A 57,671-nucleotide genomic window follows, 5' to 3' on the forward strand; every position below is an offset into this window, starting at 1 on the left:
AGCGTGGATAGAAAGTGAAGAAAGCTGGATAGCGCGCGCTCAAAGTCGTGGGTAGAAAGCCGAGAAAAATGGATAGCCCGCCCAAAATCGTGGATAGAAAGGAGAGAAAGGTGGATAGCTGGCTCAAAATCGTGGATAGAAAGTGAAGAAAGCTGGATAGCGCGCTCAAAGTCGTGGATAGGAAGCCGAGAAAGGTGGATAGGCTGCTCAAAATCGTGGATAGAAAGGAGAGAAAGCTGGATAGCTGGCTCAAAATCGTGGATAGAAAGTGAAGAAAGGTGGATAGAGTTCGCTCAAAGTCGTGGGTAGAAAGCCGAGAAAAATGGATAGCCCGCCCAAAATCGTGGATAGAAAGGCGAGAAAGGTGGATAGCCCGCCCAAAATCGTGGATAGAAAGGAGAGAAAGGTGGATAGGAAGATGAGAAAGATGGATAGTAGCGTCGTCAAAGTGGGAAATGGAGCAGAAAAGTAGTATCGGGTTCTAGACCAAGGCGATTTCTTCCGTTCTTTTCATCTAAATAAATTGTCTAAAAATTTATTTTGTACAATTAGCATTTCAAGTTTTTTGGAACCTCTTTTTATTCCGGTAATTATTAATATAATAAATACGGGAGGGAAGAGAAAATGATTTTATTAGCACGACAGCAATCACAAATGCATAGAATTCTAGAAGCCTTGATACGAAGGTTGCCTAATACACATGTAGAATACATGAATTATTATGATAGATTAATGCGTATACAGGCTGGCTTTGCTGGAGAAAAGCGAGTAGATGGAGAATGGCTTGAAATTAATTTACCCACTCAACATTACTTCCTCCATGACCTACAAATACTTAATCACTTCGGGAATACACATCAAATAGACACTATCTTAATCTGCCCCCATTTTATATTAATACTAGAAATAAAAAATATAACAGGCTTTCTTGAATACGATGAGTCTTTTACTCAATTTACAAGAACAACTGCTCAAGGTGATGTTGAGGGTATGATTGATCCTTTTCATCAAGTTAGACGACATGCTGAGTGGATAAAGAGGATGTTACAGCAGTATAAAGTTGAGATTCCAGTTCTTTATGCAGTCGTTTTGGCAACGAAAAATGCTATTTTATCAGAAAGTTTAAAAGGACAACCAATTTTTCATGTTTCAGGATTACGTTATCATGTAAGGAAATGGCTTAAACAGCATAAAGAGGTGACACTAGATGCAGACAAGCTCTTTCTTTTTGCTAATAAATTAATGTCCAGACATATGCCAATTAAAAGAGAAATAACCATTCCTGTTCAGGATATTGTAAAAGGCGTGCTTTGTGTACGTTGTTCAAATGGACAGCGAATGAGCTATCACTCTAAAAAATGGACTTGTCAACGCTGCGGATTAGTTGATCAGGAGGCTATTTTCAGAACGCTTGAAGATTACAAATTGTTAGTGGGCGATTCGCTAACAAATAAAAGTTTTTGTGAGTTTTTCGCAATAGATTCACCAGATTTTGCGTATAGGCTATTGCAAAAATTGCCTGTGAAAGCAGAAGGAATAAAAAAACATAGGAAATATTGGATTAAAGATGGATAGCTCAATCAAAGGCGTGGATAAAAAGACGAGAAAGATGGATAGCCCGTTCAAAGTTGAGGGGAAGTTGAGAAAGATGGATAGAGCGCTCAAATCGTGGATAGAAAGGCGAGAAAGATGGATAGAGCGCTCAAAATCGTGGATAGAAAGGCGAGAAAGATGGATAGAGCGCTCAAAATTGTGGATAGAAAGACGAGAAAGATGGATAGCCCGTTCAAAGTTGAGGGGAAGTTGAGAAAGATGGATAGAGCGCTCAAATCGTGGATAGAAAGGCGAGTAAGATGGATAGAGCGCTCAAAATCGTGGATAGAAAGGCGAGAAAGATGGATAGGTCGCTCTAAATCGTGGATAGAAAGGCGAGAAAGATGGATAGCGATCAAAGCCGTGGATAGAAAGAGAAGATTGCCGGAAAGACCGTTCAAAATGCAGGATAGCAGTCCCGAAATGCCGGGTTTCTCTCCAATACCCTACTAGACAAATAGAATTTTAAAGTATATAGTTAGCTAGGCTAACTAATTTAAAAGGAGTGGTAACTTTGACGATCGAACAAGATTTTTTTAATCAGTACCGCTTAATGTACAGACCGTTTATCAATCAAGTGAATGTGCAGTTAGAGCAATATCAGTTGTATAGCTCTCAATGGGCTCTCCTTCGGTTATTGATGGATAAAGGCCCACATACATTTGTTGACATTGCGAATTTTATGTATATTGAAAAGCCGAGTGTAACAAGGCTTGTGCAAAAGCTTGTGGAGCTTGGTTATGTGGAAACGGTAGCAGGCAGGGATAAGCGCGAGAAGCTTGTACAATTAACGGCATATGGTCAAGGGATTGTGCAAGAAATTCAGGCGCAGTTAAAACCATTTTTTGAACAGGCACTCGCAGGCGTATCAAAGCAGGATATAGAAATTGCGACACAAGTTTTAGCGAATATTTGTGCAAACATCAATCGGTAGGAGAGAGAAAAGTGGAAGCATCTAGACAAAAACTTTGGACGAAGGACTTTTTAATCGTCTCACTTATTAACTTTACCATTACATTAATTTTTTATTTATTGATGGTAACAATTGCAGGCTATGCGGTTGAGCATTTTGGGGCTTCAACTAGTACGGCAGGGCTTGTATCGAGTATTTTTATTATTGGTACTTTATTTGGTCGACTCGGGACAGGACGTATCATTGGAGATTGGGGTAGCAAAAAAACATTATTTTGTGGATTATTATTGTTTATGCTATCAACGATGTCTTATTTTATCGCAACGAATTTGCCGCTTTTAATGCTCAATCGTTTAGTACAAGGGATTGCACTTGGGATGGCTAGTACGGCGACAGGAACAATTATTGCACAAATTTTACCGCCTGATCGACGAGGGGAAGGTATTGGTTATTATAGCTTAAGTGCTATTTTAGCAACGGCTATAGGACCTTTTATAGGTATTCTTTTAACACAGTTGTTTGAAGATTATCGGATGATTTTTGCTGTTGATTCCGTATTAGCTATTGTTTGCTTTTTAATGTATTTTATCGTAACCGTTCCAGATGCACCGAAGAAGGCTAAAGAAATGGCAGAGAAAACAGGCTTTAAGCTAAGCAATTTTATCGAAATGCGCGCTGTGCCAATTGCTTTTGTGGCGCTCGTAATTGGCTTTGCCTACTCAGGAGTTATGTCATTTATGACGTTTTACGCGAAAGAGCTTGATTTGGTTTCAGCGGGAAGTTATTTCTTTATTATTTATGCCATTGTTATTTTAGCAACTCGTCCATTTACAGGGAAATTACTAGACACTAAAGGTGCGAACATTGTTATCTATCCATGTCTCGTCATTTTTGCGATCGGTATGTATGCCTTTAGTTCGGCGACTAGCAGTGTTGTCTTCTTAATAGCTGCTGCTTGCATAGGGATTGGCTATGGCAATTTCAATTCAGTAGCGCAAGCAATAGCTATTAAAGTTACACCAAATGAGCGTTTAGGACTTGCGACATCGACATATTTTATCTTATATGATTTAGGTTTAGGTGTTGGTCCTTATTTCTTAGGGTTCTTCGTTCCGACGTCGGGCTACAGTGCCATTTTCTTTGCGATGGTATTCATTATTTTAGTGTCAATTGTCCTTTATTATTTCTTATATGGAAAACATGAAAAATTAACTTCTTCCAGTAGAAATCTCCCACCTCTATAGTTGGCGAGATGAATGCAATTTTAAGTCACTTTTCAGCGGGTGTCCAAACATCCACTGAACAGAGGAACTCAGTCTAAGAACGCCACGTCCTGTGGCAACGACTGAGTGACCAACATCACGTTGGCCCAAAGCCTCCGGCGGATGTCACGGAATCGGAATGGAGTTCTACATAGGATGTTAGCCTAAAATCATCGCATCCATGCGATAACGGCTAACTGACCTGCATCATGCAGGCCTAAGCACAAAGCCGATTCCGGACGCAATTATGCCGAGGCATAATTGATAACAAGCAAAAATTTCATAGTATAGTAACTTTATATTGAAGAAAAAACATCATTTTCAACTAGATAATGATGTTTTTTTCTTTAAATGAAAATACTTCTTGCATTTGAAGATGATAATCATTATCATTCTCGATATAAACTATTTCGGAAGTAGGTACTTAGCATGAAAAAAACATCATTATTGTCAGTATTAGTTGCAGGGGGCATTCTTATGACTGGCTGTGGCAATACAGATGAAGCTAAAAAAGAAGATAAGCCTGCAGCAGAGCAAGCAGAAAAAACGACAAAAGTTGATCTATCCGCTGAAACAGCAGCCTATCAAAAATTTGCCTTAGAGCAAATGGATCAATTCTTAATAGAAACAGAAAAATTTGTGAACGCATTTAAATCTGGTGACATTGAAAAAGCAAAAGCAGCATATGCACCAGCACGTATGTATTTTGAGCGTTCAGAGCCAATCGCTGAGAGCTTCGGTGACCTTGACCCACGTATTGACGGTCGTTTAGCTGATATCCAAGAAGAAGGCAAGGGCGAAGAAGAATGGACGGGCTATCATAAGCTTGAGCATGCGCTTTGGGTAGAAAATAAAACTGCAGGCTACGAGGCAATTGCAGATCAATTACTAGCAGACGCAAAAGAATTACATGCTTTAGTTCAAACTGTAGAGGTAACACCGGATTTAATGATTACAGGTGCGGTTGATTTATTAAACGAAGTATCAACATCTAAAATCACTGGTGAAGAAGAAATCTATTCTCACACAGACCTTTATGACTTTAAAGCGAACATCGAAGGCGCAGAAAAAATCTTTGAAATCCTACGTCCAAAATTAGAAGCGAAAGACAAAGACTTAGTAGCAACATTAGATGAAAAATTCAAAGCAGTGGATGATTTATTGGCACAACATGCAACAGCTGATGGCGGGTATGTTTCTTATGAAGAATTAACTGAAGAAAACACAAAAGCACTTGCAGCAGCAGTAAATCAACTTGGAGAACCATTAAGTCAAATGGGTATTATTTTGGAGTGATAATAAATGACAGTGTCAAATGATGAAAAATGGATCAATAAAAAAATATCTAGACGTGAAATGTTAAAGCTAACAGGCATGGGAGTAGCTGGTGCAGCTATCGGTGCTTCTGGCTTAGGTGGTGTTATGAAAGTAATGGGCTATGATGTATTTGAGCCTGTTGCGGATAGCACGACAGCACTTAATAAAGTTGATTTCTATGGAAAACATCAATCTGGCATTATTACACCAGTTCAGACAAATATTTATTTTGCTTCTTTGGATGTTTTATTTACATCTAAGAAAGAACTACAAGAGTTGTTCAAACAATGGACACCTCTTGTTGTACGTTTAATGAATGGTGAATTAATGGTAGATTTAACGAAAAATGCTAGTATCCCAACAGGAGATACGGGTGAGGCGGCAGGATTGGATGCATCAAACTTATCGATCACAATAGGTGTAGGACCATCTTTGTTTGATAAGCTTGGTATCCAGCATTTGAAACCTGCTGAATTGAAGGATTTACCGCATTTCCCGAAAGATCAATTGCAAAAAGAATTTACTGGTGGCGATCTTTGTATTCAAGCTTGTGCGGATGATCCACAGGTAGCATTCCACGCAGTGCGTAATTTAGTTCGAGCAGCTTCAGGCAAGGTAGAAATTAAATGGTCACAGGCAGGGTTCAATTCATTCCCAGCTGGTGGAGGAACACCGAGAAATCTATTTGCATTCAAGGATGGCACTGGAAATCCATCGAGTACCGATGAAAAAGATTTAAATAAAGTTGTATGGGTCGATAAAGGATGGCTAAAAGGCGGATCTTATTTAGTCGCACGTAAAGTTCAAATGCATCTTGAAACATGGGATCGTACATCTTTGAAGGAGCAGGAGGCAACATTTGGTCGTTATCGCGATAGTGGTGCACCTTTCGGAAAAAAGAAAGAGTTTGATGATTTCAATGTAGAGGCGAAGGATAGCAACGGTGAGTATATTATGCCAGATACTTCACATGTGCATTTGGCACGTAAATCTGGTGCGCGTATTTTACGTCGCTCATATTCTTATGCGTCAGGTGTTATGACTAATACAGGTTCGCATGATGCAGGACTCATGTTTATTTCTTATCAAAAAGACCCAGCCCAATTTACAACGATTCAAAATAGCTTAGGACGTATGGATAAAATGAATGAGTACATTACCCATCGAGGCAGTGCAGTGTTTGCTTGCTTCCCTGGTGTATCAAAGGGGAGTTATTTAGGTGAAGCACTTTTTAACGCGCTGTAGTTTAGTACTTTGCTTGTTATTGGCACTTGCTGTACCGGTGCAGGCAGCGCAATCATATAGTCACTTGTACATTTCTATAAGTGATGCGTTAATGAATACGAAGCAAGACAAGGAAGCTGAGGCACAACATGCCCTTGATCAATTTGCTACAGACTGGGCATCGGTCACTTCTGATCAGAAGGAAGCAAAAGAAAAAGTCGATAAAATTCTTGCACAAGCAGTTAAAGCTACTTCAAAGGATGAACGTTTAAAGGCACTGTCTGACTTGTCAAATGCCTTACGTGCTTTAGAAAAGCTTGAGAATCCTGTAGATGAAGCGGCGCAGCGAGCAGAATTTGGCACGAAATTTAAACCTATCATGAAAGCATTTGAAGATGCCTTAGCAAGTGGTGATTTAACTACAATCGACGCAGCGTATAAGGATTTTAATGCAAAGTGGAAGAAAATTGAACGCCCTGTACGTGAGCAAAGCATTGCTATGTACGGCCAAATTGAAACACAAATGGCTTTTATTCGGATCTCACTTGCTTCTGAAAAGCCAGATGTAGCTTTAATGCAATCGCAATATGCAGATTTAAAACAAACAATCGAGGATTTTGTAGCAGGTAATGATACGGCGAAAGTTGTTGAAGGTGAGTATTCTTTAGCAACATTAGTCGCTTATATTGATGAGGCGAATGATTTTATCGATGCAGGTGACTACAAGGCTGCATCTGATAAAATTCGAGAGTTCATTAAAATATGGCCGAGTGTAGAGATAGATATTTCAACACGTAACGGCAGTCTTTATACAAAGATTGAAAGTGATATGCCGATCCTCGTTAGTGACTTATTAAAGTCTAACGTCGATGTCAAAGCAATTAAAAGTAAGCTTGATACTTTCCGCACTGAAATTGAACTGATTCAAGGTGATTCAGATTATACTCTGTGGGATGCAGCTTTAATCTTACTGCGAGAAGGCTTAGAGGCACTACTCATTATTATGGCATTAGTATCGTTCTTAGAGAAATCTGGACAAAAAACAATGCGCAAATGGATATATGTTGGTGCATTTGTAGGAATCTTACTATCCGCAGTAGCAGCTGTTTTAATGTCGACGCTTTTCCAATCTGCGACAATTGATACAAGTCGAGAGCTGATGGAAGGTTATATTGGATTACTAGCTGCTGCAATGATGATTGGAGTTGGTATTTGGCTCCATAGTAAATCGAGTGTGACAAGCTGGAATCGCTATATTTCTAAACAAATGGGCAATGCAATCTCGAGTGGCTCAGTGTTTGCGATGGCAGCAATTAGTTTCCTATCCGTATTCCGTGAAGGGGCAGAAACACTTGTCTTCTATGCTGGAATTGCACCTAAAATGGAGACAACTCAATTTGTGCTAGGTATTGTAGTAGCACTATTAATATTAGCTATTTTTGCAGTCGTGTTATTTAAAGCAAGTGGAAAAATTCCAGTTCATAAATTTTTCGCAGTGGCAACGGTGTTAATCTATGTATTGGCATTTAAAATTATTGGTGTCAGTCTGCACACATTGCAGCTAAGAGATTCAGTTTCAACAACAATTGTAGATGGTTTGCCAGTTGTCAGCTTCATTGGTTTCTATCCAACGGTAGAAACAATGATTGGACAAGGGATTTTACTTTTACTTGTTGTCGCTACGATCATTTATAAGAAGAAACAGAAATAAATAGGAGGGCAGATGAATATACTTTCATCTGCCTTTCTGCATGTCGAAATAAATTTATATTAAAGTGTATCAATAAACAAAGGTTGATTTTCACTCCGAGTTGGCGCATTCCGCGGGCTTAGCTTCAATCTCCTCGTCACTCCGTGAAAATCAACTATTCCTCATCACTGTATAAAACCACAAGCTAAAACAAAATTATTATCATTATAGAAAAATCGGTTCTAGGTTTGATTATTATTTTATACAAGGAACTCCTCGATATAATGGGGAACGGGTCAGTACGCGCTCCTCACAAAATATAGAAGAAAATATATTTAATAGCCTTTAATAAGATGGTTTTCGACACTCCTAGCAAAACGAGGGAGGATTTTCGTTCCAAGGTCTCATTTGTGAGGCTAATCCCCAATGATGTTTAAGAAAGTATAAAGTAGTAGTAAGAAAGAAATAGTCTCTTAGCCATTAATTGGTTAAGAGACTATTTTTTGACGTAAATGTAATTCGCCCGTTCTTTTATAGTTAGGTAAATTGGGTGAGTGTCAAATTTTGTTTATATGTTAAAATTATGTTATTAATTGTTAAATTCCCTATAAATCTGTGTTTTTCTATTATTACAATTCATTTACATAATATAAATACTATAAAAATAGTGAATTAATAATAATATGTTTACATATATATGTAATGGGGAAATATGCTTCGAATAGTTCGACCATTTACGACATGTCGTATGCGATGTAAGTCGTCTGTACGATATGGGCCCAAATCGAAAGTATCTTTTGCATTAAAAAACGATCATTCTTAAAATCGAAAGGAGAATTGACTTGATGTCAAAGAAGAATTGGAAGAAATCGATAAATGCCTTTTTAGCAACAACTCTAGTCGCAAGTATTGCCGCACCAGTAGCACCGATTACTGTAAATGCTGAGGCACTTGCAAAGGATTTAATCATTTCGGAGTATATTGAAGGAAGTTCCTTCAATAAAGCAATTGAAATATATAATGGTACAGGCGAAGCGGTTGATTTAAGTTATTACACTCTAGAGCTTCATACGAACGGAGAAACTACCGCGAAAAACAAAGTGAATCTGACTGGTATTCTAGAAAGCGGAGCTACCTATGTTGTATATCATAAAGACGCAGCGCCGAACATTAAAGCAAAAGGAAATCTAGAAAACGGGGCTGTTATTAATTTCAATGGAAATGATCCAATTGTATTAAGGAAATCTGGTGAAATAGTCGATTCCATTGGACAAGTTGGTTCTTCAGCGGATTTTGCAAAAGATGTAACTTTAGTAAGAAAGAGTTCAGTCTTGTCGGGTGATACAAATATTAATGATTCTTTTAATTCAGCATCAGAATGGAATTCATTCCCTATAGATGATTTCACCAATTTAGGCCAACACGTAATGGATACGAATTCAGGTGAGCCTGTTGACCCCGAAGCACCGGCAATTCTCTCAATTGGAGATGCTCGGAATAAAGCTGTAGGTGAAACGGTAACTATCAAAGGTAGAGTAGCAGCAGGCTTAAAAAATACGTTCTCAGTTCAAGATGATACAGGTGGTATTGCTGTAAGACCTACTAGTTTAGCTATGTCTATCGGCGATGAAGTTACTTTAAAAGGAAAGTTAGCTGACTATCGTGGGCTACTACAATTAGACGGTGCTACAATCGTTGAAAAAGTTGAAAATGTCGGTGTTCCTTCTCCGAAGGTAGTAACAGGTGCTCAAGTAAATGAAGATAGCGAATCACAGCTCGTAACAGTGAATAATGTTACGCTTACAGATGTTCAACAAGGGGCTGGATGGGCAAACTTTACTGCAAATGACGGAACGAATTTCCTTGTACGAGATGAAACAAATTCGCTGGGATTAACTGTTGGTACAAACTATGAATCTATCACTGGTATTGTTCAACAGTTCGATAAAGACTATCAAGTCATTCCTCGATCAAAAGAAGATATCGTAGAGGATAGTTCAGCTCTAAAACCTGCTATCGCATCTCCTGGAAGTGGGACGTTTGTTGGGAAAACAACAGTGACTTTAACAACATCGACGGCAGATGCAGAAATTTATTACACATTAGATGGTACGAAGCCAACTGATAAAAGTCTTAAATATGAGTCACCAATTGAGATTAGCAAAAATACTACTTTAAAAACAATAGTTAAAGCTAAAGATGGCACTTATAGTGACATAACTACATTTGATTATAGCATTGCAGATAAATTACAAATTCATGATATTCAAGGTGCAGGGCATGCTTCAACATTCGATGGTAAGACAGTTGAAGGAATTGAAGGAATCGTAACGTATTCATTTACGTTAAATAATAATTGGTATTATACGATTCAAACGCCAGATGAATTGGCTGATAATGATCCGAATACTTCTGAAGGAATTTTTCTGTACAGTGGAAAAAAACCATGGCCAATAAAAGTAGGGGATTTAGTATCCGTTAAAGGTAAAGTAAGCGAATATGCATACGATGGCTATGATGATAGGCAGCAAACAGATTTAAAAACAACGCAAATTAATGTGCGTGACGATCAAGATGGAAAAGTAGAAGTCATTAAAAGTAGTGTAGCTTTACCAAAAGCAATTGGAATCGATAAGTTAAAAATGTCATTTAGTAAAATCGACAGTGATCAGCTCGAAATTTTTAATCCAACAATCGACGCTATTGATTTTTGGGAAAGTCTCGAAGGCATGAGAGTAGAAGTTGGCAACGTGACAGCTGTAGCACCACAGGATCATGGAGATTTAGTAACGGTACTTGAGGATGAACCAACGAATACAATTCATGGTGGAGTATTGTATGAGAAAGAAAATGCGAATCCTAACAGAATTCAATTCCGATTAGAACCGAATGGAGCTGCACGTGATTTTGAGGTTGCTACAGGTGATAAATTTAAAGGGCCAATTACGGGGATCGTAGGCTATTCCTATCAAAATTTTAAAATCTATGCTTCTTTAGATGAGATGAAGGCAGCTTATGAAAAAGGAGATACATCACCAGAGACAACAAAAATAGTAAAGGCAGAAGATAAGTTAACAATTGCCTCGTATAATCTGGAGAACTTCTCTAATAACAAAACGTCAACTACTGATGATAAAGCGAAAAAACTAGCAAGAGCAATTGGTATTGATATGGGAAGTCCTGATATTGTTGGTGTAACAGAGGTACAGGATAATAACGGGCCATCTGCAGGAGATTCAAAAGCGGATCAAAGTTATAAAAGATTAATAGACGCTATTAAAGGTGTAGGTGGTGTCGAGTATCAATATGTTAATATCGATCCAATTAACAATCAAGACGGTGGAGCACCAGATGCGAATATTCGAGTTGGCTTCCTTTATAACCCAGAGCGAGTTAAGCTGAAGGAAGGTATCCCAGCAGGAGATGCTACAACAGCAGTTGGTTATCAAGATGGGAAATTAACACTGAATCCGGGGAGAATTGATCCAAACAATGAAGCGTTTAAAAGTAGCCGCAAACCTTTAGCTGCACAATTTGAATTCCAAGGTGAAGATGTAATTGTTATCGCCAATCATTGGAATTCAAAAACTGGAGATACTCCTTTATTTGGTGCGATTCAGCCGCCATTGTATGGAAGTGAAGTGCAACGTAAAAAAATTGCCAACATTGTTTATAGTTTTGTTGGGGACATTAAATCAAAAAATCCAGATGCAAACATTGTTTCTTTAGGTGATTTTAATGATTATCAATTTGCAGATTCTCTTAAAATTCATGAAGGGCAACTGATGACAAATATGATTAATAAAGTGGATGCTTCTGACCGTTACACGTATGTATATCAGGGGAATTCACAAGTATTAGATCATATTTTAGTGTCAAATAATCTGTCAGAAAAAACAGATGTCGATATTCTTCATATTAATGCAGATTTTACGGACATGGCTGGCCGTGCAAGTGACCATGACCCAGTAATGGTTCAAATCGATGTTAATAAAGAGTCAAATGTTGAACCGATTAAACCAGAAATAGTATATGACTATAAGAATTACAAAAAGAACAAATTAACAATCAATAAACCTAGTATAGCACTTCATTTAGATGCTCAATCGGAAATTCCAAAAGGTGTATTCCTTAAAGGTGCCTATGCGGAGCTACATGGAGAAGGCTTTAAGACGACTGATGTTATCCTTAGTCCAGTTAAAGCAGGGATGATTGTTGACCTTAAAGGCAATAGCGTGAAAACACTCACAATTGAAGGTAAAAATGTCAGTGAAATAAGAGGCGCTGAAAATCTAGATATAAAATCGATAATCTATCAAAAGGGTGCAGCTCCTGAGCAAATTAAATTTACAAATTCGAAAGGGGATCCCATTGTGGATCCTTCTTTACCACCTGAAAACAATCAACCAATCATTAAAAATCCGATTTCAAACAAAACTGTAGCTGTTGGAGAGGAAATTAAAATAGATTTAACAGATCATTTTTCCGATCCTGATGGTGATGAACTTTCATTTACGGCTACAAAAGGCACTATCAATGGAAAGTTATTAACACTCAATTTAGATGAGGGTAGTCATATTGTTGGCGTTACAGCATCTGATGGAAAGAAAAGTGTCACTACAAGTTTCAGCGTTACAGTCATTGCTAATGATTATTATGCAGGTGCCTATAACAAAGAAGGTCAAGCACTAAAAAAGGCTCTTCATGATATCATTTCTGAACAAAAGGTGCTTTCTTATGATGATGTTTGGAATGCATTAAAGTATACGGATGAAGATCCTAATAATCCGAGTAATGTCATTTTATTTTACTCTGGGAAATCTAGTCCAAAAACAAACAGTGGTGGCAATGTAGGAAACTGGAACCGAGAGCATACGTGGGCAAAATCACATGGTAACTTTGGGACAAGCAAAGGACCAGGAACAGATATCCATCACTTACGCCCAACCGATGTACAAGTTAATAGTTCAAGAGGAAATTTAGACTTTGACAATGGTGGCAGTCCAGTAGCTGGTTGTAATGGTTGCTTGAAAGATTCAGATTCATTCGAACCCCCTAATCGCGTAAAAGGTGATGTAGCACGTATATTATTATATATGGCAACTCGTTATGAACCTGGAGATAAAGTTGATCTTGAATTAAATGACAAAGTTAATAATGGAACAGCTCCTTATCACGGTAAACTTTCTGTGCTTTTACAATGGCACAAGCAAGATCCTGTAGATGAATATGAAAAACAAAGAAATGAAAGAATTTATGAAATCCAAGGCAATCGAAATCCGTTTATAGATCATCCTGAATGGGTGGAGAATATTTGGTAAGTTAATTAATAAATCTATAAAAGAGTACTCAAAACGCCACTTCAAGGTTTCATTTGAAGTGGCGTTTGAGTTTAAGGTCCATTGAAGTGTGGCTAGCAATATATTTTGCAATGAATCGTGAGCATACCGATGCGGCTCGCTTTGTCCGCGGAAAGCGAAGCGGATTTTTAACATTTAAAAATATGATAGAATCCTTATGAAGGAACTTTCAGACAACAGCTTGTAGATCACTTATTTTTTTCAATTCAGCTTCATGCTGAATCGAGCGGGCAGATAGTAATTCAATAATGCGGTGCTGACTTTCTTGAATAACTGCTAGTCGGTTTACTTTTTCATTCGTTTCTAAAACAGCTTGTTTGATTTGTTGCTGCTCAATTTCTACTATTTCAAGACGGTTTTCGATTGAATTAAGTCTGTTTTCCACTGAATCAAGACGGTTTTCCACTGAATCAAGACGGTTTTCGATTGAATCAAGACGGTTTTCGATTGAATCAAGACGTTGATTGATTTGCTTTAGTTCGTTTAAAACTTCCTCCATCAATTTCACCTCTCTTCTATTAAATATATCTATTTTATTAATCTATCTCTCTTGATAATAATTCCTCTCATTATAGCATGGAGAACCTAGTTTACAAGTATCACCATTACAATCGTCGACAAATTATGACAATCTTAAAAGAGATAAAAATATATTAGTAGAATGTTTAGTGATTAAAAAGTGGGATTAACTATGTATGGTGGAGTGTCTGTCCATTTAAAAATAGCTCACATCTATTCGAGAATTAATTTTAAGCTACAAAAATAACTAATGTACATTTGTTTAAACTGTATTCTGAATGGACGCCCCCAGGAAAGCGACCATTCGGAACGGAAATCAAACCCACATTATGATGATGGCCAATATATAAATAGAAGGGTAGATGAATAAATTCTTTCATCTACCCTTTTTCTAGTTAGTCAACCCAATAAGAAGGACGTTTCAGGTGGGAAGGTAATTTTGTTTGATGATTGCCTTGTGCTGAATTAATTTGCATTTGGGTTAAAAACATACTTGTTGAAAGGTCTGCGCCGCGTAAATTTACATCACGTAAATCCACACCTATAAAATCAACACCTCTTAAGTCTGCATTTTCTAGATTGGCAGCAATTAAATAAGATCCTCTAAGATCAGTTGCCCTTAAATCCTTGCCTTTTAAATTCTTCCCCATCCAATCAACCCCACGATTGTTATACTTTCGAGCGTTTTTTCCATTAATCTTTCCGATAAGGCTTTGGCGAATTTGCTCACTTGTTTCTAACAGTAAAACATTCACTGGCAGTCTGAAATTAGGAATATCTATTGCTAGTAATGCATCTGCTTCAAGCTCTGTTGCACGCTGTAGCTGTTCTAATTGTATATGTAGTTTGTTAAATAGGGATGAATCAACCTGATACGATAATGCCTCTGCTACGTAGGCGATCATTTCATAAAGTTGTTCCATAATCGGAAAGACACGAAACATTTTCTCAGAAATTTCAGGGTGTTGTCGCCAGTCTTGTCCATGGAAGGTTGTTTGTGAAACCTTTTGTCCTGCTCCTAAACAATCAAAAACTGTACATCCTTTAAACCCTTGATTTCTAAGTTTACTATGAATTTGACAGCTAAAATCTGATTGTAGATTAGGGCAAGGTGTCCCAGCTGCTTTATTAATGGCAAAGTCGCTAGAAGCAGCAATATTTAAAGCCGTGCAGCATAGACCAAAACAGCTTTGGCAATCCGCCTGTAAACTTTCACGTATCTTTTTTCCTATTGTATAATCCATTTTTTGTACTTCAGACATTATTGTTTTCCTCTCTTAACGCATAAACTTCTTACATGTAATTCTATCACTTATTATGCGTAAAAGGATATTTTTGTATGGATGAATTTATCGTTTACCTCCAGATAATCAGGAAATTAATTGATAGTTATTTACAAAATCGGAATAGCCCATTGACAATTTATTGTAAAATGCTATAATTTTTATCGACAGACAGTCGGTCTATGAAGGAGGAATAAACATGAGAAAAGAAGCGATGGAGCGCAGAAACGAAATACTTGATGCGGCTGATGAGCTTTTCGGTCAGAAGGGTTTTGACGGCACAAGTACTAACGATATTCTCGAAAAGGTCGGAATTGCACGAGGAACGCTGTATTATCACTTCAAGTCGAAGGAAGATATTATGGACGCGCTAATTGATCGATATAATACTCAAATTTTAGGTGCAGCCAATGGAATTGCTGCAGATAAGAGCATAGCCGTTCACGAGCGTATTGTTCGTGTTGTGATGGCACTAAACATAAGCGGCGGAAACGGCAAGGAAATTATTGACCATATACATAAGCCTCAGAACGCGCTTATGCATCAGAAAATACAAAAGGTCATCATTAACGGTCTCCCGCCGATATTGACGGGAATAATCCGTGAGGGTATTGAGCAAGGACTATTTAGTACGCCATATCCGTATGAATGTATGGAAATGATTGTGGCATATACGAATACCGTTTTTGATGATGATATGGTAGATCTGACAGATGAAGAACGTGCTGCACGTATACCAGCTTTTGTCTTCAACGTAGAAAGACTGCTCGGTGTTGAAAGCGGAAGTCTTATGTACATGATGAAGATGTTTGGCAGTGGAGGTGAAGAAAATGGAAACAACGATGGTTGATTCCGAGGGTTTTTTCAAAAAATTTCTTCTGCTATGGTCGGGACAATTGATTTCGGCCATAGGAAGCGGGCTAACATCATTCGGGCTTGGAATTTATGTTTTCCAGCAGACGGGGAAGGCATCGGCAATGGCACTTGTAACCTTACTTGCGTTTATGCCATCGCTTCTTTTAAGTCCGGTGGCCGGGGTGCTTGCGGATCGATATGACCGAAGAATTTTAATGGTGTTAGGCGACAGTCTTTCTGCGATAGGACTTGTATATATTCTAATTTGTATGCTGAGCGGAGAAGCGCAGCTATGGCAGATTTGTGTGGGGGTTACTATAAGTTCGGTGTTTTCATCGTTGCTTGATCCCGCATACAAGGCTACGGTTACGGATTTGCTTACTGAGGAACAGTACACGAAGGCAAGCGTGTTAGTCCAGGTGGCAGGTTCTGCAAAATTTTTGATTTCTCCCATCATTGCGGGATTTTTGCTTACCGTTTCGGATATAAAGCTTTTGCTTGTCATCGACATCTGTACATTTTTTGTAACAGTCACATCGGCCCTTGCAGTACGTAGAGGGCTTGCTTCAAAGAAATACGAACAGACAAAATCATTTTTCCAAGAATTTAAAGCTGGATGGAGTGCAGTTTCTAAAAACCGAGGGGTTCTCGTTCTTGTCATCATGACATCTGTGCTGACATTTTATCTTGGTATTATTGAACAACTTTCCATACCGATGTTGCTTACTTTTACGAGCAGCTCTGTAATAGGAACGGTGGAAACTTTTGTTGCTACAGGGATGCTCGTATCCAGTGTGATCATCGGATTTCTTCCAATCAAAAAAGGGTATGTGAAAATTCTTTCGTTTTCGCTGTTTTTTGAAGGAGTATTTATGGCGGTATTCGGACTTCGGGAAAATATAGTACTTATTTGCATTTCAGGCTTTTTCTTTTTTGCCATGATGCCATTTGCAAACTCAACTTTGGATTTTCTTGTTCGTACCAACATTGATAATGCCGTTCAAGGGAGAGCATGGTCACTTATTGGGGTAATTTCACAGCTTGGATTTATTGCCGCCTATGCGCTCTCAGGTATACTTGCAGATTATGTGTTCACTCCTTTGTTAGTTGACGGAGGATTGCTTGCTGACAGCATAGGGAAAATTACCGGAACAGGTCAAGGCAGAGGAACGGGCTTACTCATCATAATCGCTGGAATTTTATTATGTGTTACTTCATTTATTCTGTTCAACTTGAAGTCAGTTAAAAAGCTTGAAAACAGAGGTGACGTATGTATTACAGAATAATCCGGAATGACATTTCTAAAAGCAAACTGATAACGCTGACAACAACAATATTTGTCGCCGTAGCAGCTATGCTCGTTTCTCTCTCGGCGATACTTATTGTCAATCTTTCTGGTGCGATCGATTCACTTATGCATCAGGCGAAAACTCCTCATTTTATGCAAATGCATACGGGAGATATTGATACTGTAAGGCTTGCGAATTTCGCGGAGCAAAACAACAATGTCGATGAATATCAAGTGCTTGAGTTTCTCAATATGGATAACGGGCAAATTATTTTAGGGGATAGTTCGCTTGCGAATAATGTTCAAGACAATGGTTTCAGCATACAGAGTGAAAAATTCGATTATCTTCTTAATCTTGAAGGAAACATTATCAACGTATCCGATGGCGAGCTTTATGTTCCAATTAACTATATGAAGGACAACACAACAAGAATCGGTGATAAAGCAGTAATTGGAGGAAAGGAATTTACTGTTGCGGGTTTCCTCCGTGATTCTCAGATGAATTCCATGCTGTCTTCCTCAAAAAGATTTCTAGTCAGTCAAAATGATTACGCGAAAATAAAGAGCCATGGAAGTACGGAGTATTTGATTGAGTTTAGATTAAAGGATATATCGGCGCTAGGTGAATTTGAAACTGCTTATGCCTCCGCAGGTCTTGAAGCGAACGGACCAACGATTACATATCCACTTTTCAAAACACTTAACGCACTCTCTGACGGGATGATGATAGCAGTTATCCTTCTAATAAGTGTTCTTGTCGTTGCAATCGCATTTATGTGCATACGTTTTACACTTCTTGCGAAAATCGAGGACGACTACCGTGAAATTGGTGTTATGAAGGCGATAGGGCTGCGTCTTTCTGACATTAAGAAAATTTATCTTGCGAAGTACACAGCGATTGCAGCAGGGGGGAGTATTCTCGGTTTTGCACTTTCGTTCATATTCAAAGACATCCTTCTTGAAAATATCCGGCTTTATATGGGAGAAAGCGAAAACTCTTCCTTTGCCGCGGCTTTAGGAATAATCGGAATTCTGCTTGTATTCCTCGCAATCATCGCCTATGTAAGCGGAGTGCTGAGACGCTTTCGGAAAATATCTGCTGCAGAAGCAATACGTTTTGGCACTTCACAGGAAAAAAACGCAGGCGCAAAGCGTTTTTGCCTAAATAGAAATAAGCTGTTTAACACGAATATTTTTCTAGGTATCAAGGACGTTCTTGCAAGGAAAAGACTTTACGTCACAATGCTTGCAGTACTTGTAATTTCAGCATTTATCATTATTGTTCCACAAAACCTTTACAACACGATTTCCTCAACAAGCTTCATTAAATATATGGGTATTGGAAACTACGATATTCGTATCGATATTCAACAGACTGATCATATATCTAAAAAATCTGCTGATGTTTTAACAACTATGAACAGCGATAGTTCCATTTCAAAATATACCATCCTTACAACTAAGACATTCAAAACCAAAAAGGAAGACGGTTCGGAAGAAAATATAAAAATCGAACTCGGCGACCATTCGATATTCCCAATCGAATACACCGAAGGAAGAGCACCCGCAGTAGAAAACGAAATTGCACTTTCATCTTTGAACGCTGATGAAATGAGCAAAAAGGTTGGCGATGTCATTACGATCGTGATGAAGGGAAAGGAGACAAAGCTAACAGTAAGCGGCATTTATTCCGACATTACGAACGGCGGAAAAACGGCAAAGGCTGTTTTTACCGATAATTCGGAAGGTATAATGTGGAGCGTGATTTGCGCGAAGCTTTCAGATAAATCTCTTGTTAATGAAAAAGTTTCAGAGTATGCAGACAGATTTACTTTCGCTAAGATTTCCAATATCGATGAATTTGTTACTCAAACTTTCGGCTCGACCATAAAATCGGTCGGAAAGGCCTCCATTGCTGCAATTGCCATAGCGCTCATAATAACGGTACTAGTAACGCTGTTGTTTATGAAAATGCTTGTCGCAAAGGACAGATATTCGATTGCCGTCATGAAAGCATTAGGTTTTACAAACTCAGATATTACGATACAGTTTGCTTCGCGAGCGGTATTCGTATCAATAATCGGAATTGTTCTTGGCACTCTACTAGCAAATACACTCGGAGAAGTACTTACGGGCGCAGTTATTTCCTCATTTGGGGCGTCGTCGTTTAGTTTTTCGATCAATCCACTTTCGGCGTATGTGCTTTGTCCGTTAATGATGGTTTGCTCGGTACTAATCACAACAATAATTGGCACATCGGGCGCGGGGAAAATAAAAATATCCGAACATATAAAGGAGTAGTTTATGAAGAAGATTATCATCGGTGAACATATTGTAAAATCTTTCGGCGAGGGCGATGAAAAGTGTAATGTTCTCGACGGAACGTCTGTTAACATAAACGAGGGTGAGTTTGTTGCGATAATGGGACCCTCAGGCTCTGGCAAATCAACGCTAATGTTTGCGCTGAGTGGCATGGACAGCGTTGATGGCGGAAGGATTATTTTTGATGGCAGTGATTTATCGTCAATCGGGGAGGTTGAACTTTCAGATATACGTAGAACTAAAATGGGCTTTGTATTTCAGCAGCCAACTATGCTCAAAAATCTAAATATTCTTGATAATATTATTCTTCCATCAATGCGCGATAACAGAAAAAATGTAGCAAAAATTTCGGAGAAGGCAAGAGCACTTATGAAGAGGGTTGGCATTGCGGAGCTCGAAATGCGCGACATTACACAGGTTTCGGGAGGTCAGCTTCAGAGGGCAGGGATATGTCGAGCACTTTTGAACAACCCGAAAATCATTTTCGGTGATGAGCCTACGGGTGCACTTAACTCAAAATCAGCGCAGGAAATCATGGACATTTTTTCCGAAATTAACGGGGGCGGTACTGCGATTATGCTTGTCACTCACGATGCAAATGTAGCGGCGCGGACGGAGCGCATTCTGTTTATGCTCGACGGAAAAATCGTAAGTGAGCTGAAACTTCCGAAGTTTGACGGTACGAATATTGATGGTAGAGTAGGAGAAGTAACGGAGAAAATGAGGGAAATAGGAATATAAGTTGTTGTATCAACTACCGCTATTTCTCACAATGAGAAATGTAAGATTTTAACTTACCAAGTTGGCAATAAAGTTTTTGCTGCAGGGCATGTTAGCTAGTGCCACTATGAAACAATAGCGCCGAACGAGAATGAGCTGAAAATAGCTCATTCTTTTTTTGCTATTTTTTAACTTATGGCACTTACTTTACTCTTCAAACTTTTCTCGAAAAACCACTTTTACCAATGCCAACATTGTTTCCTCTTAGCACCTTATCCATAATATAACGAGTTCCTTTTGAGGTGTAAGAAGGGAGAACTCCTTAATGCCTATGATGAAATTCAAATTTCAATTCAAAATGTATATGTTCCATCTGAGAGTATAAATGTATTTCTCAATGAAAGATAAACCTTATTGTGACAGCTTTTCAGCTTTAACAGAGTAATCTTTTTACATAATGTAGTCAAAGTGTGAATGAATGTTTAAAATAAACTGAAAATAACATGGTGATATCCCCAACCTGTGATGGACTATCATTTGTAAAAGAAGGAATATCCCCAGGATTTATAAGTGGCAGAGATCACGTAACTAGAAATTAAGATAAGAAAGTGTGAGATGAATTTCGGCTAAGTAGCCTGGAATTTTCTGTTTTTTTGATGACATGATATAATTAGTCGTAAATTAGGGGTGGGGATAATCCTTATGAAATCAAAGAGAAAAATTCAGCAAAGCAAAGAAAAGAAAATAGATTAAGATGTTTAGTCTGTTGAACAAAGTAAGATGATTGATTGAATCAACTATTTTTTCTACAAGTGATTTATAATTAACGATTTATTAGAGGCTATTTAAAATAAAATCATAGGGGGTATATCTTTTTATGAAAATTGGAAATAGCATTATTATTTTAAGTTTAATCTTGATTTTAATTGGTCTAGTTTATCAATTAGGATATCACAGCTCTATTTATTTTAAATATTCATTTTCTATAGGGTTCATGCTTTTGGGAATTGGTATTTTAATAGATGGAATTGAAAAAATAAAAAAGAAAAAGAAATACATAGAGTTTTGATAGATTAGCCAAAACAAGATGTTATTCGATTAGAAACCTTTTGAGAAAGTGTTTTTGTTGGACTACTTAAAATAAAATTTTACCATGTAGAAGTTTGTGTATCAGAATATATCGGTTGATGATTACTATTAAATGCTGCTTTTGTATTCCAAATTGTAGTTTTTATATGAAGACCACTTGAAGACTGACTTAAGTTGTTTGGTTTCTGTATATCTACCAGTAAGTTTTGCCACTACATTTTGAGTCCCAATAGCATTAACTTTTGGTTTAGGAATCGTAATGGTATGAGAATCGACACTATTAGCTACTCCTGTAGAATAACTATCACTTAATTGATAATTACTTGGCCATTCGTATCCAATTACAATGCCTTTTTTCCTTGCATCCTTTGCTTTTACCTTATAAGTTACTTTAATTGTTTCATTACTAGTGTTTTTCTCAACATTTGTAACTTGACCCTCCTTTTAGGAATGTATATTCTCGTTTTATTAATCTTATTATACAATATACTTATACCTTAATACGATAATTAACAAAGGGGTGATATTGTGGAAGGACTCTTAGCGCTTTCAATAATCTACTCTTTTTTTCTGACAATTCCACTATTAGCAAGATTAGTTTTGTTTAATTTTTTCTACAAAGATAAAAAACGCCCTTTATCTATGTTGATGGATGCCATAGTTCTTTTATCAACTGCACTTTGGCTAATAGGTATTAGAGATGTAGCTTTTCCATTGCCGTCATTAACTTCTAAGTTCGCATTTTTTATATTTATCCTATCTGCCGCTGACTTTTACTACAACTTTATTAGATTAAAAAAGGGCGCTTAATAAATAAGCGCCCATTTTTAATCATTATCGTGGGTATACAAGGTATTTCTTAAAAACAGGATTCATTTTATAAGTCGCCGCCGACTGTTTATTACCCGAAGAATCTGTGTATGCTTTTTGATTATATACAAGAGTTGTTTCAAATCCGCCTGTTTTTGGCGTAAGCGTAGTTGTCATTGTATCTCCTACACGAGGCGCTGGGAAACTAACACGAGTAGTTGTAGCGTCCGATGCATCAAAGGCGATTGTTAAAATTGCACTAGTTATAGTCATAGTAACTCCAATAACAGTCATTGCAGCAACCGCTAGAAGACTTTTATCTTGGTACGCTTTAACATCAGCAGCTGTGTAAGTGTGCGTTTTAGTCTCTACTGTTGTAATTCAAACGATTTCAACGGTATGTTTCCTACACTTCGTTTTTAACTTAAGAAATAAATAAAAATTCAATAGGCAGCAATGGCAAAAAATAAACCCTTGTTACTACTATCATTTCATTTAAACTAATTTTTGTGTATGCAAGATTTTATACATTGTTGGTTTGATGCGTTTTATGACTACTTTATTAGATATAGCGGGCATAAAACTTTGTATATTTTCAATGTTTACATTCCGAAGTATTGACTTGAAAATGAAGATATCTTCCACCTGTAATTTTCCGGTATTTAGCAAGATTAAAACCGTTTTTTTTACATTAAGTGCATTAGTAAATACATAGGGGTCTATTAATCTTACTTGGAAATATCCATTTATTAAACTCATCAAATTTACAAGTTTAGCGGATGACCCCCGATTTCCCTATCTCTTCTTCTAAAACAAGGAATATGGTATTCTTCTTCAATAAGGATGTTTATGCCGTATTTTTTAGCAAGAAGAATATTTTTATTATGAGTTTTAATTAGGGAACACCTGATATTACATAACAAATATAAAAAGAAGAAGTGGTGATGAAAAATGGGGTAACGGTAAAAGATATACTACAATTGCCATCGTTTAGAGGGGCAGAAGTATTAACTGGGAGAAATAATCTTAATCGGACGGTCTCATCTCTATCTGTGTTAGAAGTTTCAAATGTAGATTTTTTATCTACGATTATCCAATCAGTTCAGGAAGAATGGTATGCGGAAGAGCTTGTCATTAGCTCTTTTTATTCAATTAGAGATAGTGTTGAACAACAATGTGCAACCATTCAACACTTACATGATCTTGGTGAATTGGGGCTTATTTTATATTATGTGGGAATTGTTTTACCAGAAATTCCAGAGGAGGTACTGCATTTAGCAGACTCTCAAGGTTTTATCATTATTTGTATGCCTAAAAATGATTACTCTCTACGCTATAATGAAGTCATTTATGAAGTGATGGAAGCGATTGTTAGTAATCAGGCTGTCAATGATCAGTTTGTGAAGGAAACTTTAGAAAAGGTCAGCTTGCTACCAGAGCATTTACAAAGTGTAGAAATCACATTGAAAATGCTATCTGATCGCTTGAAAGCTAATATTGTACTGACCAATAGTAATGTTGATATTGTCAATCAAGTGATGTGGCCAAGAAATTCATCTTTAGATGTTGGGCAAGTACTACAGGAATTTTCACAAAGTCATCTGAATAAGGAAAAGGGAAAACTAGAATTACAAAGAAGCGGTTTATCGTGTGTCGTTGAATATAAAAGTGTTCAGCAAAAAAATGGAGAACAGCTCCTTTTGTTTGTTATTAAAGAGAATACGGCATTGCCAGCAAAGACCATTGAAAAAATTAGTGAAGTTGTCCAAGTGGCCATTAATCTATGGGGAGATAAGCATGATGAAGTTAGTGAGTTTGCATTAGTAAAAGCAATAATAAATGATGAAAGCGAAAAAATGCGAAGATTGGCTAACTTCTTATATATCGATGTTTCTGCTATTCAAATGATGTGGTTAATTTATATCGATGATTTATCAGAAGAGAAGAAAATAAGAGATGAGCTGGAAGAGCAACTTTCAAAATATTATCAAACGACAGTGATTCAATGCATTGATCGTTGTATTATTGTTCTTTTAGGAAATGGCTTGAATAAATTTCATGAATTTGAGATTGCTACTGAGTTTATTGAAACGACGAATTACTACTCTCAAATATCAGAAATCGTTTACTCTCCGAAAATGAAAAATACTAAGGCTGTTCGTCAAATGTATCAATTGGTGAATCAGGTAGGAAAGAAAGTCCATACCGTCTATCCTATGCGCAAATTGTTTACCGCCGCTGAACTTCGATCGATGAAGCGAGCCATCGATTTAAGTAAACAAGGGGAAGAAATAATTGAAGAAAACCTGTCAGTTATTGACCCAATTCTAAATGATAAAGAATCTTTAAATACATTAATTGCTTTTCTTTTAGATGCAAATGGAAGTTTTGATGAGTGTGCGAAAAACTTATACATTCACAAAAATACAGTGAAATATCGTATTAAAAAAATTAGTGAACTTATTGGCAACGATGTAACGGTTTATTCAGAATTTTACGATGTATATATGGCCTGCATGATCTATCGCCTAATTAATGGTTAGAAAAATCTGAATTTTTGTTGAAAAAGACAAAAATTCAGATTTTTTTTTCATTTTTGAAAAAGACGCGCCTCTCTTCCTTCTTTTATAATAAAAAACATTAACTTCTTTCAGTGGGTGTTCAAACATCCGCTGAAAGAAGTTAATGCCTCCGGCGGATGTCACAGAATCGGTAAGGAATGCTTTGTGCAAGTACAAAGCCGATTCCGGACGCAATTATGCCGAGGCATAATTGATTTAATGAACTAACAATAAAAGGAGGGGACGATTTGGGGAATGATGGGAAAGGTCAGTCTTGGTATAGTCTAGGGATTATTTGGGCAGGCGCAATGATTTGTATTCCAAGCTTGCTAGTTGGGAATGCATTAATTTCTGGTATGAGTTTAACAAAGGCATTAGCCGTGTCTTTGGTTGGCTATACAATTGTAGTAATCATCATGATTTTTCAAGGAATGCAAAGTAGTGATTTAGGGAAGCCAACCGTTCATGTCGCAGGACAAGTGTTTGGTAAAAAAGGATCACGGACGATATTATCTATTATTTTGGCGATTGCTTGCTTAGGCTGGTTTGGCATTCAAGCCAATGTTTGCGGAGTTGCGTTAGCTAATTTATTAGCAGAATATGATATGAATATACCTATTCCATTAGCTTCTTTACTTAGTGGTTTGGTGATGGTAGTTTCAGCTATTTACGGCATCAAAGTGCTACGCGTCTTAAGTTATATTGCAGTTCCTTTCTTAGTTGTCATTTGTCTAATAGGTTTAGTGCAAGTTTTATCTGGGGATAATCTACAGCTTATCTTGGACTACAAACCTAAAAATAACATGAGTTTTACGGATGGACTAGCTATAACGATCGGTTCATTTGCACTTGGGGCAGTCATCGCGGGTGATTATTCTCAATATTCTAAAAAACGTTCTGATGTTTTCAAGGCAGCAACATTTGGAATTATTCCAGCTGGAGTATTGATGATTGGCGTAGGAGCAATTTTAACAATTGCCTATCAAACAAGTGACATTACTGCGGTCTTTCTGAATATTGCCACTCCATTTATCGGTGGTATTGCATTAATTTTAGCTACATGGAAAACCAATTTGGTGAATGCAATTTCAGGAGGAATTGCCTTAATTAATGTTTTTAATATTTCGAAGGACAAAGAAAAAATGGCGATTGGCATAGCTGGTACAGTTGGGACATTACTTGCCGTGATCGGTATTTTAAATTTCTTTACACCGATTATGTCGATTTTATCAGCGATGATTCCTCCAGTTGCGGGTGTTATGATTGCCTCTTATTGGGTGACGAATAAAGGGGATAAAACAAGCTGGAAGGAAGTTGACGGTGTAAATCGTTTAGGCGTTTTCTCGTGGCTAGTTGGTGCAGTGATTGCTAGTATTCCAATTGTTTTATCGTTATTCCCTAGCATGCCGCAATTACCGAATCAACCACTAATTGGTATTGTTATTTCATTTGTTATTTATTATTTCGGTTATCGTATAGCAATGCAAAAGATTGTCATATTGGAGGAGAATAGATGAGATATTTAGATAAAGAAGCTATTGAACATATTGCAATTGGAGCCGCCTTTTTAGGAACAGGTGGAGGGGGGGACCCTTATATCGGGAAAATGATGGCTCTCTCAGCCATTGAAAAAAATGGACCAGTAAAATTGTATTCAGTTGATGAAATTGAAGATGAAGCCTTTTTCATTCCAGCAGCTATGATGGGGGCACCTTCTGTTTTAGTTGAAAAATTTCCACGAGGAGATGAGTTTGTTAAAGTTTTTCAAAAGCTAGCGAAATATATTGGAAAAGAAAAGATTACAGGAACATATCCAATGGAAGCGGGCGGGGTGAATTCGATGATCCCGATTGTAGTAGCGGCACAGCTGGATATCCCTCTTATTGATTGTGATGGAATGGGACGTGCATTTCCAGAATTGCAAATGGTGACATTTAATTTGGATGGCATTTCTGCAACACCGATGGCTATTACAGATGAAAAAGGAAATATCGGAATTTTTGAAACGATTGATAATAAATGGACAGAACGCATAGCGCGAGCAGCAACAGTTGAGATGGGCGCTAGCTCTTTAGTTAGCTTGTATCCAACGACTGGAGCGCAGATTAAAAAGAGCGGAGTTCATCATATCATTACGCTTTCAGAAAAAATCGGTGAAATTATTTCTTCAAAAAGTAGAAATGTGAAAGATAAACTACATGAATTGCTACAGCTAGTTTCTGGTTATGAATTATTTCAAGGTAAAATTGTCGATCTTATTCGAGAAACAAAGGGTGGATTTAACCTTGGGAAAATGAACTTGGAAGGTATGGAAGTCAATAAAAACGAAACTATGAAAGTTCATTTTCAAAATGAAAACTTGATTGCAGAAAAAAATGATCAAGTTGTCGCAATGACCCCTGATTTAATTTGTTTAGTAGATTATGAAACTTTATTGCCAGTGACAACGGAAAGCTTAAAATACGGTAAGCGTGTCCGAGTAATTGGATTGCCAGCACATGAAAAATGGCGAACTGATAAAGGAATTGAAACAGCAGGTCCAAAATATTTTGGTTATGATTACGATTATGCTCCAATTGAGGAATTGGTTAAAAAGGTGGTAGCTGAACATGTATAAGATTGGAATCGATGTTGGTGGGACGAATACGGATGCCATAATTTTAGATGAACATAGTAATCTAGTTCATAGTGTTAAATCGCCAACGAGTTTAGATATAAAAACAGGTATTGAAACGGCTTTACGAAACTTATTACAAGACTCGAGCATTGATAAGACGAAAATTACGCATGCCATGTTAGGAACAACACAATGTACAAATGCCATTGTCGAGCGTAAAAAATTAGCTAAAGTCGGTGTAATCCGACTAGGATATCCAGCAACTGCCTCTGTACTGCCATATACTGCTTGGCCAAAAGATATGGTTGAAAAACTATCGGGAAATTATGCTTTAGTCCATGGTGGCTATGAATACGATGGTCAACTTTTAGGTGAGCTTGACGAAGGCGAAATTCAAACGCTTCTAGAGGACTGGCGTGATAAAGTAGAATCCATAGCAATAGTTGGCGTCTTTTCTTCCATTAAGAATGATCAAGAATTTAGAGTACGCAATCTGATACATGATATTTATGGCGATGAATTCCCAATTTCCTGCTCGTCGTTAATTGGCTCAGTCGGTCTAATTGAACGTGAAAATGCAACCATTTTAAATGCGGCCTTATGCAAAGTAATTGAAACGACAACGACAGGCTTTGTTCATGCGTTAGAAGGTGAAGGGATTTTCAACGCCAAAGTCTATTTATGCCAAAATGATGGAACATTAATGTCAATTGATTATGCTAAACATTTCCCGATTCTAACGATTGCATGTGGACCGACGAACAGCATACGCGGTGCTTCTTATTTAGCAAAAATCAAAGATACGATGGTTTTAGATGTTGGTGGAACGACTTCTGATATTGGAGTTTTGCAAGATGGATTCCCAAGGGAGTCTTCTGTAGCAGTAGAAGTAGGGGATATTCGCACAAATTTTAGAATGCCAGATATTATTTCTGTTGGGCTAGGTGGAGGCAGTATTGTCCGAGTAAATAACGGGAAAATTACGGTTGGACCTGATAGCGTTGGGTATAAAATCGCTGAAGAAGCACTTGTTTTTGGTGGGAATACTCTTACGACGACAGACATCGCTGTTCGTCTCGGTCTAGTTGATATTGGTGATAGTAGCTTAGTAGCGCATATTGATGAAATATTTGCGAAAGAAGCTCAATTAGAAATATCATCGTTAATTGAGCAAGCCATCGATAAAATGAAAACTTCATCAGAAGATGTTCAGCTTGTATTAGTAGGTGGAGGTAGTGTTATTGTTCCAGATACTCTTCGAGGGGTGTCCAATATTGTTAAGTTTGAAAATGGGACTGTAGCAAATGCGATTGGTGCCTCTATTGCTCAAATTAGCGGTCAATATGAACAGATTTATATTTATTCTAAAGAGCCACGTGAGATTTCATTGAAAGATGCTCAAGAAAAAGCAGTGAAACAAGCTGTATTAGCTGGAGCCCTTTCTGAGACGATTGAATTAGTGGAAGTAGAAGAAACACCCCTTGCTTACCACCCAGAAAATGCAACAAGATTAAAAGTTAAAGTGGTAGGGAAAATGGGTTAGAAATAGCATTCAAGATTTTCTCCTAAATTCATTACGACAATCTAAATAGAATAATGGGAAGAGCCCTTTTAGAGGCTCTTTCTTTGATTTTTGAAAATTATTGTGTCAATGAGATTTATCAGTAATTTAAAATATGTAAAAAATAATTAGCTTTATCTGGATAAAATATTATTCAAAACGTGATAAGTAGCTCAAATTTTTGAGAGTTTAGGTGGAAAGTTTCAGGAAGTGTCTCTAAAAAAACGACGTATTTACTTGCTGCTGAGGCAGCAAGTAAATTAACCAAGGCCCAAGAATTAGGCATTAATGTAGTTGAAGAAGAAGAATTTAATCAGATAATTAAATAATTATAACAATCGTCAGTTGAAAAATATTTTATTAGAAATAAAAGCGCACGTTTTGAATTTTTAAAACGTGAGCCTTTGTTTAAATTTCATAATTTCTATTACAGGTTAATATAAACAAATTATAAATTTGCATTTTTTTTCAAATCTCGTATTAAAGCTAGATGCTTTTTGCCATTTACCTTGTCAGATTTTGCAATAGCAAAAGATTGATTTAAATGTACCTTGGCCAATTTCAAATTTCCTAAAACGGCATAATTCATAGCTAAATCTATTTTCGTATCTAAAATTTTAATACTTCTTTCACCAAAAATATTCTCTTCAATTTCCAGTGCCTTTATGAGGTATTCACAAGATTTAGCAATATTATTTTGCGAAGAATATAAAAATGCTATATTGCATAATTGAACAGCTACTTGATGATGATATCTACCATATAGTAATTCATTAATTTCAAGAGCTTCCTCATAATTTTTTCTTGCTTTTTCATAATTTCCTTCTCTAGAGTAAGTTAAACCAATATTATTTAATCTACTTGCTATTTTGTAATGTACTCTGTCTAAATGTTTTTCATCTTCTTGGAGAGCTTCTTTAAAAAGTTTTCTTGAATCAGTAATATTTCCTTCTTCAAGTAAAATTAAGCCTAATGCATTTTTTGCCCTTGCTACTTCTGGATCATATTCCAATGAATATGACTCTAATATTTCTAGTGAAGCTTCTAGATATTTTTTTGCTTCGGTGAAACTATGTTGGGCTTGGTAATAGCAATCAGCCAGACTTATATTTACACTTGCAGTATTTCGACTATTTTTATCAAGATATTTATCTATCAAAAATTTTGCTTCCTGATAAAATGTTATGGCTTCATTATACTTGCCTTTTTTCTTCATTAACTCTGCATACCCATTAGAAATTGAAATACATAATGGACTATCCACATCATTTAAAGATTCCAACAGTTCTTTAGCTTTTTTTAAAAATAATTCTGCTTTATCCAAATCATCTATTTGGTCAGATAATGTTGCATATATACAATAAGCCTGAATTAGAGAATATTGTTTATTTTCTTTTTCGGCAATAGAAATTGCTTCTTCTAAAAAATACTTAGATTTGTTAAAGTCTCCTATTTTAAAAAAGTTATACCCGGTAAAATAAAGTATTTCAAACTCTAGTTCAATTGCTACACTATTTATTTTTTTAAACATTTCATGTGAAGATGAAAAATATTTTTTTGCATCTTTAAAAAGTGATAGGTAGAAATGATGCTCGCCAATAGTTTTCATAAGCCATACTAATTCCTCATTCATACAATCATATTCTAAAGAGTATTCAATTAGCTTTATTCCATGAGTAAGAAATCTTGTATTTGGACCTAGTAAATCAAAGTTTTTACCATTAAATTCATAATTTCGATTTAACATTATTGTAGATTGTTCTAGAATAACTATTTTCTGCTTTGTATCAATTGAATCCCTAATAAGTCGTTGTACTAAGCGATGAATTGAGAAAGTATTAGCATTCTTAACTGTTAAAACCGAGTATTTTCTGAATATAGTCAACATTTCGTCGTATTTCATATCGTCTGACAAGATACTTTTACCTTCTTCTGAAAAAAAATTTATATCTTTTCTAAAAATATCTACTGGGATATCCTCTGAATCTAAGAATGACATATACTCTAAAATATTTTTTATACCAGGTAGAAGAATTTCAATTTTTTCTAAAATTAAGCCTAAGGTACTTGCAACTGTCTCTTTATAAAAAATCAAATTCCCCTTACTCATAATTAAAGTTTTATATTTTTCTAATCTATCAATGTATTCAGAGATAGTTAATCCCGTCTCAGATATGTAGGCCCTAGCTTGCTCCATTGCTAACGGTAAATCACCTAATATATCACATAATTTTTCTAGATCATTTGTATTAATTTGTTTATTATTTTTTGAAATTACTAGTTTGGATTCATCTCTTTCCATCACTGATATCTCTAATTCTGTAGCAATTGAACTCCAATTAGGGTTTCTAGATGTAATTATAATTTTTCCTGAAAAATTACTTGCTATGAAATCATAAATATCTTCAATAATAATAGCATTATCAAAAATTAGTAAGGAATTTCTCATTTTACTCAACCAATTGCTAATTCTAACTTTTGCATCTGTCTCAGTTTCTATATCTGTAACTAATTCGTTTAATTTATACGTATAAAATATATCATTAAAACTTTTTATAATTGACGAGATACTTTCTGAGTTAACCCATATTACATTATCATATCTCTTAGATTCTCGATAAGCGTACTCTATCGCTATCTGAGTTTTTCCTACTCCCCACATACCATATAAAGCTACACATTTTGAATTATTCAAAGTCTTTGTAATTCTTTCGAATACGTAATCTCTTCCAATGAAATTATTATTCCTTAAAAATGGTAGATTATTTACTACTGGTGGGATTTCCATTATTCAATGACTCATTAAATAATTTAGGAGGGCTATTAGGTTTTAATCTTTGTCCACTTACTCCTCCTAATAAAATTTCAGAGGCCTCTTGCTCATTTTTATTTACCAAATCGATATAAATAATATTAGACAGCATTCCTGCTAACTCATCACATTCCTCAACTTTAACAGGTATTAAATTACGGCTTTTCCCCATTGGGTCAGTAGCAAATGCCGCTGCCCACTCAGGTTGAGTATACAGAGCATTTAGATAGTTTTTCGATAATATTGCAATTGTTTTTTCAGCAGTTATAGTGGCATTCTGCATTTCTAATATGAAATTATTACCAGGTTTAAAATCCCATGCTTGAATCACTACTGAATATCCGTTGTTTTCTAAATGCCACGCAACCCATTCAGCTTGTTGTTTATCTGAACTTGTATAACTAATAAAAAAATCTTTCATTAATTTAACACTCCTTTTAATAGTAATTAATAGTATCACTTTAATTCTCATCTAAATAAATATTTAAATCTAATTATACATTAAATAGGTAAAGTAGACACTACATACCAATTCCAGCCTTATCAAACTATTAAATCTTAAACAATTCAAAATATCATTCGCTAAAACCTTTGATCCGGCTGCTCCCTTCAGATATATTATATCCCCGGTTGATAATCAATCTATCTTTTTTATGTTGATAGAATGTGAGCAATTTTAACTGAATCCGGTTGTTGTGACTTTGCTAAATAATTTTCATTAGTAACTTTATTATCAGCTATAGTAAGTGCGTTTAAGCAAGGTTATATGTGTCATTCTAAAAAAATTGGTATCATCCTATATATCAGGAAATAACTCTTTAATCAAATTAAAATAAACATAAGTTAAGCTTCTTTTCTTTAAACAATTTATCCAATTCGGACTTTTAAGTTAGAAGCTTGACTATTAAAAAAGTTAATAAATTCAAGATTCTACTCTTTTAAAAATATATAATATTGTTAAAATTATATAAAATGAGGAAAAACAGGGTGATATAGATGTCTATTAATAAATTTGGAATATTGGAGATGGATGAACCAGAGATAAAAGTCAAACTTTCTAATGCAGATCTATTATTAGGTAAAACGATTGAACCTATTAAAAGATTACAAGTAATATCTGCAAGTGATTTTGAAGATTTAGTACGAGAATGGGCTACAGGATATTTAAAAGAGGAGTATAGCAGAGTTAAAAGGTGTGGAGGAGCAGGTGACATGGGAAGAGACGTAATTGCCTATGTAAATGAAGAAGATAAAGATAAAATAATTTGGGATAATTACCAATGTAAGCATTATAATTCGACGTTAGCACCTAGCAAAGCTTGGATTGAACTAGGAAAGTTATGTTATTACACATTTAAAAATGAATTTTCTGTACCGAGAAAGTATTATTTCGTAACACCGAACGGTGTGTCTACATCTTTAAATAATTTATTTGATAAACCAGATAAATTAAGAGATAAGTTAATAGAAGAATGGGATGATAAGTGTAAATCGAAAATAACTAAAAACGAAGATATAGAGCTAAGGGGAGAGTTTTTAGAATATGTATCAGAGTTTGATTTTTCTATTTTTAGTGAAATTGAGCCTCAAGCTTTAATTGAACAACATTCAAAAACTAAATACTTTTTTTATAGATTTGGAGGGATTCAAAAAACACGTCCAATAGTTAGTAAACCTCCGAATGAGATTAGAGAAGAAGAAATTGTCTATGTTGATAAATTATTAGAAGCATATGGAGATTGTTGTAATAAAGAAATAAGAAATGTTATGGATTTATCATTCTTTAAAGAATATGAAGATCATTTTTTCCGTCAAAGAAAAAGCTTTTACTCAGCAGAATCTTTAATGAGATTTGAAAGGGATATTATGCCTCCTGGATCAAATGCGTTTGAAGATCTAAAAGAGGAAATTTACGATGGAGTAATTGATACTGTAGAGGTAGATTTCCCGAATGGATTCGAACGGGTAAAAGAAGTAACAAAAGTTGCAAGAACATTGCAAACTCCGAGTTATCCATTAGTGAATTCATTAAAAAACAATGATTTAGCGGGTATGTGTCATCATCTTGTAAATGAACAGAGATTTGGTTGGGTGGTGAAAAAGGGTGACTAAAAATCTAACAAACAGTACTACTATATTTAATACATCATTGGAAGTAGGGTTAAGAGCATTAATTATTTTATCGACTGCTATAGAGGGGAAATTTTCCTTACAAAGATTAATTTATTTTGATTATTTTTTAATACATTCGCAAGATATTGGAGTGGAAGAAGCGCCTCTATCCCTTCATCCAAATACACCCCATCGTATTGGAGAAATTATAGTTAGAAGAGGAGCTATGCAAGAAGGGCTGAGTTTAATGTACAGTAAAAGTTTAATTGAAATTATATATGATGATCAGGGAATTAGCTATGCTGCTACAGAACTAAGTTATCCATTTCTTAATTTGTTTGAAACGGAATATTATAGCTTGCTTAAAGAGAACGCTCAATGGATCACTAAATATTTTGCAGGGCACTCTGATGAAGAATTAGGGCAGTTTGTTAATACAAATGTTAAGAAATGGGGGGGAGAGTTTATGTATGAACCTAATTTAAAGGAGGGTGACCTTTGAAGAAAAAAGGATTTATATTAAATAAATTAGTAATCTTGGGTGGCAAGGATTTAAAAAGTGAATTAACCTTTAAAAAAGGTTTAAATGTGATTGTTGGTCCAAGTAACACAGGTAAATCTTTTGCTGTAGAATGTCTCGATTATATGTTGGGAGCAAAAGACAAACCAGAACTAATAGATGAAATCGCAGGATACGAAAAGATTTTTTTAGAATTACAGAGCAACGAAGGTGAGATTTATACTTTAGAAAGATCACTAGAAGATGGGAAGACTGGGAAATATAATTGTGCATTTAATGATTTGAAAAACAATATGAAATATGAAAAGTTAGCTCAAAAACATAGTAAGAAATCTGAAAGTATTTCTAGTTTCTTATTAAAATTATCAGGATACGATAACACTGAACAGTTTGTAAAAAAGAATAAAAAGAATGAAGTTCAAAGGTTTACTTACAGGACATTTAATCATTTGACTTTAATAGATGAATTAAGAATTCTTACGAAGAATTCTCCAATTTATTCAGACAATAACTCGCAACATACAGCAGAGTTAGCAGCGTTTAAGTTTATTCTTACACGAATAGATGATTCGAATACAAAAACAAAAATAAATTCTAATAATAATTTAAATAAAATATATCAAGCCAAGATAGAAACAATAGATTTGTTAATTAAAGATTTAGAATTAGAGATTGTTGATACAGAAGTAGAATTTACCCAATCTAATGTAAATGAACAAATTACAGAGCTAATTGAAATTAGTAGTGCTTTAAGTAAGGACATACAAAAAAACTCAGATGAAAGAAAGGAAGTATGGCAAGAGCTTCAAAAAGTTGATTCTCTTTTAATAACAAATCAAGAAATGTTAAAGCGCTTTTATTTGTTAGAGGAGCAGTATAAAAATGATAAGAAACGACTACTATTTTTAATAGAAGGAGAGCATTACTTTTCATTATTAAATTTTGAACAGTGCCCTGAGTGTAATCAAAAAGTCGACTATAGTAATAGAGAGTGTGATCATCAAATCAATGAGGTCAAACACTCTTATACAATAGAATTAGAAAAAATCACAAAACATTTAGTGGACCTTAGAGCTACTATTGTATCGATGGAAGAAGAAAAGCAATTCTATAGCCTTGAAATGGATCAATTAAGAACTAGATTTCAAATAATTTCTATGGAATTAGACGAACAATTAACACCAAAAAACGAGAAGTTAAAAAAAGAAATACAAGATTTATTGAGAAGACAAAAAGCAAGTGAAGTAGTTTTACAAAGAAAGAATACATTAAATAAAATGTTAAATCATAAGAAGCAATTAATAGATTTATTAGTTGATGATAAAGAAGATGTCAAGGATGATATGAAAGTACATATTAATCTAGAAACATATTTGGAAGAGTTATGTGAAGATATAAAATACTATTTATCGGGTTGGAACTACCCAGGGTACACTAAAATTGAATTCGATGAAATAGAAAAAGATATAGTTATCTCAGATAAACCTAGAAGAACTTACGGGAAAGGTTACAGGTCTATTGCGTATAGTGCATTTATTTTAGGGGTAATGAAATACTGTATTGAAAATGGTTTACCTCATCCTAGAAATGTAATATTAGATTCTCCTATAACTTCTTATAAAGAAGGAGATAGCGAAGAAGAAAAAACATCAACTGATTTACAAGATAACTTTTTTGAATTCTTAGTTGAATGTGAAAATGAATCACAAGTGATAATTTTTGAAAATAAAAGGCCACCATTAGACACTCATGGGAAAATAAATCTTGTGGAATTTACTAAGAATGAAAATATGGGGAGATACGGCTTTATAGAGAAGTAAGGTTTAATCTCAATTTAACAGAATAGTTGAATAATAAGTATGGATGTTTTAAAGATAGGTCAAATGGGTTTGAATATTTACAAAAAAGGGGGATTTTTGTTAAATTGAACAACCCACATCCGTGCGCTTATATTTAAATAAGCGCACGGATGTTTCTTGAATTAATACTATTTATATTAATAATGTAGAAGCAAAGGTAGATTTCTTGGATATATTAGATAAGATTAGTTAGATACCCAAAATACTACATGGTATTTTAATGATTTTGATAAATTGAACCACAATAAAAATTGGATTTTTTAAAGCAATGTGGGTGTATTGGAAATTCCAGAGAAATTACAGAACTAATTATAATTAAGCTGAGTACGTCAAAGTAAAACAACTTTATGTATATCTGTAAAAAAAGAAATAAAATTGATGGTGAAATGTTGATTATTGCGTTTCATGATAGCTCGGGGGCGTTGATTCAATAGGACTAATGCTTCCTTTTCTTGATTTTTTAATGTTAGTTACGTATTTTCAAATTGGAGACATTCTAAAATATTTCAGAAAGTGTCTCTTAAACTCATAGGGATTCCTGTAGTTATAGAAAAAGATTGATATTTCGCACAGAAATCACCAGTTGCTCAGATACATTAACTGCGCTTTCGCTAAAAAACACTTATTACTTAATTTTCGTAATATCACTAAAATTAGAAGTTGCATGCCAGAAGAAACATTCTTGGAGGGTGATTGGAGTGGAGACTGGGTGACTCCTCGGGGATCAGCGTCACAGATGAGACCCTGGAGCGCAGCGAAGCGGCTCATCGGACGCCCCCAGGAAAGCACCCAGTCGGAACGGAAATCCCCCTCTCACTCTGCTTAAGAGGCATACATATGTAACTTAATTTTATTGATGGAAGAGCCATGTATTATTCAGATGTCCTTCCTTTTTTTTTGCTTTTAATGCTTGCAAACCTAAAAGTCATAGTGTACTATTTGACTAGTACACTATGACACGAGGTGTTTTCTTTGAAAAATTTTGTAGGGCTATTTAAAAAGGAATGGGTGCTTTATAGGGCATGGCTATTTGTGGGAATTTTTATAGGGATCATGCTGTCCATGGTAGTTCCATATTTAATATGGCAGTTTAGTGATGGATTTGCGAAGGAAAATCAGCTGTCATTTGCCTTTTCAATACTAGTACTTGTATTAGGTGGGTTTTTTTCGGTATTACAATTCCTAGCTAGTATCCGTCATGACTTAAAGACCAAAGAGATATGGCTGCATTCAACTAGTTCTATTGCACAACTTGTGGGTGTGAAAATCGTATTTTCTTTAATAGGATACGCTATCTTCAATATTATCTTTATGGGTATAGCTATTTACAAAGTCAAAGATGAAATTGTAGGCAACTTCGCCCAAGTACTTTTATTGTTGTTATTTTTTGTAGCAATTATTGTAATTCTTCAATTGATGATGTTTGTAATAATGGTATTATATTTAGCATTTAATCTCCAAATGAAACATTTAGTTCGTAGATTTTCTATTGTTATCACTATGGTTACCTTTTTCTTCTGTATGAATTTATGGTTTAAATTTACAGGAAGTGAATTATATGATAATATTTTCCATCGTATAGGGATACCTTTAACGGGGCTGGAACAATATTTCCCGAAATTACTAACAATGGATTCAACTTTAGGCTCAATATATGTCGTAGAAGAAATAGCAACTATCATTTTGGTATCCATTCTATTTATCGTAGCGACAAAGTGGCTTGAAAAGGTGGTTTTACGATGACAATCGACTTTTCACGTGATAAGCCCATTTATAGTCAGCTCGTAGATCGGATATGTGGAGACATTCTGAAAGGGAATCTGGTGCTTGGGGATCGACTTCCTTCGGTTCGAGAATATGCAGTGGAAACAGGTGTCAATGTAAATACTGTGCAGCGAGTGTATAAGGAGTTAGAAGCGATGAATATAACGGAAACCAAACGAGGTCAAGGTACATTTATTACAACTGATGAAGAGCGAATTGCGCTTTTACGCGAAGAAATGAAAACTCAATTAGCAGATCATTTTTTAACTTCCATTGAAGCACTTGGATTTTCAAAGGAAGAGATGCTGGTTGTTTTACAAAATAAATCGTGAGGTGAAATAAATGCTACAGCTATCAAATGTTTCTTTTCGTTATATGAAAAAACCTATTCTACAAGATGTGTCTTTTTCCTTTCCGGTGGGGCAAATCATAGGGCTTGTTGGAGAAAATGGTAGTGGCAAGTCTACGCTATTAAAAGTGTTGGCAGGCTTATTACGTCCATCAAGTGGTGAGGTATTGCTAAATGGAACACCTGTTACACGTAGAAGTGCTGATAAAATTGCTTATTTACCAGATATTGATTTGTTTTTTGATTTTTACACAGGTGAGCAGCTTTTTCAGCACTATGCTTCTCAATTCGAAGATTTTTCGTATGATAAGGCATGTATTGTTGCAGAGTTTTTACAGGTTGATAAAAATATGAAGCTACGGCAATTATCAAAGGGGAACCGTGGTCGAATGAAAATGGCCGCAACGCTTGGGCGAGAAGTACCCTTTTATTTAATGGATGAGCCATTTTCTGGTCTTGATCCAATTGTTCGTGAGCAGCTCATTAAAGGGTTAATTCAATTTACAGATATTGAACACCAGACAATATTATTATCAACGCATGAGTTATATGAGGTAGAGCCTATTTTAGATCAAATCATTTTATTGCAAAATGGTTCGATTATTGCACATGAGGAAGTAGAGACGATTCGAGATGTCTCGAATAAGGATGCTGTGCAATGGATGAAGGCCTATTATAAGAAAGGGTGAAATTAATGACAACACAACCAATTGTGCAATTGCAAAATATATCAAAAACCATTGGTGGTAAACAATTGATTCAGCAATTGAATATCGATTTATATCCAGGTCAAATTACTGGATTTTTAGGACCGAATGGCGCAGGGAAAACGACGACGATTCGTATGATGACAGGGCTTATGAATCCAACTGAGGGGAAAGTTATTATTGATGGCCTTTCCTTACAGGACAATTATGAGGAAGCGATTAGTAAGGTCGGCGTAATTGTAGAAAATCCGGAAATGTATAAATATATGACGGGTTATAAAAACTTACTGCACTTTGCGCGTATGCATAAAAACGTTACAAAAGAGCGTATTCTAGAGGTCGTTAAACAAGTTGGTCTTGAAAAGCGCATTAATGAAAAGGTATCAACCTACTCGTTAGGGATGCGTCAGCGTTTAGGACTCGCACAAGCACTACTTCATCGACCAAAATTTTTAATTTTAGATGAACCAACAAATGGTCTGGATCCAGCAGGTATTCGTGAGTTTCGTATGTATTTGCGTAAAATTGCGGAGGAAGATGGAGTATCTGTTTTTGTCTCCAGTCATTTATTATCTGAAATTGAGTTAATGTGTGATCGAGTAGCTGTTATACAAAATGGTAAACTTATCGATATTCGTGATATTAACGTTGAAACTTCTTCATTTTATTATATTGAAGCTACACCAAATGATCAGACTGCAGCACTTCTACAAAAGCTTGATTACAACTTTGTTGCAGAAAATAACGGGTATGTGGTGGAAATAAAGAAAGAGGATATACCGAAACTCATTACGCAATTTGTTAATGAAGGAATTCAATTATTTGCAGTACAACCGCATCAAAAAACGTTAGAGGATCAATTCCTAGAAATGACAGGAGGTGGCCAAATTGCTGAAGCTGATTCAAAATGAATGGATGAAATTATGGCATAAAAAAGGAACATGGGTAATGGTTGCGCTATTAATCCTCTTTATTATTGGTCCTGGTATTATGATGAAATACTATGAAACAAAAACGACAGAGGATATAACGTGGCAGGAAAGTGAACAGCAGGCTATTAATAATTATAAAGAGATGATGAAAGAAGACGGATTATCGGCAGAGGATAAAAAAACCTTCGAGGAGAAAATTGCTATTTCTGAGTATCGATTAGCAGAAGATGTGCCTTCTCAAGAAGATCTAAGCGTAGCAAGCTTTATGTCATTTACAAGTGGCATGTTGACTTTAGTGACATTATTTACAGTTATTACTGCAGCAAGTATTGTATCTAGTGAATTCTCTACTGGTACGATTAAAATGCTATTAACGCGTCCGGTTTCTCGAGCAAAAATATTAACTTCAAAATTGCTTACAACTTTCATATTTGGGCTCTTGTTAATTGTAGTAAATGTAGTAGTAAGTGCTCTAGTTGGACTGATACTATTTGGTGGTTCAACTGGTGTAGAGTTAGAAATGGTCAACGGTCAGGTTGTTGAAAAAGCAGTATGGAATGATTTAGCATACCACTATTTACTTTCTACTGGTAACTTTGTCATGTCAATATTGTTTGCTTTCTTAGTGGGCTCAGTTTTCCGTTCAAGCTCTTTAGCGATTGGTTTAACGATGTTCTTATCTTTTACAGGTGGAATGATTGTGATGTTCTTAAGCAGATTTGAAATCGTCAAATATATTTGGCTAACACATTCAGATTTGACACAGTATGAAACTGATAACTTTATAATAGATGGTATGACAATGCCATTCTCACTCACAATTCTTGCGATTTACGCTGTAATTTTCCTTGTGATCAGCTATATGTCATTTATGAAACGTGATGTAACAGCATAAAAATGGCCTTACTGCACCCCAATTGTTAGATTTATAACTAACAATTGGCGGTGCTTTTTTTGTCTGGATGAGAAAATTTTTATTTGTTATAAGTATTGGATGATGACCATATATAACTTTATCCAAAATAAAACAAATACATAATGATAAGAGGGTGAGTATGAGTGTTAAAAATAGAAAATTCTGAAAACTGGTTGTTTTTTTCGAAATGACGAATATAATAGATAGTAAATTGGTATAGACAACTATACCGTGAAGGGGGAGGCAGAAAATTGTTAGCTTTCTTACAAAAAATCGGTAGGTCGTTAATGTTTCCAATCGCTACATTACCAGCAGCTGCATTACTATTACGTTTAGGATCTGATGATATGCTTGGTGCAGTGCCAAATGACGTTGTGCATTATATTGCAAGCATTATGGCTGCTTCAGGTGATGCTATTTTAGGTAATTTAGCTATTATTTTTGCAATTGGTATTGCTATAGGCTTCGCACATGATAATAGTGGTGGTGCAGCGTTAGCAGGTGCCATTGCCCATCTTATATTAGTCGCAGTCTTAGAGGCCGTTAATAAAGACTTAAATATGGGCGTATTTGGCGGTATTATTGCTGGTGTTACAGCAGGTTTATTGTATAACAAATTTTATAATGTTAAATTTCCAGAATGGTTATCTTTCTTTGGAGGACGGCGCTTTGTACCAATTATAACGTCTATTACAATGGCGGTTTTAGCTAGTATCTTAGCTTTAGTGTGGGGACCAATTCAAGGTGGTATCGATGCAGTGGGGAACTGGTTTATCGGTGCAGGATCACTTGGGGTTGGAATGTATGGTTTTTTCAATCGTCTATTAATTCCAGTCGGTCTACATCATGTTATTAATACAATCATCTGGTTTGACTTTGGCGAATTTACAAATGCGGCAGGCGAAATCGTCAAAGGGGATATCCATCGCTTTTTAGCGGGAGATCCATCAGCAGGACATTTCCAAGCAGGTTTCTTCCCAATCATGATGTTTGGATTACCGGCAGCTTGTCTTGCGATGTACTTTGCAGCAAAAAAGGAAAAACGTGCTGTAGTCGGTGGTATGTTCGTCTCTATCGCGTTAACAGCATTCTTAACAGGCGTAACAGAGCCTATTGAATTTACTTTTATGTTTTTATCACCTGTACTTTATGGTATCCATGCTGTATTAACAGGTATTTCGCTTGCTGTTTCTTATATTATTGGATTCCGAGATGGTTTCGGTTTTTCAGCAGGTTTAATTGACTATATTTTAAACTTTGGTTTAGCAGACAAACCGTGGCTTTTAATTCCATTGGGATTAGCTTTTGGGGCCATTTACTATGTCATTTTCTATTTCGTAATCAAGAAATTAGATTTAAAAACGCCTGGTCGTGAAGACGAAGATGAGGACGGAACAAAAGCTGATTCAGCTATATCTAACGATTTAGATGTTCGAGCTTACAAAACAATCGAAGCATTAGGTGGGCCAAATAATATTATGCAAGTTGATTACTGTACAACTCGCCTTCGTATGACTGTTGGCGATGTGGATCAGGTGGATGAAAAAACATTAAAACAAACTGGTGCACGTGGTGTTATGCGAATTAGCAAGACCAACGTACAAGTAATTATCGGTACGTCTGTAGAATTTTTAGCAGAAGCTATGAAAGATCGCCTAAAAAAAGGTAACCCAACTCCTGCAAATATTTCTTTACAGCAAGATCCACCTGTTATTGAAGAGTCTGCAGCAGAAGCAACAATTTCTTCAGATAATTTCGAAATGCCCATTACAGGTGATTTAATTCCGTTATCTGAAGTTCCTGATGAAGCCTTTTCATCAGGTATAATGGGGCCAGGTTTTGGCATTCATCCGACAGATGGTACAGTTTATGCGCCGTTTGATGGAAGAGTAGTCATGATTTTCCCAACGAAACATGCTATCGGCTTAAAATCCGATACAGGTGTAGAAATATTAATTCATGTTGGTTTAGATACTGTCAAACTAAACGGTGAAGGGTTTGAAATGATAGTTTCAGAGGGGCAATTAATTCAACGGGGTGATCCGTTGTTAAAAGTAGACTTTAAGAACATTAAAGACAAAGTACCTTCTATCGTCACACCAATTGTATTCACAAGTTTAATTGGACGAGAAGTTACACTTGAAAAATCCGGTTTCCAACGAGCTGGTTCTACTAATATTATTTCTATTAAGAAGTAATAAACATGAGATTCAAATAAAATGAACATCATCACTTTCTGTGGGAAGATTACAACTCTTGAAATGTGATTTACACGTAATGGAGCTTTAACGATTAAAAATTTGAGTAAAGGGGCTTCTAGAATTGAAATTAGAACGTTTTTCTTCAAGAAAAGATTTATACGCTCGTGCAGTAGACATTATAGCGAAGGCAAAAAATGAAGGTGCTACAACGTTCGGTTTAGCTACAGGTGGTACAATGGAACCACTATATTCTAAATTCTGTGAGACTGAGGTTGATTTTACCAATTGTATTAGCTTTAATCTAGACGAATATGTTGGACTAAGTGCTAAACATGATCAAAGCTACGCATATTATATGAATAAACATTTATTTCGTCATAAACCATTTAAAGAATCTTATTTACCGAATGGTTTAGCTAATAATCCTACAGAGGAAGCTGCACGCTATGAATCAAAATTACAACAGCATCCGTTAGATTTCCAATTGCTTGGTATTGGACAAAATGGCCATATTGGTTTTAATGAACCAGGAACGTCATTTGATTCATTGACACATCTTGTAACGCTTGAACAATCAACTCGCCAAGCAAATGCACGCTTTTTTGATTCAATCGATGAAGTTCCAACTCAAGCCATAACGATGGGGATTCAATCCATTATGCGGGCAAAATGTATTTTGTTAATCGCCGTTGGAGAAGCGAAGCGTAATGTATTAAAACGTGTGCTTGCTTCTGACTATACTGAAGATGTGCCAGCAAGTGTTTTAACAAAGCATCCAAATGTTATGATATTAACAGATATACAAGAGTAGGGAATAAGTTCCTGCACGCCCAGCTAGTCGCTTATTAAGCAGTTGAAGATACAAGAAATTGTATTACTTCAACTGCTTTTAAGTTTACGTTAGTATTGTGTTAGAAAAGGTTTCAAGACTTAAATAGTATTCGATATAATGAATGAAAAACTAGAGAGGCGCATTTATGGAAACAGAATGGTTACGAACTTTTATTGTTGCTGCGAAAACAGAGAATTTTCGTGAGACGGCAGAACAGCGTTTTATTACACAATCAACGGTATCGAAGCATATTCAACATCTAGAAAAAGAACTACAAACAACACTTTTTGAACGTCAGGGGAAGAATGTGAAATTAAATCATATCGGTGGTCACTTCCTTCAACACGCTGAGAAAATGATGGCAACGATTGATGAAGGATTACAAAATACTAGATCCTTTTTGAATGGTTATACGTCCCAGTTAACAATTGGTGTTTCTCCACAAATCGCCAATTCTACATTAACCGTAATCATTCATACATTTCAGCAGCAAAACCCCTCCATTCAATTAAAGATTGAGCTGTTAAAGTCCAATGAAATTGGGGAAGCGGTATATACAGGCAAAGTCGATATCGGTTTATCAAAATTAACTTCGACACGTGACATTCATACAGTTCTTCTCGCACAGGAACCACTTCATTTGATTGCTCCGATATCAAAAAAAGCGACAGATGCACACACTCTATTACAACAAGAAACTATATTAACTTTTTTCAGCGGGACCAAACATCCGCTGAAAGAAGTTAAAGCCTCCGGCGGATGTCACGGAATCGGAAAGGAGTTCTTTGTGCAAAAGCACAAAGCCGATTCCGGACGCAATTATGCCGAGGCATAATTGATCGGATGAATATGCACCTTACTGGCAGGACATACAACAAGTACTTCAGCAATTCCCAAGCTATAAAAGCATGAATATTAATCAAACAGAGGTAATTAAAAACTTTGTCAAACAAGGATTGGGGATTGCCTTTTTACCAAAGAGTGTAATCGTTGCTGAATGTCACCAGCAATTACTTCATAGCTATTCGTTAAAGGAATGTTCCCATATTGTTTCGAATACCTATTTTTTAACGAAATATGTAACTGCGGATATTGAGGCGTTTTTAGCAGTTTGCCATCTGATATACAAAGATGTTATTAGTGATTAATATGAGAGCTAGAGAGTAGATGTTCTTTCATTAAAGTACTATTAGATTGAATGAAGCGCTTTTACTGTTTTTATTGTTTTTAATATTTTTGAATTCTTATACAAAGTTGGTGTAAAGGAAAATGAAAGTGTTACTCGTAGATGATGAAGAAAAGATTACTGAGGTATTGTCATCTTATTTTGAAAAAAACGGAGATCATACATATATTGCGCATACAGGAGAATCCGCAATTCAAATGATCGATCAAGTACCTCTTGATATGATTATTTTAGATTTAATGTTGCCGGATATGGACGGAGAGGATATTTGCCAATATGTAAAATCAAATTACGATATTCCTGTGATTATGCTTACAGCAAAAATCTCTATTGATGATAAGATAATTGGATTTGAAATGGGTGCAGATGACTATGTAGTTAAACCATTTCATCCTAAAGAAATATTAATAAGAGCAGAAAGGTTGTTACCCAGTTCACATAAAAAACAAATTATTATTATAGGACAGTTGGAATTCCATAAAGATGAGAGAAAAGTATTTGTAAATCATCAAAGTATTCAGCTTACGCCACATGAATTTAGCATTTTACTATTACTGGCTGAAAATCCTAAAAAGGTTTTTAGCAGGGATGATATCATTCAAAAAATATATAGTTTTGATTTGAACATAAATCCACGTATTGTGGATCAACATATAAAAAATATTCGTAAAAAAATGAATGAAGAGTACATCCAGACTGTCTTTGGTTTGGGATACAAAATAAATGAAAAGGTTATAAATCAATGAAATTTCATATAAAAATTGTCTTAATTATAGCTATCTTTTCTACAAGCATACTTTTATTCATCACAGGGATATTACTTTATAAAGGTCATGAACATTTGATGATGCTCCATATTACAGATTCTAAAGAATTAATTCACCACTTTGATATGGCATTAAGGGAAACGGCAATATGGTCATTAGGCCTTTTGCTTATTTTTATACTAATTTCTAGTTTGTTAATTGCAAAAACATTAACGAAACCTATCCAAGAACTGAATCACTTTGCGTTAAGACTAGTGCGTGGAGACCGTCATTTAAATATAAGCTATACGATTAATGATCAAATTGGTCAATTAGGTAAATCACTGATGAAACTAGATGAAACATTAAACGCTTATGAACTCCGTCGTAAAGAAATGACACAGGATCTTGCACATGAAATTCGTAATCCATTAGCCTCAATAAAAAGCTATTTAAGTGCATTTGAAGATGGGATTTGGACAGCTACACCAGATCGTTTGAAAGCATGTGTTGAGGAAATTGATAGGCTAATTCTCCTTGTTGGAGAATTAGATACATTAAATGATATTAATAATCCTACATTTAAGGTCATTATGAAAGAGCAACCGATTGCTAATGTAATCGAAAAGTCCGTTATTACGTTGGCAAGTGAATTACTTGAAAAAGAAATACAAGTAGAATTGGATTTAGACAAAACAATCTATGCAAAGGTAGATGCCTTGAGATTGAATCAAATTCTACACAATATTATAAAAAATGCAATGTACCATGTTCAAAAAGATGGCATGATATTAATCAAATTATTTAAAGAAAATGGCGATTATATAATTCTTGTACATGATAATGGCGTTGGTATGGATGAAGAAATAAGTAAAAAAATCTTTGAACGAAATTACCGAGTGGAAAATCGATATACTGGCAATGGTATTGGTATGACAATTACCAAAAAACTAGTGGAAGCACATAACGGTACAATTTCCGTCAAAAGTGAGAAAAATATAGGAACAACATTTTGTATACAAATTCCTCTTTCTACATAATTCCTACACAACTGTTCTATATACTTCAGGTGAAAGGAATGGTTGATATGAGGAAAATAACATTAGCAGCAAGTATTATTGCGAGTTTGGGCATACTTGGGGCTTGTAGCCAAGCAAATAGTAACGATATGAAGGATATGGATCATTCCTCTATGAAGATGGATGGTATGGAACACTCTTCAAAAGATATGACAGACATGGATCATGACAAGATGAAGGGCCATGAGAGTCACAGTAATGTGGTAAGTTTAAACAACTCGACAGGAGTAAATGAAGTAAAAGTCCCTGCTGAACTTAAAAGTAATAAAAAGAATGAAGTTGTATACACAGTTAGGGCTCAAAAAGGAAAAACAGAAATATTCGATGGTGTTCAAACAAATACGTATGGGTATAACGGAACGTTTCTCGGACCGATGATTCGTCTTGAAAAAGGTGAAACAGTAAAGATTAGAACTATCAATGAACTTGATGAGAATACAACTTTTCATTGGCATGGACTAGAAGTGTCAGGGGAAAAAGATGGTGGGCCACAAAGCATTCTGAAACCTGGAGAAGAAAAAATTCTCGAATTTAAAGTGAATCAGGAAGCTGCAACGCTATGGTTCCATCCCCATCCACATGGAAAAACGGCTGAACAGGTATATAACGGGCTTGCAGGCTTGGTTTATATTGAAGATGATCATTCAAAAAGTCTTGGATTGCCAAATGATTATGGAAAGAACGATTTCCCTTTGATTTTCCAAGATAGAACATTTGATGATAAAAAGCAATTGAATTATAGCGCTGCAATGAACACAGACGGAACGATTGGAGATACATTATTAATTAATGGAACGTTCAACCCTAAATTGACTGTAAACAAAGAGAAAGTGCGTCTTCGTTTATTAAATGGCTCTAATGCGAGAAATTATACCTTTAAATTGAGTACTGGGGATTCTTTTCTTCAAATCGCAACAGATGGTGGTTTCTTGAATGAACCCGTCTCTTTAAAAGAGATTACACTAACGCCTTCTGAAAGGGCAGAAATTGTAGTAGACTTTTCAAAAATTAAGGATGTTCATGACCTAGCTTTAATAAATGAGGATGGATCAGTCCTTTTACCATTTGTAGTTACTAATCAAAGTGGAGAAATGAGTATGGTCCCTAAAAAATTGAATGATCTTTCATTAGAAGATAAAGAATTGGATCTACCTGTCACAAAAGAAGTGGAACTCTTTGGAATGATGGACATGGTCACGATAAACGGAAAGAAATTTGATCCGGAAAGAATTGATTTTACACAAAAACAAGGGGTTACCGAGGTATGGGAAATTTATAATAAACCGGATATGATGGGCGGTATGATTCATCCGTTCCATATTCATGGAGCACAATTTAAAATACTCTCTCGTGATGAGAAAAAGCCACCTGAAAATGAACAAGGATGGAAAGACAGTATCTCCGTAAAGCCAGATGAGACAGTAAAAATAGCTGTACAATTTAAGCATAAGGGCATCTACATGTTCCATTGTCATATATTAGAGCATGAGGATAATGGAATGATGGGTCAAATTAAGGTGGAGTAATGCTTAATTGAGGATTAAAATAAAATTTGATTAAAATCCTGTGTTAATTTTTATAAAACAGGATTTTTCTTTTATGTTCTTGTGAATGATTATACGCTATTATTTAACAAAATATGGGGCAGTGGATATCGAGGCGTTTTTAGTAGTTTGTCATCTGATATGCAAAGAAGCAGTAAATAACTAGAGATTCTAAATCTGTGAATTACTTTAATAAAAAATAGAAGGTGTTTATAGATGTATAGTTTAATGTCGAAAATAAGCCAAATTATTAGTGGACCGATTACAGTATTTCTAAATTCCTATGAACATTCCCCGTTCATTATTGCGATTCTTCTTGGATTAATAGGCGCTTTAGCTCCTTGTCAATTAACGGGGAATATGAGTGCTATCACTTTTTATGGAAGTCGAACTTTGCAAATGAAAAACAATTGGCAAGAAATTGTGTTTTTTATTCTAGGGAAAGTTGTTGTATTTAGTTTAATAGGTTTATTCGCCTGGTTATTAGGTCAGTCCTTTGAAACTGAGATGACTAAGTATTTTCCTATTTTTCGCAAAGCAATTGGTCCGATCATGTTCATAACAGGGCTCGTGCTAGTTGGAATTTTAAAATTAAAATTACTAAATCGAATTCCTAAGTACATTCCGGCAGTTTTAAAAGAGGGGAAGTTGGGCTCCTTTCTGATGGGGGCTAGTTTTTCCATAGCCTTTTGCCCTACGATGTTTGTGCTATTTTTCGTGTGGTTAATGCCAACAGTCGTATCCTCTTCGTATGGTGTTGTTTTGCCGGCCATTTTTGGTATAGCAACTTCTGTACCACTACTAGTGATGCTGGGGCTTATTCATTTTTTTGACGCAAAAAGATTCATTATGCGTACAAGCATGAAAATGGGACGAGTGATTCAAATTGTAGCGGGCGTTATTCTGATTATTATAGGCGTAGCAGATACGATTACATACTGGGGATTGTAAAGAGGAAGTAGCGCCTTTGCTCCTAAACGCTTACGCTTATAGAGCCTTTAAACATCGAAATTGGAGTTACATTCCATATTTTATCTAAAGGAGGGAATATATGATTGAACAATTATTGAATGAGATACCTTTTCTAAAAGACTATCGAGAGATTAAGAGAATTAATAAGGGGTTTTCTTCAGATGAAAAGTATTTCATTTCTCATAAAAATAACGATGAAAAATATATGATAAGATTTTTCCCAGTTAGTCAATTTGAAGATAGAGAAAAGGAGTTTGCAATATTAAAAACAATTGAGACTTATACAAATAAAGCGATAACAGCGATTGAGATTGGGAAAATGCAAGTGCGTGGTTATATGGTAACCACTTTTGTGGATGGGAATGATGTAGAAGATGAATTGTTAGTATTAACAGAGGAAGAGCAATATCAATTAGGTTTTGAAGCAGGGCAAGAGCTTTTGAATCTACATAAAATTCAAGCACCTAAACATATAGAATCATGGTATGAACGAAAAAGTTTAAAGCATAAAAAATATGTAGAGGCTTATCTAGTATGCCCAATAAAAATTGATCAAGATGAAAAAATTCTACAATTTATAGACAATCATATGTTGTTGATGAAAAATCGCCCCAATGTATTTCAGCATGATGACTATCACCCAAGTAATTTAATTGCACAGGAAGGGAAATTAAAAGGAATTATTGACTTTGGGAGATATGATTGGGGTGATCCGATTCATGAATTTTTGAAAATCGGTATTTTTACACGAAATATTAGCGTTCCTTTTTCCATTGGTCAAATAAAAGGTTATTTTAATGGAGAAGAACCAAGTGATGAATTTTGGACTTTGTATAGTCTATATTTAGCCATGTGTGTATTTTCAACAGTTGTATGGACATTAAAAACAATACCAGAAGATATGGATAATATGCGAAATAAAATTAATATCTTCCTAGATGATCATCAGTATTTTAAGAATGTTAAACCAAGTTGGTATAAATAAAACGCAGTAAGCATATGAACGATTCGCCTTCTAAAATTATTAAAGACTGCACCATATCTAAAAAAATATGTTACAAGAAGGGGAATATAGTAAGAACAATATAGCGATATCTACTACTTACAATAATTCGCATTCTCCTGTTAAAATAAACAACCTTTTTCTTATGATTGCACAGGAGATAAGCGGAATTTTTTGATTTCATTAATGGCAAGTGCTTTTATGTATAATAGAGAGACAATGCTAAAATTTTCTTTTAAACATATATAGAAAGAGTGAAAAAAATGATTAGTGCAACATTATTATTTATCCTCGCAGGAATTGGCGAAATAGGGGGCGGCTATTTAATTTGGCTTTGGTTAAGAGAAGGTAAACCATTTTATTGGGGAATTATAGGCGGGATTGTGTTGGCTTTATATGGAGTTGTCGCTACTTTTCAGAACTTCCCAACCTTTGGACGAGTCTACGCTGCCTATGGAGGTGTCTTTATTGTCCTATCCATTTTATGGGGCTGGGGAATCGACGGGAAAAAACCAGACATCTTGGATTTCGTTGGAGCAGGCATTTGTTTGATTGGTGTTTTGGTGATTTTAATACCTCGTTCATGATAGATAGAATGTTTTTATGAACCTTCACAATTTGAGTAAAATCATAATTGTGTAGGTTTTTTATTTTAAATAAAGGCTGTTTTCGAAAAGATTGTTGCTATTCAATTAACGGAGCGGTGTAATGGAGAAGATGGCTTTTTGTTTGCATGAGTTGAATTCATCAACCTCGGCATCTGATTCTCATAACCATTGTGCAGCAACTCAATTAATTCATTTTTTTATTTCATTAAACGGAAGAATTATACAAATATTAGCTTTTGTTATAGGTAAAAAGGAGGTATAATTTACTTTATGTTGAAAAATTCGGAAAGTGGATTTAATTGTTATTTTCAGAAAAATTAAATTACAAAATTTATTTGCACAATTTAAATGAGGGCAGGTTTTTTTATGTGGATATTTTTTGGGGGCATAATAATAGGACTTTTACTAATATGTTTACGCCTATATTATCAAAAATCTAAGCTACAACAAAAAGTACAGTTATTAGAACCAATGGTGGAATCGGTTGAAAATATACGTGATATTTTATATTACTGTGAGACGGATCCTAAGTTGAAATATCTATATTTAAGTCCTACTGTCAATAATCTCCTTGGTCCAAATGCATTAAGAGATCATATACAGGATCCTGATAAAATTTTTGAAATCATCCATCCAGATGATTATGAGATCTTAGTAAAGAAAATATTAGGGACACTTAATTTTAACCAGCCTATTACCGTACGCTTAAAAAATCATCTAGGGGAATATATTTGGTCTGAAGAATATGCTACACCTGTTTATAAGGATGGCAAGTATGTAGCTATACAAGGTTTATATAGAAATATTAATGATAAAATCGTATTACAACAGCAATTAGAGTACAAATCTACTCATGATGCCTTAACAAATTTGTATAATCGTGAATATTTTCAAGCAAAGATGGCTCATTTTAACGAACGCAACGACCCGATTACAGTAGTCCTAGCAGATTTAGATGAGCTGAAATGGGTTAATGACAAATACGGTCATCAAATGGGGGATAAATTAGTTCGTGAAACAGCAGTTTGTTTGAAAGCATATGCAGATAATGACATGCTTATAGCAAGAATCGGTGGTGATGAATTCTCTATTCTTATTCCAAATAAAAGCGTTTTACAAGTCGAGCAATATTTAAAAAATGTTGAGATGAAAATGCAAAAAGACTATAAAGATTTGCCGTTCTCATCGATTAAAATATCTATTGGATATGAATATAGCAACTCCTCTTACGGCGTTATGGAGCAGTTGTTTAGCCAAGCAGATGCGAAGATGTATAAAAATAAGAAGAACAGAAAATTATTAAAGGAAAAGGTTTAGTCTTTTATGTTGGACGCAGTAAACCGTGCCATAAGTAAGTGCGCTTATGAAAAGAGAGCCTGGGACATAATAAGTCATCATTTCTCGAAAGAGAAAAATGATGGCTTTTTGCAATTGAAGGAATAGATTTGCGTTCCGGGTAAGCTTTCAGGGGGGGCTGTGCCTGTATTCTCAGGTGTCACGCTATTAAAACTACCAGTTAATATGGTGAGGAGAACCCCATCCTAAGTAAAGGCAGTTTATTAAAAGAACCATCTAGAATGCTGATTTAACAATATTTCAATAGAAAATCTCTAGTAAACAAAGTAAGCGCCTTGTTTACTAGAGAAATTTATAGTCATTATTTAATTAAAATGCTCTTGTTTTTAGCGTTCCATAGTACAGATTTACCAAGTTCTTCACTTACAAAGCGAAGTGGGACAAATGTCGTGCCATTAATGACTTCTGGTTTTACTTGAAGTCTCTTATAACTGCCGTTAACAGTTACATAATAGTTATCAGTATTTAATACGATGTTTGTACCGTTTAACTGTACTGTAATATCATTACTTTTAGAATTCCAGTTAACTTTTGCACCAAGCTCTTCACTTACAAAGCGTAAAGGAACTAAAGTTGTTTCTTGTTTAGTGAAAGGTGCAACAGCAAGTGTTTTACTTTTACCATTGATATAGGCTGTTTTACTATTTAAATACAATAAAATCTCGTTGCTTTTTGTTATTGCATTTGGATAACCAGCAGTTAAAGTATACGTACCTGAAGAGTATTGATCACCCCAAGAGTCACTGTAAACTTTGATATAGTAAGTGCCGGCTGCTAAATATTTTGAAGAAGACTGTGAGCTACTATCCAACCATTTTTTATTGGCATCATAAATTTCAAAACGTACTGGCGCTGAAGTATTGGATAATGAGATGTTTACATTTCCTTCTTTATTTAACGTAATTGAATAAAAATCAATATCATTGCTATTTGAAATTTGAGAGCTGATTGAAACATTTGATTTGATAGGGAAAGCATTTTCAAGAGTATCATTAGGTTCAAATGTTGATGGATTGTGCTCTTTAGAATTTGTAGAATAGGTCGCAATTAAATCATACGTACCAGAAGAGTAATGATTATCCCAATAGAAATCATAAACTTCAATATAGTATGTACCAGCTTTTAAAGATTTGAAAAGAGATGAGTTACTGCTAGCAATTAAATTTTTATTACTATCATATAGGTTAAATTTGATTGGTGCAGATGTATTTGCTAGATAAATATAAACATCACCATTGTCTACAGTCGTACTAAATTTATAAAAATCTACATCATACTCATTTGAAATTAAAGAAGAAATCTTTTTTCCTGACTGAATAGGGAAAGCATTTTCACGTGTATCATTAGGTTCAAATGTAGTCGGATCATGAGTAACATTTCCACTACTATACGTCGCTTTAATTTCATAAGAACCGCTAGAATAGCTATTGCCCCAATCGTAACCATTAACTTCAATATAGTATGTGCCAGCTTTTAAAGTTTGGAAAGAAGATGAGACATTCCAAACAATTAAATTTTTATTACTATCATATAGAGAAAATCTGATTGGCGCAGTTGTATTGGCTAAATAAATATTAATATCGCTGTTATCTTGCGTAGTATTAATTTGATACCATTGTGAATCTTTTGGAGATGTTAGTGTGTTTGAATGTGTGTTGCCAGATTCTAAATACGTATTTGATGCATGACTTGTTGAAGCGAATCCAAACATAGCAAACATCACAAGAAATAAACTTAAAATATGTTTTTTCATTAATGACACTCCTTTAAAATTTTATTGTATTATTATACAAAAAATATACAAATAAATAACTGCAAAATCAATAAAAGGATATATTATCCTAGTTTTGAAAGGTTAAGTCTTAAAGTAAAAAATACCAAGTAGCTGATAGGAAATTAATTTTAACTTTATATAAAATTAGTATAAATTCTAATTTTAAGTAGATTATTGATGGATATAATGAACAATGTAGTAGGATAGCATATTTTATATGGAAGTTTATTACAAATTGGCAACCGGCGACTTTTTACCCTAAATATATGGTGGACCAAGATGCAGATAATAATGGTTATATTGTTAGTGAACATGACTTAATTGAATGTAGGCTTGTCAATAGATTCCCGATTGGAGGGTAGCATAAAACTTATTGGATATAAATTGAATATGGTTGCCTTCATTGCGAGTATGAATAAGTTTTTGAAAGTAGTATGCAATCTTCTTCAACGCAATTACTCATACGAATACAAAAGAGCAGCTTCCAACTGATCATCAATGGTAATTTCACTATATCCTTTCCGACCTTGCGAAAAGATGAATATTTCGTTAGGTCTTTTTGGTGTGCGTAAATTTGTTTGTTTTGAAAGGATACCCGTCCTAGCTAAATAAATTTAATTCTTCCTATAAAAATATCACCCTCACGTTACGGTGATAAGCTAATATTTCCTAAAATTTTAGTTATTTTATTTAGTACTTTTTATGGATTACTAAGGTCTTGTTGTTTTTTTGTCAACGTTTTTCGGGTAAATACGCACCATTTGTCAACGCGAATAATATGCTATAAAAAAAGGGGCGTGGTTGAGTGACTTGGTTAATCATTTTGGCTTTTACTTTTTCATCCAGTATTGATAATTTAGGTGTCGGACTTTCTTACGGAATTCGAAAGATAAATGTTAGATTTGATAAAAATATTTTAATCGCGATCATTTGTTTTCTTATGAGTATGGGAGGCATTTCATTTGGTGTATGGATGTCAAAAATTCTTCCAGGTATGCTTCCTGTGGTCATCGGAGCGTTATTATTATTTATCATCGGAATTCGGATTATTCTTTTGGCTAAACCGCGGAAACAAGAAACTTCAATAGTGGGTAGTAACAATGAAATGCAGTCCAATAATAATGTTCAAGATATTTTAAGAAATCCCGAGGAAGCTCAATTCAATAAATCTGGGGAAATTGGATGGGGAGAAGCTGTGCTTCTCGGCATTGCCTTATCGGCGAATGCACTTACGAATGGGGTAGGTGCAGGTTTACTCGGTCTTTCGCCACTTGTCATTTCGATACTTGCTGCAATTGGGAGTTTTATTACTGTTTGGTTAGGGGTTAAGTTAGGAAGTAAAGTAGCAGATGTTCGAATCGGTTCATTTACTTTAGGGCAATTTGGAACAATTATTAGTGGAGTCATTTTATTAATAGTCGCTGTTGGAGCATTCTTTTAACTTCTTTCAGCGTAATCGGGAGGGATCCGAACGCAATTTATTCTATGGCATAATAAATCTAAGTTGTTGACAAAATGTCAACGTCATTATACACTTCTTGAGAATGATATTTTCATATTAGACGACTGCGTGAAGTCATGCTAGATATTGTAAGAAGGGGGAATCGAAAATGGCTGAGCAGAGTAACAGTAATACTCTTGGTTTATTGCTGAGGGAGTTGTTGAAAGAACGTTCATTATCTATGCGGAAGTTTAGTGAACTCACTGGAATCGACACAGCTACGATCTCACGGATAATAAATGGAAAAAGAAAGGCGACACCACAACATTTAGAAAATTTTGCTGACTGCCTTGGTGTTCCATTAATCAATCTTTTTGAAGCAGCAGGATACCCAATTGAGCCGAGACAAGAGCCAGAAACAGAACCAGATTCAGATATCCATACGTCTGTTGACTCAATACAAGCTTTTCTTAAGTCTTCGAATGTGTACGATGATGAATTTTCGGTGGCAAATGTTGAACAGAAATTAGAAAGCTATGAACTCTATGCGCAAACAGAAGAAGGTAAAAATTCGATACTTAAGGATTTTGATGAAAAAATTAAGAGTGTAGGAAGCATAGGTCCGTTTATAAGCAAATTAAAAGAGTTATACGAGAAATTCTCATCGGGGAAGGGCACGATTTTTGAACTAACCATAATTGGAAGTACTTTATTATATTTTATAATCCCTGTAGATGTTATACCGGATTATTTATTTCCGATTGGTTATTTAGACGATGCAATAGCTGTGCAACTTACTACAAAGGCATTATTAAAAAACTAACTTAAGTGATAGGTGGATTTATTTATGGAAAGAAGTAAGAAAGGCCGTAAATGGCTAAGGAATTTGTTCTTAGCATTCGCATTAGTAATCGTAGCAGGGATTATTTATGGAGTTTATCAATACAATAGCGGATTGGCTATGGCAGACGATGGTCTTTATAAAGATGACCAAAAGGCGGCGTATGACCCATTTGAAGGTGCGGATGTACAATTTGGTCAGATTAATGTGCTTTTAATGGGAAGTGACGCTAGAGACGAAGACGGTAGATCGGATACGTTAATGATTGCACACTATGATCAAACGACGAATGATGTAAAACTTATTTCTATCATGAGAGATACGTATGTCGACATCCCAGGGCACGGAATGAATAAAATAAATGCTGCTTTTGCTTTTGGAGGTCCTGAACTTGTAAGGAAAACAATTAAGCAAAATTTTGATATTGATGTTAATTACTATGCTCTCGCAGATTTTAAAGGATTCCCTAAAATTATGGATCTTTTAGCACCTGATGGAATTGAGGTTGATATTCCTTATGAAATGTCCTATGGAATTGGTATGACCTTACATCCAGGAAAACAAGTTTTACATGGTAACGAGTTATTGGGCTATGTACGATTCCGCCACGATCGTTTAAGTGATTTTGGGCGAGTGGAACGCCAGCAAGAGGTTTTGACGAAGGTGAAAGAACAAATCGGTGTTTCAAGTTTAATAAATTTGCCAAAACTACTTGGTGTTGCAGATTCATACTTTGATACAAATGTTGATAATAAAACAATTCTTACCATCGCAAAAGGGATTGTAAATGGAAAATCTGAAAGTATGGAGACTTTACGAATTCCTGTTGCAAATTCGTATGAAGATAAACGTGTAAATGTAGGTGACGTCTTAGATATTGACTTAGATAAGAACAAACAGGCATTAGAAGAGTTTCTATCATCAACTGATGACGTTTCATCTTTGGAGTCAAAGGAATCAAACTAAGTAGTTAGCAGGGCAATACAGCTAAAAAAAAGAGTATGTTTTGAACAATTATTTCAAAACATACTCTTTTTGTTATTTTACGGGTCCTTTTCGAGAAAAGTGCTACATCATATTTAACTGATGAGTCAAATCACTTTTGCTACATTCAACATCTAAAATTCTTTCAT

General features: G+C 35.3%; 46 protein-coding genes and 2 pseudogenes. 41 read left to right on the forward strand and 7 right to left on the reverse strand.

The features are described from left to right. The first annotated feature begins 624 nt into the window (after positions 1-624). On the forward strand, positions 625-1,575 hold the full coding sequence (locus AC1DCY_RS05565; protein ID WP_477348212.1) for an NERD domain-containing protein: 951 nt from the start codon (positions 625-627) through the stop codon (positions 1,573-1,575). A gap of 86 nt (positions 1,576-1,661) precedes the next feature. On the opposite strand, the gene AC1DCY_RS05570 is transcribed toward AC1DCY_RS05565, so the two are convergent. Continuing rightward, positions 1,662-1,994, reverse strand: coding sequence for a hypothetical protein (locus tag AC1DCY_RS05570; RefSeq protein ID WP_477348214.1), 333 nt, complete (start codon positions 1,992-1,994; stop codon positions 1,662-1,664). Positions 1,995-2,098: 104 nt separating this feature from the next. Here AC1DCY_RS05570 and AC1DCY_RS05575 point away from each other — a divergent pair, with 104 nt between their 5' ends. From AC1DCY_RS05575 to AC1DCY_RS05600, 6 genes are all read left to right on the forward strand, one after another. Then, positions 2,099-2,527 carry a MarR family winged helix-turn-helix transcriptional regulator gene (locus AC1DCY_RS05575; RefSeq protein ID WP_477348216.1) on the forward strand — a complete coding sequence of 143 codons (429 nt, stop codon included), beginning with the start codon at positions 2,099-2,101 and terminating at the stop codon, positions 2,525-2,527. A gap of 11 nt (positions 2,528-2,538) precedes the next feature. Then, the gene (locus tag AC1DCY_RS05580; protein WP_477348218.1) at positions 2,539-3,750 is read left to right on the forward strand and encodes an MFS transporter; all 1,212 of its coding nucleotides are present in this window, start codon (positions 2,539-2,541) and stop codon (positions 3,748-3,750) included. Positions 3,751-4,197: 447 nt separating this feature from the next. Next, the gene (gene efeO, locus AC1DCY_RS05585) at positions 4,198-5,064 is read left to right on the forward strand and encodes an iron uptake system protein EfeO (protein WP_477348220.1); all 867 of its coding nucleotides are present in this window, start codon (positions 4,198-4,200) and stop codon (positions 5,062-5,064) included. A gap of 6 nt (positions 5,065-5,070) precedes the next feature. Next, the gene (efeB, locus tag AC1DCY_RS05590; protein WP_477348222.1) at positions 5,071-6,330 is read left to right on the forward strand and encodes an iron uptake transporter deferrochelatase/peroxidase subunit; all 1,260 of its coding nucleotides are present in this window, start codon (positions 5,071-5,073) and stop codon (positions 6,328-6,330) included. Beyond that, positions 6,305-8,020, forward strand: a complete 1,716-nt coding sequence (locus AC1DCY_RS05595) for an FTR1 family iron permease (RefSeq protein ID WP_477348224.1) — start codon at positions 6,305-6,307, stop codon at positions 8,018-8,020. Before efeB ends, AC1DCY_RS05595 begins: the two co-directional genes overlap by 26 nt. Before the next feature lie 824 nt (positions 8,021-8,844). Continuing rightward, the gene (locus AC1DCY_RS05600) at positions 8,845-13,320 is read left to right on the forward strand and encodes an endonuclease (RefSeq protein ID WP_477348226.1); all 4,476 of its coding nucleotides are present in this window, start codon (positions 8,845-8,847) and stop codon (positions 13,318-13,320) included. Between the two features lie 208 nt (positions 13,321-13,528). Here the strand turns inward: AC1DCY_RS05600 and AC1DCY_RS05605 are convergent, their stop codons facing one another. Both AC1DCY_RS05605 and AC1DCY_RS05610 read right to left on the reverse strand, forming a co-directional pair. Continuing rightward, on the reverse strand, positions 13,529-13,858 hold the full coding sequence (locus AC1DCY_RS05605) for a hypothetical protein (protein ID WP_477348228.1): 330 nt from the start codon (positions 13,856-13,858) through the stop codon (positions 13,529-13,531). Positions 13,859-14,273: 415 nt separating this feature from the next. Continuing rightward, positions 14,274-15,140: a pentapeptide repeat-containing protein gene (locus tag AC1DCY_RS05610; protein ID WP_477348230.1), complete on the reverse strand. Its 867-nt coding sequence runs from the start codon at positions 15,138-15,140 to the stop codon at positions 14,274-14,276. Between the two features lie 220 nt (positions 15,141-15,360). On the opposite strand from AC1DCY_RS05610, the gene AC1DCY_RS05615 reads away from it, so the two are divergent. From AC1DCY_RS05615 to AC1DCY_RS05640, 6 genes are all read left to right on the forward strand, one after another. Next, positions 15,361-16,011: a TetR/AcrR family transcriptional regulator gene (locus tag AC1DCY_RS05615; RefSeq protein WP_477348232.1), complete on the forward strand. Its 651-nt coding sequence runs from the start codon at positions 15,361-15,363 to the stop codon at positions 16,009-16,011. Continuing rightward, positions 15,992-17,302 (forward strand): MFS transporter, encoded by a 1,311-nt coding sequence (locus tag AC1DCY_RS05620; RefSeq protein ID WP_477348234.1) that lies wholly within the window; start codon positions 15,992-15,994, stop codon positions 17,300-17,302. Before AC1DCY_RS05615 ends, AC1DCY_RS05620 begins: the two co-directional genes overlap by 20 nt. Continuing rightward, complete coding sequence (locus AC1DCY_RS05625) at positions 17,287-19,605, forward strand: ABC transporter permease (RefSeq protein ID WP_477348236.1); 2,319 nt, start codon at positions 17,287-17,289, stop codon at positions 19,603-19,605. Before AC1DCY_RS05620 ends, AC1DCY_RS05625 begins: the two co-directional genes overlap by 16 nt. 3 nt (positions 19,606-19,608) lie before the next feature. Continuing rightward, positions 19,609-20,367, forward strand: coding sequence for an ABC transporter ATP-binding protein (locus AC1DCY_RS05630; RefSeq protein ID WP_477348238.1), 759 nt, complete (start codon positions 19,609-19,611; stop codon positions 20,365-20,367). Between the two features lie 856 nt (positions 20,368-21,223). After that, a complete protein-coding gene (locus AC1DCY_RS05635) occupies positions 21,224-21,415 on the forward strand; it encodes a hypothetical protein (protein WP_477348240.1) in 192 nt (63 codons plus the stop codon). A gap of 548 nt (positions 21,416-21,963) precedes the next feature. Then, positions 21,964-22,245, forward strand: coding sequence for a hypothetical protein (locus AC1DCY_RS05640; protein ID WP_477348242.1), 282 nt, complete (start codon positions 21,964-21,966; stop codon positions 22,243-22,245). Positions 22,246-22,269: 24 nt separating this feature from the next. On the opposite strand, the gene AC1DCY_RS05645 is transcribed toward AC1DCY_RS05640, so the two are convergent. Continuing rightward, positions 22,270-22,518 (reverse strand): hypothetical protein, encoded by a 249-nt coding sequence (locus AC1DCY_RS05645; RefSeq protein ID WP_477348244.1) that lies wholly within the window; start codon positions 22,516-22,518, stop codon positions 22,270-22,272. Positions 22,519-23,189: 671 nt separating this feature from the next. Between AC1DCY_RS05645 and AC1DCY_RS05650 the strand changes: the two genes are divergently transcribed. From AC1DCY_RS05650 to AC1DCY_RS05670, 5 genes and pseudogenes are all read left to right on the forward strand, one after another. Further along, positions 23,190-24,788, forward strand: coding sequence for a PucR family transcriptional regulator (locus tag AC1DCY_RS05650; RefSeq protein WP_477348246.1), 1,599 nt, complete (start codon positions 23,190-23,192; stop codon positions 24,786-24,788). A gap of 266 nt (positions 24,789-25,054) precedes the next feature. Next, positions 25,055-26,323 (forward strand): cytosine permease, encoded by a 1,269-nt coding sequence (locus AC1DCY_RS05655; protein WP_477348249.1) that lies wholly within the window; start codon positions 25,055-25,057, stop codon positions 26,321-26,323. Then, positions 26,320-27,423 carry a DUF917 domain-containing protein gene (locus AC1DCY_RS05660; RefSeq protein WP_477348251.1) on the forward strand — a complete coding sequence of 368 codons (1,104 nt, stop codon included), beginning with the start codon at positions 26,320-26,322 and terminating at the stop codon, positions 27,421-27,423. Before AC1DCY_RS05655 ends, AC1DCY_RS05660 begins: the two co-directional genes overlap by 4 nt. Further along, entirely contained in the window at positions 27,416-28,966 is a 1,551-nt protein-coding gene (locus AC1DCY_RS05665; protein ID WP_477348252.1) for a hydantoinase/oxoprolinase N-terminal domain-containing protein, read from the forward strand. The genes AC1DCY_RS05660 and AC1DCY_RS05665 overlap by 8 nt, the downstream gene beginning before the upstream one ends. Before the next feature lie 215 nt (positions 28,967-29,181). Then, positions 29,182-29,313 (forward strand): annotated as a pseudogene (locus AC1DCY_RS05670) (BRCT domain-containing protein); the annotation flags it as partial. Between the two features lie 119 nt (positions 29,314-29,432). Here the strand turns inward: AC1DCY_RS05670 and AC1DCY_RS05675 are convergent. Next, positions 29,433-31,772 (reverse strand): tetratricopeptide repeat protein, encoded by a 2,340-nt coding sequence (locus AC1DCY_RS05675; RefSeq protein WP_477348253.1) that lies wholly within the window; start codon positions 31,770-31,772, stop codon positions 29,433-29,435. Beyond that, a complete protein-coding gene (locus tag AC1DCY_RS05680) occupies positions 31,747-32,217 on the reverse strand; it encodes a toll/interleukin-1 receptor domain-containing protein (RefSeq protein WP_477348255.1) in 471 nt (156 codons plus the stop codon). Before AC1DCY_RS05680 ends, AC1DCY_RS05675 begins: the two co-directional genes overlap by 26 nt. 575 nt (positions 32,218-32,792) lie before the next feature. Between AC1DCY_RS05680 and AC1DCY_RS05685 the strand changes: the two genes are divergently transcribed. The 20 genes and pseudogenes from AC1DCY_RS05685 to AC1DCY_RS05780 all read left to right on the forward strand — a co-directional run bounded on the left by AC1DCY_RS05685 (position 32,793) and on the right by AC1DCY_RS05780 (position 52,443). Continuing rightward, on the forward strand, positions 32,793-33,908 hold the full coding sequence (locus tag AC1DCY_RS05685; RefSeq protein ID WP_477348257.1) for an ABC-three component system protein: 1,116 nt from the start codon (positions 32,793-32,795) through the stop codon (positions 33,906-33,908). Further along, a complete protein-coding gene (locus AC1DCY_RS05690) occupies positions 33,901-34,410 on the forward strand; it encodes an ABC-three component system middle component 2 (RefSeq protein WP_477348259.1) in 510 nt (169 codons plus the stop codon). Before AC1DCY_RS05685 ends, AC1DCY_RS05690 begins: the two co-directional genes overlap by 8 nt. Continuing rightward, on the forward strand, positions 34,407-36,248 hold the full coding sequence (locus AC1DCY_RS05695; protein ID WP_477348260.1) for an ATP-binding protein: 1,842 nt from the start codon (positions 34,407-34,409) through the stop codon (positions 36,246-36,248). The genes AC1DCY_RS05690 and AC1DCY_RS05695 overlap by 4 nt, the downstream gene beginning before the upstream one ends. A gap of 732 nt (positions 36,249-36,980) precedes the next feature. Beyond that, entirely contained in the window at positions 36,981-37,130 is a 150-nt protein-coding gene (locus AC1DCY_RS05700; protein WP_477348262.1) for a hypothetical protein, read from the forward strand. Between the two features lie 120 nt (positions 37,131-37,250). Continuing rightward, on the forward strand, positions 37,251-38,030 hold the full coding sequence (locus AC1DCY_RS05705) for a hypothetical protein (protein ID WP_477348264.1): 780 nt from the start codon (positions 37,251-37,253) through the stop codon (positions 38,028-38,030). Continuing rightward, positions 38,027-38,383, forward strand: a complete 357-nt coding sequence (locus tag AC1DCY_RS05710; RefSeq protein ID WP_477348266.1) for a GntR family transcriptional regulator — start codon at positions 38,027-38,029, stop codon at positions 38,381-38,383. The genes AC1DCY_RS05705 and AC1DCY_RS05710 overlap by 4 nt, the downstream gene beginning before the upstream one ends. 10 nt (positions 38,384-38,393) lie before the next feature. Then, complete coding sequence (locus AC1DCY_RS05715) at positions 38,394-39,089, forward strand: ABC transporter ATP-binding protein (protein WP_460013026.1); 696 nt, start codon at positions 38,394-38,396, stop codon at positions 39,087-39,089. Positions 39,090-39,094: 5 nt separating this feature from the next. Next, positions 39,095-40,018 carry an ABC transporter ATP-binding protein gene (locus AC1DCY_RS05720; protein WP_477348268.1) on the forward strand — a complete coding sequence of 308 codons (924 nt, stop codon included), beginning with the start codon at positions 39,095-39,097 and terminating at the stop codon, positions 40,016-40,018. Next, a complete protein-coding gene (locus tag AC1DCY_RS05725) occupies positions 39,987-40,934 on the forward strand; it encodes an ABC transporter permease (RefSeq protein WP_477348270.1) in 948 nt (315 codons plus the stop codon). Before AC1DCY_RS05720 ends, AC1DCY_RS05725 begins: the two co-directional genes overlap by 32 nt. A 272-nt stretch (positions 40,935-41,206) precedes the next feature. Next, a complete protein-coding gene (gene nagE, locus AC1DCY_RS05730; RefSeq protein ID WP_477348272.1) occupies positions 41,207-43,153 on the forward strand; it encodes an N-acetylglucosamine-specific PTS transporter subunit IIBC in 1,947 nt (648 codons plus the stop codon). A 124-nt stretch (positions 43,154-43,277) separates the two neighbouring features. Further along, positions 43,278-43,967 (forward strand): glucosamine-6-phosphate deaminase, encoded by a 690-nt coding sequence (locus tag AC1DCY_RS05735; protein WP_477348274.1) that lies wholly within the window; start codon positions 43,278-43,280, stop codon positions 43,965-43,967. Between the two features lie 166 nt (positions 43,968-44,133). Next, on the forward strand, positions 44,134-44,823 hold the full coding sequence (locus AC1DCY_RS05740) for a LysR family transcriptional regulator (protein ID WP_477348276.1): 690 nt from the start codon (positions 44,134-44,136) through the stop codon (positions 44,821-44,823). Positions 44,824-44,854: 31 nt separating this feature from the next. Beyond that, positions 44,855-45,136, forward strand: a pseudogene (locus AC1DCY_RS05745) (LysR substrate-binding domain-containing protein); the annotation flags it as partial. 121 nt (positions 45,137-45,257) lie between these two features. After that, positions 45,258-45,920 (forward strand): response regulator transcription factor, encoded by a 663-nt coding sequence (locus tag AC1DCY_RS05750; RefSeq protein ID WP_477348278.1) that lies wholly within the window; start codon positions 45,258-45,260, stop codon positions 45,918-45,920. Then, a complete protein-coding gene (locus tag AC1DCY_RS05755; RefSeq protein WP_477348280.1) occupies positions 45,917-46,960 on the forward strand; it encodes a sensor histidine kinase in 1,044 nt (347 codons plus the stop codon). The genes AC1DCY_RS05750 and AC1DCY_RS05755 overlap by 4 nt, the downstream gene beginning before the upstream one ends. Before the next feature lie 47 nt (positions 46,961-47,007). Further along, positions 47,008-48,525, forward strand: a complete 1,518-nt coding sequence (locus AC1DCY_RS05760; RefSeq protein ID WP_477348282.1) for a multicopper oxidase family protein — start codon at positions 47,008-47,010, stop codon at positions 48,523-48,525. A gap of 234 nt (positions 48,526-48,759) precedes the next feature. Beyond that, positions 48,760-49,494, forward strand: coding sequence for an urease accessory protein UreH domain-containing protein (locus tag AC1DCY_RS05765; protein WP_477348283.1), 735 nt, complete (start codon positions 48,760-48,762; stop codon positions 49,492-49,494). A gap of 100 nt (positions 49,495-49,594) precedes the next feature. After that, positions 49,595-50,500, forward strand: coding sequence for an aminoglycoside phosphotransferase family protein (locus AC1DCY_RS05770; protein ID WP_477348285.1), 906 nt, complete (start codon positions 49,595-49,597; stop codon positions 50,498-50,500). A 281-nt stretch (positions 50,501-50,781) separates the two neighbouring features. Further along, positions 50,782-51,105 carry a YnfA family protein gene (locus tag AC1DCY_RS05775; protein ID WP_477348287.1) on the forward strand — a complete coding sequence of 108 codons (324 nt, stop codon included), beginning with the start codon at positions 50,782-50,784 and terminating at the stop codon, positions 51,103-51,105. Positions 51,106-51,492: 387 nt separating this feature from the next. Continuing rightward, positions 51,493-52,443: a sensor domain-containing diguanylate cyclase gene (locus AC1DCY_RS05780; RefSeq protein WP_477348289.1), complete on the forward strand. Its 951-nt coding sequence runs from the start codon at positions 51,493-51,495 to the stop codon at positions 52,441-52,443. A gap of 340 nt (positions 52,444-52,783) precedes the next feature. Here AC1DCY_RS05780 and AC1DCY_RS05785 read toward each other — a convergent pair whose 3' ends face one another. Continuing rightward, positions 52,784-54,235, reverse strand: a complete 1,452-nt coding sequence (locus tag AC1DCY_RS05785; protein ID WP_477348291.1) for a copper amine oxidase N-terminal domain-containing protein — start codon at positions 54,233-54,235, stop codon at positions 52,784-52,786. A gap of 826 nt (positions 54,236-55,061) precedes the next feature. On the opposite strand from AC1DCY_RS05785, the gene ytaF reads away from it, so the two are divergent. From ytaF to AC1DCY_RS05800, 3 genes are all read left to right on the forward strand, one after another. Further along, positions 55,062-55,697 (forward strand): sporulation membrane protein YtaF, encoded by a 636-nt coding sequence (gene ytaF, locus AC1DCY_RS05790; protein WP_477348293.1) that lies wholly within the window; start codon positions 55,062-55,064, stop codon positions 55,695-55,697. 169 nt (positions 55,698-55,866) lie between these two features. Further along, a complete protein-coding gene (locus tag AC1DCY_RS05795; protein WP_477348295.1) occupies positions 55,867-56,520 on the forward strand; it encodes a helix-turn-helix domain-containing protein in 654 nt (217 codons plus the stop codon). Between the two features lie 234 nt (positions 56,521-56,754). Further along, positions 56,755-57,504, forward strand: coding sequence for an LCP family protein (locus tag AC1DCY_RS05800; protein ID WP_477348447.1), 750 nt, complete (start codon positions 56,755-56,757; stop codon positions 57,502-57,504). Positions 57,505-57,671: the final 167 nt, after the last annotated feature.

This window comes from Lysinibacillus sp. 10T31 (assembly GCF_056394365.1).

Bases quoted from the DNA above. Each gene is read 5' to 3' on its own strand.
- AC1DCY_RS05665 (WP_477348252.1), top strand. From the start codon at position 27,416: ATGTATAAGATTGGAATCGATGTTGGTGGGACGAATACGGATGCCATA.
- AC1DCY_RS05795 (WP_477348295.1), top strand. From the start codon at position 55,867: ATGGCTGAGCAGAGTAACAGTAATACTCTTGGTTTATTGCTGAGGGAG.
- AC1DCY_RS05635 (WP_477348240.1), top strand. From the start codon at position 21,224: ATGAAAATTGGAAATAGCATTATTATTTTAAGTTTAATCTTGATTTTA.
- AC1DCY_RS05615 (WP_477348232.1), top strand. From the start codon at position 15,361: ATGAGAAAAGAAGCGATGGAGCGCAGAAACGAAATACTTGATGCGGCT.
- AC1DCY_RS05660 (WP_477348251.1), top strand. From the start codon at position 26,320: ATGAGATATTTAGATAAAGAAGCTATTGAACATATTGCAATTGGAGCC.
- AC1DCY_RS05645 (WP_477348244.1), bottom strand. From the start codon at position 22,518: ATGACTATAACTAGTGCAATTTTAACAATCGCCTTTGATGCATCGGAC.
- AC1DCY_RS05565 (WP_477348212.1), top strand. From the start codon at position 625: ATGATTTTATTAGCACGACAGCAATCACAAATGCATAGAATTCTAGAA.
- AC1DCY_RS05755 (WP_477348280.1), top strand. From the start codon at position 45,917: ATGAAATTTCATATAAAAATTGTCTTAATTATAGCTATCTTTTCTACA.
- AC1DCY_RS05775 (WP_477348287.1), top strand. From the start codon at position 50,782: ATGATTAGTGCAACATTATTATTTATCCTCGCAGGAATTGGCGAAATA.
- AC1DCY_RS05800 (WP_477348447.1), top strand. From the start codon at position 56,755: ATGGGAAGTGACGCTAGAGACGAAGACGGTAGATCGGATACGTTAATG.
- AC1DCY_RS05620 (WP_477348234.1), top strand. From the start codon at position 15,992: ATGGAAACAACGATGGTTGATTCCGAGGGTTTTTTCAAAAAATTTCTT.
- AC1DCY_RS05760 (WP_477348282.1), top strand. From the start codon at position 47,008: ATGAGGAAAATAACATTAGCAGCAAGTATTATTGCGAGTTTGGGCATA.
- efeB (WP_477348222.1), top strand. From the start codon at position 5,071: ATGACAGTGTCAAATGATGAAAAATGGATCAATAAAAAAATATCTAGA.
- AC1DCY_RS05685 (WP_477348257.1), top strand. From the start codon at position 32,793: ATGTCTATTAATAAATTTGGAATATTGGAGATGGATGAACCAGAGATA.
- AC1DCY_RS05675 (WP_477348253.1), bottom strand. From the start codon at position 31,772: ATGGAAATCCCACCAGTAGTAAATAATCTACCATTTTTAAGGAATAAT.
- AC1DCY_RS05740 (WP_477348276.1), top strand. From the start codon at position 44,134: ATGGAAACAGAATGGTTACGAACTTTTATTGTTGCTGCGAAAACAGAG.
- AC1DCY_RS05600 (WP_477348226.1), top strand. From the start codon at position 8,845: ATGTCAAAGAAGAATTGGAAGAAATCGATAAATGCCTTTTTAGCAACA.
- AC1DCY_RS05650 (WP_477348246.1), top strand. From the start codon at position 23,190: ATGAAAAATGGGGTAACGGTAAAAGATATACTACAATTGCCATCGTTT.
- efeO (WP_477348220.1), top strand. From the start codon at position 4,198: ATGAAAAAAACATCATTATTGTCAGTATTAGTTGCAGGGGGCATTCTT.
- AC1DCY_RS05610 (WP_477348230.1), bottom strand. From the start codon at position 15,140: ATGTCTGAAGTACAAAAAATGGATTATACAATAGGAAAAAAGATACGT.
- AC1DCY_RS05625 (WP_477348236.1), top strand. From the start codon at position 17,287: ATGTATTACAGAATAATCCGGAATGACATTTCTAAAAGCAAACTGATA.
- AC1DCY_RS05710 (WP_477348266.1), top strand. From the start codon at position 38,027: ATGACAATCGACTTTTCACGTGATAAGCCCATTTATAGTCAGCTCGTA.
- AC1DCY_RS05630 (WP_477348238.1), top strand. From the start codon at position 19,609: ATGAAGAAGATTATCATCGGTGAACATATTGTAAAATCTTTCGGCGAG.
- AC1DCY_RS05720 (WP_477348268.1), top strand. From the start codon at position 39,095: ATGACAACACAACCAATTGTGCAATTGCAAAATATATCAAAAACCATT.
- AC1DCY_RS05605 (WP_477348228.1), bottom strand. From the start codon at position 13,858: ATGGAGGAAGTTTTAAACGAACTAAAGCAAATCAATCAACGTCTTGAT.
- AC1DCY_RS05765 (WP_477348283.1), top strand. From the start codon at position 48,760: ATGTATAGTTTAATGTCGAAAATAAGCCAAATTATTAGTGGACCGATT.
- AC1DCY_RS05750 (WP_477348278.1), top strand. From the start codon at position 45,258: ATGAAAGTGTTACTCGTAGATGATGAAGAAAAGATTACTGAGGTATTG.
- AC1DCY_RS05770 (WP_477348285.1), top strand. From the start codon at position 49,595: ATGATTGAACAATTATTGAATGAGATACCTTTTCTAAAAGACTATCGA.
- AC1DCY_RS05785 (WP_477348291.1), bottom strand. From the start codon at position 54,235: ATGAAAAAACATATTTTAAGTTTATTTCTTGTGATGTTTGCTATGTTT.
- AC1DCY_RS05715 (WP_460013026.1), top strand. From the start codon at position 38,394: ATGCTACAGCTATCAAATGTTTCTTTTCGTTATATGAAAAAACCTATT.
- AC1DCY_RS05680 (WP_477348255.1), bottom strand. From the start codon at position 32,217: ATGAAAGATTTTTTTATTAGTTATACAAGTTCAGATAAACAACAAGCT.
- AC1DCY_RS05780 (WP_477348289.1), top strand. From the start codon at position 51,493: ATGTGGATATTTTTTGGGGGCATAATAATAGGACTTTTACTAATATGT.